At 56.5% G+C, this 57671-nt stretch carries 57 protein-coding genes and 1 pseudogene (2 of these 58 running past the window's edge); 22 read left to right on the top strand and 36 right to left on the bottom strand.

All coding sequences use genetic code 11. The features are described 5' to 3' along the window. Nucleotides 1-310, bottom strand: partial view of an FAD-binding oxidoreductase gene (locus tag A8710_RS03300; protein WP_068858035.1) — the start only. Its footprint begins 1088 nt before the window's first position; the window shows 310 of its 1398 coding nt (coding positions 1-310); it begins with the start codon at nt 308-310; its stop codon lies beyond the left edge, outside the window. A 99-nt stretch (nt 311-409) separates the two neighbouring features. On the opposite strand from A8710_RS03300, the gene serA reads away from it, so the two are divergent. The 7 genes from serA (at nt 410) to A8710_RS03265 (ending at nt 9996) form a co-directional block, all read left to right on the top strand. Next, on the top strand, nt 410-1639 hold the full coding sequence (gene serA / locus A8710_RS03295) for a phosphoglycerate dehydrogenase (RefSeq protein ID WP_068858034.1): 1230 nt from the start codon (nt 410-412) through the stop codon (nt 1637-1639). Between the two features lie 12 nt (nt 1640-1651). Next, nucleotides 1652-2245: a 4'-phosphopantetheinyl transferase family protein gene (locus A8710_RS03290; RefSeq protein WP_082968617.1), complete on the top strand. Its 594-nt coding sequence runs from the start codon at nt 1652-1654 to the stop codon at nt 2243-2245. 32 nt (nt 2246-2277) lie between these two features. Then, nucleotides 2278-4590, top strand: coding sequence for a molybdopterin-dependent oxidoreductase (locus tag A8710_RS03285; protein ID WP_068858032.1), 2313 nt, complete (start codon nt 2278-2280; stop codon nt 4588-4590). A 135-nt stretch (nt 4591-4725) separates the two neighbouring features. Then, nucleotides 4726-5571: an archaetidylserine decarboxylase gene (gene asd, locus A8710_RS03280; RefSeq protein WP_198341614.1), complete on the top strand. Its 846-nt coding sequence runs from the start codon at nt 4726-4728 to the stop codon at nt 5569-5571. Nucleotides 5572-5799: 228 nt separating this feature from the next. Continuing rightward, nucleotides 5800-7269, top strand: coding sequence for a hypothetical protein (locus A8710_RS03275; protein ID WP_068858030.1), 1470 nt, complete (start codon nt 5800-5802; stop codon nt 7267-7269). Between the two features lie 313 nt (nt 7270-7582). Continuing rightward, entirely contained in the window at nt 7583-9001 is a 1419-nt protein-coding gene (locus tag A8710_RS03270; RefSeq protein WP_068858029.1) for a hypothetical protein, read from the top strand. A 107-nt stretch (nt 9002-9108) separates the two neighbouring features. After that, the gene (locus tag A8710_RS03265) at nt 9109-9996 is read left to right on the top strand and encodes a LysR family transcriptional regulator (RefSeq protein WP_068858028.1); all 888 of its coding nucleotides are present in this window, start codon (nt 9109-9111) and stop codon (nt 9994-9996) included. Here A8710_RS03265 and serB read toward each other — a convergent pair. From serB to thiC, 6 genes are read right to left on the bottom strand one after another with little or no spacing between them, the layout of a single operon-like run. Next, on the bottom strand, nt 9988-11211 hold the full coding sequence (serB, locus tag A8710_RS03260; RefSeq protein WP_068858152.1) for a phosphoserine phosphatase SerB: 1224 nt from the start codon (nt 11209-11211) through the stop codon (nt 9988-9990). The genes A8710_RS03265 and serB overlap by 9 nt on opposite strands. Nucleotides 11212-11226: 15 nt before the next feature. Further along, nucleotides 11227-13470: a DNA topoisomerase IV subunit A gene (parC, locus tag A8710_RS03255; RefSeq protein WP_406609581.1), complete on the bottom strand. Its 2244-nt coding sequence runs from the start codon at nt 13468-13470 to the stop codon at nt 11227-11229. Nucleotides 13471-13472: 2 nt separating this feature from the next. After that, nucleotides 13473-15362: a DNA topoisomerase IV subunit B gene (parE, locus tag A8710_RS03250; RefSeq protein WP_068858027.1), complete on the bottom strand. Its 1890-nt coding sequence runs from the start codon at nt 15360-15362 to the stop codon at nt 13473-13475. Next, entirely contained in the window at nt 15359-15922 is a 564-nt protein-coding gene (locus A8710_RS03245) for a DUF1249 domain-containing protein (RefSeq protein WP_157686261.1), read from the bottom strand. The genes parE and A8710_RS03245 overlap by 4 nt, the downstream gene beginning before the upstream one ends. Then, on the bottom strand, nt 15919-16533 hold the full coding sequence (locus A8710_RS03240; RefSeq protein ID WP_068858025.1) for an NUDIX domain-containing protein: 615 nt from the start codon (nt 16531-16533) through the stop codon (nt 15919-15921). Before A8710_RS03240 ends, A8710_RS03245 begins: the two co-directional genes overlap by 4 nt. Nucleotides 16534-16535: 2 nt before the next feature. Continuing rightward, nucleotides 16536-18419: a phosphomethylpyrimidine synthase ThiC gene (thiC, locus tag A8710_RS03235; RefSeq protein ID WP_068858024.1), complete on the bottom strand. Its 1884-nt coding sequence runs from the start codon at nt 18417-18419 to the stop codon at nt 16536-16538. 208 nt (nt 18420-18627) lie between these two features. Here thiC and A8710_RS03230 point away from each other — a divergent pair, with 208 nt between their 5' ends. Beyond that, nucleotides 18628-19983 (top strand): TolC family outer membrane protein, encoded by a 1356-nt coding sequence (locus A8710_RS03230; RefSeq protein ID WP_068858023.1) that lies wholly within the window; start codon nt 18628-18630, stop codon nt 19981-19983. Between the two features lie 7 nt (nt 19984-19990). On the opposite strand, the gene A8710_RS03225 is transcribed toward A8710_RS03230, so the two are convergent. Further along, nucleotides 19991-20707 (bottom strand): 16S rRNA (uracil(1498)-N(3))-methyltransferase, encoded by a 717-nt coding sequence (locus A8710_RS03225; protein ID WP_068858022.1) that lies wholly within the window; start codon nt 20705-20707, stop codon nt 19991-19993. Further along, nucleotides 20704-21981, bottom strand: a complete 1278-nt coding sequence (waaA, locus tag A8710_RS03220; RefSeq protein WP_068858021.1) for a lipid IV(A) 3-deoxy-D-manno-octulosonic acid transferase — start codon at nt 21979-21981, stop codon at nt 20704-20706. The genes A8710_RS03225 and waaA overlap by 4 nt, the downstream gene beginning before the upstream one ends. A gap of 86 nt (nt 21982-22067) precedes the next feature. Between waaA and lpxL the strand changes: the two genes are divergently transcribed. From lpxL to A8710_RS03170, 11 genes are all read left to right on the top strand, one after another. After that, complete coding sequence (lpxL, locus tag A8710_RS03215; protein ID WP_068858020.1) at nt 22068-23018, top strand: LpxL/LpxP family Kdo(2)-lipid IV(A) lauroyl/palmitoleoyl acyltransferase; 951 nt, start codon at nt 22068-22070, stop codon at nt 23016-23018. 3 nt (nt 23019-23021) lie between these two features. Further along, the gene (gene rfbB / locus A8710_RS03210) at nt 23022-24083 is read left to right on the top strand and encodes a dTDP-glucose 4,6-dehydratase (RefSeq protein WP_068858019.1); all 1062 of its coding nucleotides are present in this window, start codon (nt 23022-23024) and stop codon (nt 24081-24083) included. 80 nt (nt 24084-24163) lie between these two features. After that, the gene (locus A8710_RS03205; RefSeq protein WP_068858018.1) at nt 24164-24436 is read left to right on the top strand and encodes a type II toxin-antitoxin system Phd/YefM family antitoxin; all 273 of its coding nucleotides are present in this window, start codon (nt 24164-24166) and stop codon (nt 24434-24436) included. Continuing rightward, on the top strand, nt 24423-24761 hold the full coding sequence (locus A8710_RS03200; RefSeq protein WP_068858017.1) for a type II toxin-antitoxin system PemK/MazF family toxin: 339 nt from the start codon (nt 24423-24425) through the stop codon (nt 24759-24761). Before A8710_RS03205 ends, A8710_RS03200 begins: the two co-directional genes overlap by 14 nt. A gap of 73 nt (nt 24762-24834) precedes the next feature. Continuing rightward, nucleotides 24835-25086, top strand: a complete 252-nt coding sequence (locus A8710_RS03195) for an antitoxin (RefSeq protein WP_068858016.1) — start codon at nt 24835-24837, stop codon at nt 25084-25086. 6 nt (nt 25087-25092) lie between these two features. Further along, nucleotides 25093-25491, top strand: coding sequence for a type II toxin-antitoxin system VapC family toxin (locus A8710_RS03190; protein WP_068858015.1), 399 nt, complete (start codon nt 25093-25095; stop codon nt 25489-25491). Nucleotides 25492-25535: 44 nt separating this feature from the next. Then, nucleotides 25536-26405 carry a glucose-1-phosphate thymidylyltransferase RfbA gene (gene rfbA, locus A8710_RS03185; protein WP_068858014.1) on the top strand — a complete coding sequence of 290 codons (870 nt, stop codon included), beginning with the start codon at nt 25536-25538 and terminating at the stop codon, nt 26403-26405. 6 nt (nt 26406-26411) lie between these two features. Further along, nucleotides 26412-26957: a dTDP-4-dehydrorhamnose 3,5-epimerase gene (gene rfbC / locus A8710_RS03180; RefSeq protein ID WP_068858013.1), complete on the top strand. Its 546-nt coding sequence runs from the start codon at nt 26412-26414 to the stop codon at nt 26955-26957. A gap of 6 nt (nt 26958-26963) precedes the next feature. After that, entirely contained in the window at nt 26964-28082 is a 1119-nt protein-coding gene (locus A8710_RS03175; protein ID WP_068858012.1) for a glycosyltransferase family 4 protein, read from the top strand. A gap of 69 nt (nt 28083-28151) precedes the next feature. After that, complete coding sequence (locus A8710_RS12175) at nt 28152-28316, top strand: hypothetical protein (protein WP_157686259.1); 165 nt, start codon at nt 28152-28154, stop codon at nt 28314-28316. 45 nt (nt 28317-28361) lie between these two features. Then, a complete protein-coding gene (locus tag A8710_RS03170) occupies nt 28362-29114 on the top strand; it encodes a hypothetical protein (protein ID WP_068858011.1) in 753 nt (250 codons plus the stop codon). A 1-nt stretch (nt 29115) separates the two neighbouring features. Here A8710_RS03170 and A8710_RS03165 read toward each other — a convergent pair whose 3' ends face one another. The 16 genes and pseudogenes from A8710_RS03165 to glnA form a co-directional block, all read right to left on the bottom strand. Further along, nucleotides 29116-30423 (bottom strand): nucleotide sugar dehydrogenase, encoded by a 1308-nt coding sequence (locus tag A8710_RS03165; protein ID WP_068858010.1) that lies wholly within the window; start codon nt 30421-30423, stop codon nt 29116-29118. Between the two features lie 180 nt (nt 30424-30603). Further along, on the bottom strand, nt 30604-30792 hold the full coding sequence (locus A8710_RS12170; RefSeq protein ID WP_157686257.1) for a hypothetical protein: 189 nt from the start codon (nt 30790-30792) through the stop codon (nt 30604-30606). Nucleotides 30793-30816: 24 nt separating this feature from the next. Next, nucleotides 30817-31639, bottom strand: a pseudogene (locus A8710_RS03160) (transposase). A gap of 220 nt (nt 31640-31859) precedes the next feature. Further along, on the bottom strand, nt 31860-33062 hold the full coding sequence (locus A8710_RS03150) for a glycosyltransferase family protein (protein WP_157686255.1): 1203 nt from the start codon (nt 33060-33062) through the stop codon (nt 31860-31862). Nucleotides 33063-33090: 28 nt separating this feature from the next. Then, the gene (locus A8710_RS03145; RefSeq protein ID WP_068858007.1) at nt 33091-33858 is read right to left on the bottom strand and encodes a glycosyltransferase family 25 protein; all 768 of its coding nucleotides are present in this window, start codon (nt 33856-33858) and stop codon (nt 33091-33093) included. Nucleotides 33859-33862: 4 nt separating this feature from the next. Then, on the bottom strand, nt 33863-34645 hold the full coding sequence (locus tag A8710_RS03140; RefSeq protein WP_068858006.1) for a glycosyltransferase family 2 protein: 783 nt from the start codon (nt 34643-34645) through the stop codon (nt 33863-33865). A 4-nt stretch (nt 34646-34649) separates the two neighbouring features. Further along, entirely contained in the window at nt 34650-35735 is a 1086-nt protein-coding gene (locus A8710_RS03135) for a glycosyltransferase (RefSeq protein WP_068858005.1), read from the bottom strand. After that, a complete protein-coding gene (locus A8710_RS03130) occupies nt 35732-36739 on the bottom strand; it encodes an ELM1/GtrOC1 family putative glycosyltransferase (RefSeq protein ID WP_068858004.1) in 1008 nt (335 codons plus the stop codon). The genes A8710_RS03135 and A8710_RS03130 overlap by 4 nt, the downstream gene beginning before the upstream one ends. Next, the gene (locus tag A8710_RS03125) at nt 36723-37553 is read right to left on the bottom strand and encodes a polysaccharide deacetylase family protein (protein ID WP_264753521.1); all 831 of its coding nucleotides are present in this window, start codon (nt 37551-37553) and stop codon (nt 36723-36725) included. Before A8710_RS03125 ends, A8710_RS03130 begins: the two co-directional genes overlap by 17 nt. Further along, entirely contained in the window at nt 37550-38473 is a 924-nt protein-coding gene (locus A8710_RS03120) for a mitochondrial fission ELM1 family protein (RefSeq protein ID WP_068858002.1), read from the bottom strand. Before A8710_RS03120 ends, A8710_RS03125 begins: the two co-directional genes overlap by 4 nt. A gap of 57 nt (nt 38474-38530) precedes the next feature. Further along, entirely contained in the window at nt 38531-39454 is a 924-nt protein-coding gene (locus A8710_RS03115; RefSeq protein ID WP_068858001.1) for a branched-chain amino acid transaminase, read from the bottom strand. Between the two features lie 105 nt (nt 39455-39559). Continuing rightward, nucleotides 39560-39970 (bottom strand): type II toxin-antitoxin system VapC family toxin, encoded by a 411-nt coding sequence (locus tag A8710_RS03110; protein ID WP_068858000.1) that lies wholly within the window; start codon nt 39968-39970, stop codon nt 39560-39562. After that, nucleotides 39967-40239, bottom strand: a complete 273-nt coding sequence (locus A8710_RS03105; protein WP_068857999.1) for a type II toxin-antitoxin system Phd/YefM family antitoxin — start codon at nt 40237-40239, stop codon at nt 39967-39969. Before A8710_RS03105 ends, A8710_RS03110 begins: the two co-directional genes overlap by 4 nt. Before the next feature lie 63 nt (nt 40240-40302). Next, nucleotides 40303-41208: a dTDP-4-dehydrorhamnose reductase gene (gene rfbD / locus A8710_RS03100; protein WP_068857998.1), complete on the bottom strand. Its 906-nt coding sequence runs from the start codon at nt 41206-41208 to the stop codon at nt 40303-40305. 1 nt (nt 41209) lies between these two features. Then, nucleotides 41210-43906, bottom strand: a complete 2697-nt coding sequence (gene glnE, locus A8710_RS03095; RefSeq protein WP_198341601.1) for a bifunctional [glutamate--ammonia ligase]-adenylyl-L-tyrosine phosphorylase/[glutamate--ammonia-ligase] adenylyltransferase — start codon at nt 43904-43906, stop codon at nt 41210-41212. A gap of 134 nt (nt 43907-44040) precedes the next feature. After that, entirely contained in the window at nt 44041-45450 is a 1410-nt protein-coding gene (gene glnA / locus A8710_RS03090; protein ID WP_068857996.1) for a type I glutamate--ammonia ligase, read from the bottom strand. 346 nt (nt 45451-45796) lie between these two features. Here glnA and A8710_RS03085 point away from each other — a divergent pair, with 346 nt between their 5' ends. Together A8710_RS03085 and coq7 are read left to right on the top strand one after the other, a co-directional pair. Next, nucleotides 45797-46141: a histidine triad nucleotide-binding protein gene (locus A8710_RS03085; RefSeq protein WP_068857995.1), complete on the top strand. Its 345-nt coding sequence runs from the start codon at nt 45797-45799 to the stop codon at nt 46139-46141. A 23-nt stretch (nt 46142-46164) separates the two neighbouring features. Next, complete coding sequence (gene coq7 / locus A8710_RS03080; protein ID WP_068857994.1) at nt 46165-46803, top strand: 2-polyprenyl-3-methyl-6-methoxy-1,4-benzoquinone monooxygenase; 639 nt, start codon at nt 46165-46167, stop codon at nt 46801-46803. Nucleotides 46804-46813: 10 nt separating this feature from the next. Here coq7 and A8710_RS03075 read toward each other — a convergent pair whose 3' ends face one another. The 11 genes from A8710_RS03075 to A8710_RS03025 all read right to left on the bottom strand — a co-directional run bounded on the left by A8710_RS03075 (nt 46814) and on the right by A8710_RS03025 (nt 55215). After that, the gene (locus A8710_RS03075; protein ID WP_068857993.1) at nt 46814-47233 is read right to left on the bottom strand and encodes an OsmC family protein; all 420 of its coding nucleotides are present in this window, start codon (nt 47231-47233) and stop codon (nt 46814-46816) included. A 49-nt stretch (nt 47234-47282) separates the two neighbouring features. After that, nucleotides 47283-48071 (bottom strand): indole-3-glycerol phosphate synthase TrpC, encoded by a 789-nt coding sequence (gene trpC / locus A8710_RS03070; protein WP_068857992.1) that lies wholly within the window; start codon nt 48069-48071, stop codon nt 47283-47285. A gap of 10 nt (nt 48072-48081) precedes the next feature. Continuing rightward, entirely contained in the window at nt 48082-49131 is a 1050-nt protein-coding gene (trpD, locus tag A8710_RS03065; protein WP_068857991.1) for an anthranilate phosphoribosyltransferase, read from the bottom strand. Nucleotides 49132-49142: 11 nt separating this feature from the next. Then, nucleotides 49143-49727 carry an aminodeoxychorismate/anthranilate synthase component II gene (locus A8710_RS03060; RefSeq protein ID WP_068857990.1) on the bottom strand — a complete coding sequence of 195 codons (585 nt, stop codon included), beginning with the start codon at nt 49725-49727 and terminating at the stop codon, nt 49143-49145. 12 nt (nt 49728-49739) lie between these two features. Further along, complete coding sequence (locus A8710_RS03055) at nt 49740-50090, bottom strand: HepT-like ribonuclease domain-containing protein (RefSeq protein ID WP_068857989.1); 351 nt, start codon at nt 50088-50090, stop codon at nt 49740-49742. Further along, nucleotides 50083-50373 (bottom strand): nucleotidyltransferase family protein, encoded by a 291-nt coding sequence (locus tag A8710_RS03050; RefSeq protein ID WP_068857988.1) that lies wholly within the window; start codon nt 50371-50373, stop codon nt 50083-50085. Before A8710_RS03050 ends, A8710_RS03055 begins: the two co-directional genes overlap by 8 nt. Nucleotides 50374-50376: 3 nt before the next feature. After that, nucleotides 50377-51870 (bottom strand): anthranilate synthase component I, encoded by a 1494-nt coding sequence (gene trpE, locus A8710_RS03045; protein ID WP_068857987.1) that lies wholly within the window; start codon nt 51868-51870, stop codon nt 50377-50379. 131 nt (nt 51871-52001) lie between these two features. Further along, complete coding sequence (locus A8710_RS03040; protein WP_068857986.1) at nt 52002-52700, bottom strand: phosphoglycolate phosphatase; 699 nt, start codon at nt 52698-52700, stop codon at nt 52002-52004. Further along, entirely contained in the window at nt 52697-53425 is a 729-nt protein-coding gene (gene rpe / locus A8710_RS03035; protein WP_068857985.1) for a ribulose-phosphate 3-epimerase, read from the bottom strand. Before rpe ends, A8710_RS03040 begins: the two co-directional genes overlap by 4 nt. An 18-nt stretch (nt 53426-53443) precedes the next feature. Further along, nucleotides 53444-54163, bottom strand: coding sequence for an N-acetylmuramate alpha-1-phosphate uridylyltransferase MurU (murU, locus tag A8710_RS03030; protein WP_068857984.1), 720 nt, complete (start codon nt 54161-54163; stop codon nt 53444-53446). Next, nucleotides 54160-55215 (bottom strand): aminoglycoside phosphotransferase family protein, encoded by a 1056-nt coding sequence (locus A8710_RS03025; protein ID WP_068857983.1) that lies wholly within the window; start codon nt 55213-55215, stop codon nt 54160-54162. The genes murU and A8710_RS03025 overlap by 4 nt, the downstream gene beginning before the upstream one ends. 77 nt (nt 55216-55292) lie before the next feature. On the opposite strand from A8710_RS03025, the gene lptD reads away from it, so the two are divergent. After that, nucleotides 55293-57671, top strand: partial view of an LPS-assembly protein LptD gene (lptD, locus tag A8710_RS03020; protein WP_068857982.1) — the 5' portion only. Its footprint extends 240 nt past the window's final position; the window shows 2379 of its 2619 coding nt (coding positions 1-2379); its start codon is at nt 55293-55295; its stop codon lies off the right edge, out of view.

The following is a 57671-nucleotide window of genomic DNA, read 5'->3' as shown; positions in this document are numbered from 1 at the left end:
CTGGAATGAACTCCAGCACTTTGTTCATGTAGTCAAAGCTGATGACGACCTCGCCGTGAGCAGCCACCGCGCCTGCCGACAACCCGGTACGGCCACCTGAAGGCACAATCGCGAAGCCGACTTCATTAGCCAGCAGCACCACCGCCTGCACCTGCTCGGTCGTCGTCGGAAAGACAATCGCCGTGGGCGCGGGCGTGTACATCTTGGTCCAGTCGCAGCCCCAGGTCTTCAGACTGTCAGCATCCGTGCGAACACGATTTTCACCGACGATGGCTTGCAAGCGGGACAGCGTTTCAGGCGCGAGGCTCATGGCAATCTCTCGAGAACAGAAGAATGTGCGCATTCTAACAGGTGGACAGTGTGTGCTAACATTCGCGACTTCCTTTTTGATGACACGAGTCCTTGCGCCATGAGCCAGCTCTCCCTCGACAAAGCCAAAATCCGTTTCCTGCTGCTGGAAGGCGTTCACAAGAACGCTCTCGACGTGCTCAGCAACAATGGCTACACCAATATTGAGTACCTGCGTGGTGCCCTCGACGAAGACGCCCTGATCGAAAAAATCAAAGACGCTCACTTCGTTGGCATTCGCTCGCGCACCCAGCTCACGGAAAAAGTCTTTGCCGCGGCCAATAAACTGATTGCGGTCGGCTGCTTCTGCATCGGCACCAACCAAGTGGATTTGAAGGCTGCCATGAAGCGCGGCATTCCGGTATTCAACGCCCCCTATTCAAATACCCGCTCGGTTGCCGAGCTGGTGCTGGGCGAGCTGATCCTGTTGCTGCGCGGCATTCCTGAGAAAAACTTCCTCGTGCACCGCGGTGGCTGGTCGAAGTCGGCCGAAGGCTCCTACGAAGCCCGTGGCAAGGTGCTGGGCATCGTCGGCTATGGCTCGATTGGTTCGCAGCTGTCTGTTCTGGCCGAGTCGCTGGGCATGCAAGTGATTTACTACGATGTAGTGACCAAACTGCCGCTGGGCAATGCGCGTCAAGTCGGCACCATGGACGAATTGCTGGCCACCGCCGATGTGGTCACTCTGCACGTGCCGGAACTGCCCTCCACCAAGGACATGATGGCCGCTGCCGAATTCGCCAAGATGAAAAAGGGCGCGATCTTTATCAACGCGGCGCGTGGCACCGTGGTCGATATCGAAGCGCTGGCCGATGCCATCAAATCGAAGCACCTCAATGGCGCCGCCATCGACGTATTCCCGAAAGAGCCTAAGGCCAATGACGAAGAATTCTTGTCGGCGCTGCGCGGTCTTGACAACGTCATCCTGACGCCTCACATCGGCGGCTCGACGCTGGAAGCACAGGCCAACATCGGTCTCGAAGTAGCCGAGAAGTTCGCTCGCTACTCCGACAGCGGCGCCACCATCACCTCCGTTAACTTCCCGGAAGTGGCTGTTCCTCAATCGCCGGGCAAGCACCGTCTGCTGCACATTCACAACAACATCCCCGGTGTGCTGTCGGCAATCAACCTGGTGTTTGCCGAAAACGGCATCAACATTAGCGCGCAATCGCTGATGACCAACGACTCCATTGGCTATCTCGTCATGGATGTCGATGCCGAGTACTCCGAGCTTGCACTGGCTAAGTTGCAGCAAGTGAATGGCACCATCCGCACCCGCGTACTGTTCTAAGCTGTCACCCGCGTGCTGACCACGGCCGCTGCTTTCCCTACCGGAAGCAGCGGCCGTTTGCTTTATAGCGTTCCCGCCACGGATGTGCAGGTCTGGCTGCTGCAAAAATGCGATACCGCGCCCGACTCGCCCACCCTGCTTTTGGACTGGCTGACCGAGTTACTCGGGTACACGCCGGAGGTGTTACGCACGCCGGCTGGCAAACCCTATATCGCCAACTGCGCCCTACAATTTAACGTTTCGCACAGCCAACACTGGTTCGCGTTTAGCTGGCGAACGGGTCACGAACCTGTGGGCGTTGACATTGAAGATCTTGGTCGTCGGCCGAGCTTTGCCGCACTTGCCGAGCGCTATTTTCACCCAACTGAACAGATGGCCTGGCGTGCCGCCGAAGTATACGAAAGCACCGCCACCTGGCTGCAGATTTGGACGCGCAAAGAAGCCGTTCTGAAAGCGCACGGCCTGGGCCTACGTTTGCAACTCAACACACTGGACACCTGTGACGATGCCGTGCAGCATCCACTCCTAGGCGCTTGGCAGCTACACAGCTTCCGCTTACCCGATGCCGTGGTCAGTGTCAGCTGGCCGTCCCGCGCCGCCCCATAACAAGAGCCGAGCATTTTCGGCCGGAGCCCTCAATGGCCAACACCCAGCAGCACTTCCGTACTTGCCACCTCTGCGAAGCCATGTGCGGCATCATTATTGAGCACGAAGGCGGCCAAATCCTGTCCATCAAAGGCGATCCGGACGACCCGCTCAGCCGAGGCAATATCTGCCCGAAAGCGGTGGCGCTGCAGGATTTGCAAAGTGATCCGGATCGTCTGCGCCAGCCCATGAAGCGCGTCGGCTCAGAGTGGATGCCGGTGAGCTGGGAGAATGCCTATGAGGAAATCGAGCACCGATTTAAGGCCATTCGCAGCGAACATGGCAAACACAGTCTGGCGGTTTATGCCGGCAACCCAACGGCACACAGCGCGGGCGCGATTCTTTTTCTGCCCAACCTGATCCGTGCCTTTGCCGGACGAAATCGCTTCAGCGCCACCAGCGTCGATCAGCTGCCGCATATGCTCACCAGCTACAAGCTATTCGGCAATCAGGCGCTTTTTACTATTCCGGATCTGGATCGCTGCGAGCACCTGCTCATCATCGGCGCCAACCCCGGCGCATCCAACGGCAGCCTGATGTCCGCTGGCGACCCGATGGGCCGTATTAAAGCTATTCGCCAGCGTGGCGGGCGCGTCACCGTCATCGATCCGCGCCGTACCGAGACTGCCGATAAAGCCGATGAGCATGTCTTCATTCGTCCTGGCAGCGACCTTTACCTGATTGCCGCCATGCTGCAGGTGCTTTTCGCTGAACGCTTGGCACGCCCGCGCCACCTCAGCGAAATGATTGATGGTCTTGATGCCATCAAACAGGCGGTGGCTGATTTCAGCCCTGAACAGGCTGCAGAGTTCACGGGCATTAGTGCCGATACCATTCGCCGCCTGACCCGCGAATTTGCAGCCAGCAACCATGCCTGCGCCTATTCGCGTTGCGGCACGTCCATGCAGCAGCATGGCCAGCTCACCACGTGGCTGGTTACTGTCCTGAATATCGTTACCGGCAACCTAGATCACGAAGGCGGCATGATGTTCACACGCCCCGCCATCGACCTCGTTGCCCTTAGCGCGACCAGCCAAGGCTTACAAGGTTCATTCGGGCGCTTTAAGTCCCGTGTGCGCGCCTTGCCGGAGTTTGGCGGTGAGCTGCCCGTGGCCGCCTTTGCTGAAGAAATTTTGACGCCAGGCAAGGGTCAGATCCGTGGCCTCATCACCCATGCGGGCAATCCGGTGTTGTCCACGCCCAATGGCCGCCAGCTCGATGAGGCACTGGCCACGCTGGATTGCTATGTCGCGGTCGACTACTACATTAATGAAACGACGCGTCACGCCCATTTCATTTTGCCGCCGACCGGGCCACTAGAGCGCCCCTACTACGATGTCATTTTCAACACCCTGGCCGTACGAAATGTCGCCAAGTACTCACCGCCCCTGCTCACAAAGTCTGAAGATGCCCGCCATGATTGGGAAATTCTGCTCGAACTGACCTTACGCATGAGCACCGAGCCCGGCAGTGAGCGCTGGCAGGCACGCGCCTCCCAAAAGCTGGTGCAGCGCCTTGGCCTAGAGGGTGTTCTGGATATTCTGCTGCGTGTCGGCCCCTATGGTCAGCAGGCCGCTTGGCTGCAACGTGCCAGCAGCCTACTCAGTGACAATGGCTTAACTGCCCCGCTCTTTGGCCAAGTGAAAACGTGGCTGCAAAAGCAAGTCGCGCAACGCAAACACTTGGGCAAGGCTCTGGCCGGTTTCGGGCCGCTCAGTGGCGCGGCTCAAGGCCTGAGTATTCGCACACTAAAGCAGCATCCGCATGGCAAGGACTTAGGCGCACTTCAACGCGCCTTCCCACAACGACTTTTCACCGATAGCCAACGCATTCAGCTGAGCCCTCAGGACTTTATCGAGGCGCTGCAAGGCGCCTTGACAACGGCCCCAGCCGAGCAGCTTGCAGGCCCCGGTCACGCGCTGCTGGTGATTGGCCGACGCCATGTGCGCAGCAATAATTCGTGGATGCACAACGCGCACCGCTTAGTGAAAGGCAAAGACCGCTGCACCGTGCTGCTGCATCCGCACGATGCAGCAGCACTGGCCATTGGTGAAGGTGACTTGTTAACGCTGCGCAGCCGGGTGGGTGAAATCTGCCTACCCGTGCAGATTAGCGACAGCATCATGCCCGGCGTTGCCAGTGTGCCGCATGGCTGGGGCCACGACCGGGTCGGCACACACTTGTCGGTGGCTGAAAAGCATGCCGGCGCCAGCCTCAACGACCTTACCGATGATCAAGCGGTGGATGGTGTTAATGGGGTGGCCGTACTCAATGGCTTCTGGGTGCGTGCGCAAAAGGCCGCTTAAGGCCTCGAAGTTCCTTACGCCGAGGCTTGGTAGTCCAGCCTCGGCTGCATTACCATCGCCGCTTTAATGCCTGCACCGGACGTACCCGAAGGTCGGCACACTTTTTTGCACAAGGAAAACATCACCATGGCTCTGCTGCGCGACCGCCTACTGACACTGCCGCAATACCTGATTCCTCAACATGGCCTGTCACGACTCGTGGGTAGCTTGGCAGATAGCCGCACGCCCTGGATCAAAGACACCTTCATCACACGCTTTGCCGCACGCTACCAAGTAGACATGAGCGAGGCCGCCGAGCCCAACTTGTCGGCCTATGAAAACTTCAACGCCTTCTTTACGCGCGCACTCAAACCCAACGCGCGTCCATTGGATAGTCGCCCAGACAGCATATTGTGCCCAGCGGACGGTGCTGTTTCTCAGCTCGGCCCCATCACGCAAGATCAGATTTTCCAAGCCAAGGGTCACAGCTACTCACTGAGTGACTTACTCGCCAGCGATACCGATGCGGCAGCTTATATTGGCGGCCAATTTGCCACGGTGTATTTATCCCCGCGCGATTACCATCGGGTGCATATGCCACTCGCAGGACGCCTGACCAAGTCCGTCTATGTACCGGGCGAGCTGTTTTCCGTGAACACACGCACGGCCGAAAATGTGCCCAATCTATTTGCCCGCAATGAGCGCCTCGTAGCTCACTTCGACACAACCCTGGGTCCGATGGTGGTTGTATTAGTTGGTGCCATGATCGTTGCCAGCATCGAGACCGTTTGGGGCGGCGTAGAGCCCATCGGCAATGAAGTCCGCGTACGCGAGTTTCCAGAAGGGCAGCAAATCACGCTGAATCGAGGTGCTGAAATGGGCCGCTTCCGCCTCGGCTCCACTGCAATTGTGCTGTTCGGACCCGATGTGATGGGCTGGGATGAGCGCTATGCCGCTGGCACACCGACGCGCATGGGCGAACGACTCGGCAGCGCCTGCTAACACGCCGCCGTCTCCACAGCCCCTTTCTGCGCTGCGTACACAAGGTTACGCAGCGCAGACACTCCACAACCTCGCCTAAACACCCGCTTTACGCCCTTCATATCGTGCAACCAAGCTACAACTAAACCTCTGTACGCCACCCTCTAAGCACTTGCTACGGTTGCAAATGTCAGCAGTTGCTCTTTCGCACTGCGTCAGCAACCGGCATTTTGCCATGAGGAAAATACGATGAATAAACTCAAACTCACTGGCTTGGCAGCCGGTCTAATGATTGCCCTAAGCCTTGCAGGCTGCGGCGCCGATGGCGGCAGCTCGAGCGGAACTGGAACCGGAGGAACAGGTGGGACTGGTGGCGGCACAGGCGGTACGGGTGGCGGTACGGGTGGCAGCAGCAGCCTAATTTTGTCCGACACGCGCAACCAACTTTCGGGTGTGTTGGTGAATCTGGGCACCACGGTTCAACAAAATACACCAGCAGGCAGCCCCCTCGACATTGGTGGCTTTCTGATTGCACTCAACCCGGTAGTTAACAATTTGTTGACCGGCCCTGACGCTACGGTGTCTGGCCTACTGGATGGCGTACAAACCATTCTGGCCAATCCAACCCCTGCAGGTTTCAGCATCGCAGCGGGTCAAATCCAAGAAGGTCTCAGCGCACTGCCACCGTCCGTAGCAAGCCTGGCCCAAACGCTGCCCTGCGCGCTAGCCACCCTTGCAGGTCAACGTGGCAGCGTCTGCACCGGTAGTGACCCAGCGCAACAACTGCAAAACCTGATTGCTCTGTTTTCCGGGGGTAATAACCCATTTGCCGGCACACCATTGGCCGGGCTTGGCACGGCTGGCGCACCCGGCACACCAGCCGGCGGCCCAACCGGTACGCCTTTAGACGCATTACTGGCCCCACTACTGACTGCGCTCGGCACCCCAGGTGGCGCATCCCCTGTGCCACTGAATGGCCAGCTAGTGGATAGCCTAGGCTTAGGCCTTGCAACCGTGGGTGATGCCATCGTAGACGGCTACAACAACCTTCCAGGCAGCGGACAAATCCCACTGGCAGGGGAAGTGGTGCAAACACTGGGTAGCGTATTAGCAGACCTTGGTGTCACGCTAAACACACTGGAAAGCGGTACGGGTGTGAGCGTGGGCAACACACTGAATAACACCCTCACCAATGTCAGCAACTTGTTGACTGCACCTACCGGCCTCCTTGGCACGCTGGCGGCAGCCTCTGGTAATGCTCAGTTTATTAGCGCCGTAAACAGTGGCAATACGCAGCTCAACAATGGCATCGACACGTTGACCAATACGCTCAACACGACGCTGCTAACACAAGTGGACAATTCTGTACTGACCCCGGTACTTACCGCACTGGCACCGCTGTCTTGCTCACTCGCCCTGTTCGGCGACTGCAATGGCAGCAGCACCAACACAAATGCCCTAACCTCACTCGTAACATCGCTGACCTCAGCATTGGATGTGAGCATGGGAGGCGGTGTGCCATCCACAACGGTCATTTCGAACTTAACCAGTGCCATCACATCAGCTGCCGGCACAAACAACAATGTGGTCACCACACTGCTCACCACCATCACCACACTGCCTACCACCACGAGCACGGGCGGCAGCACCGGGTTATTGGGCAGCCTTCCTATTGTGGGAGGTATTTTGGGCAGCCTAGGCGGCCTTCTTGGAGGCTAATCTCCGCGCCTGTGAGCGCTGATACGTCCTGTATCTCAGCCTGTAAAAACAACCCCAGCCAGGGAAACCTAGCTGGGGTTGTTTTTTATCTGAAACAAAGCGATGACAAAAAGCATCGCCCTCTCTATGATTCGCGCCCTTAAATGCCTCATGAATCAGCAACGACTTAACAGTCAGTTACAAAAGCAAGACAGTTTGCAGACTGTGTAACACCTGGTCGCCGCCTAGGATGCGCTTTGTAAAGGTTTGCTGATTTTAGTAGACATCACTTTTTCATTGATAAGCGGGCCCCCAACGGGTCACAGAGGTTTTTATGCACAACGTTAAACTGACTCGATTGGCTGCTTACCTAGCCTTGGCCGCTGGTCTCGCTGCTTGTAATGCCGATGGCAACTCCACTGGCAGCAACACCAACACCAACACCGACACAAACACTTCTTCGAATGTTTGCCAAAACCTTCAGCCTTCTGGTGCTATCACAACAACTCAGGGCGCGCTTTGCGATCTGCTAGAAGACACTCCTGCTGGCCCACTCAGCGACGTACTGAACAACCTGATTGGCACTAACGGAACACTGGGCGAACTAACAAGCGCTCTTGAAGAACTGATTGGCCCAACTGGTCAACTTGGCCCAGTAAATGATCTCCTCGTTACCCTAGTTGGTGCCAATGAAGACGGCGCTCTGACACCGGTTATCCAAGGCCTAAACTCGATTCTGGTTCTGCTCAATGCAGGGGCTGATCCCGCAGCGATTGCAGAGGCTTTAGCGGGTCTCGGTGGTGGTGAAGGCGGCGGCAGCACAGGCCCAACAGGCACCCCGCTCGATGCCCTGTTGACACTGGGCGGCGACGCCAATCCGTTAACAGCCCTGCTGGGTGCACTCGGCGGCGCTGGCGCATTGCCTGGCACAGGTGGTGGTACGGGTGGTGGCACTGGCAACATCGGTTTGATCACTCAAGTTCAAGGCATCTTGGGTGACGTCACGAATGACACCCCACTAGTGGCAGTATCTGAACTGGTAGATACGCTGCTGGATCCACAGTCTGGCGCTCTGGAGCCCTTAACAGCCGCTCTGGAAGACCTCACCAACGTATCGGGTGGCCCACTTGGCCCGCTGTCTGAACTGGTTAATGGCTTAATTGCTGCTGACGATGCTGCTCTTGCACCGGTCATCACTGCGCTTAACGGCGTTCTGGTTGGCCTGCTCACCAACCAAGACCCCGCCGAAATTGCTGCAGCGCTGCAGGGTTTGGCAGGCGGTCTGAGCGCGGGCGGTGGTAGCAATCCGCTGGCTGGCTTAATCCCTTCGGCAGGTGGCGGCACCGGTGGTGGCACCAGCGATGGCGTTATCTCCGGCGTGCAAGACACTGTTGATAACTTGCTGGGCAACACGCCGCTCACACCAGTTCAAGACTTGGTGAATATGCTGGTTGATCCTAATGCAGGCGCGCTCGCACCACTGACAGGCGTCCTCAATGAAGTCACCTCCAGCGGTGAAGCACTTGGCCAGCTTAATGACCTCGTCGACGCCCTAGTTGCTGCAGATGATGCTGCGTTAGCGCCGGTAATTGACACCTTAAATGGCATCCTCAGTGGCGGCGCTGGTACAGGCACCGGCGGCGGCGCAGTTCCAGGCCTAGACGCACTCAACCAAATCCCTGTTGTTGGCCCCGTACTCGGTGGTCTGCTCGGTGGCTTGTTGGGCGGTATCACAGGTGGCCTCCCCATCTAACCGACTGCTCCGGTAACACCCAAAACCCGCGAACTCGTTTCGCGGGTTTTTTTATGGCTAGGTCAGCGTAAACTCCAGTCAAACTTTCACGATGACCGAGTCCCCGCATGCGCATCACCCTCAGACAGCTCGACGTTTTCTCTGCCGTGGCCCGCGAGGGCAGCGTGACCCAAGCGGCAAAATGGCTGAACCTGACACAGAGCGCGACCAGCATGGCGCTGGCGGATCTAGAAGCGCAACTGAATGCCAAAGTGTTTGATCGTCTGGGGCGTCGGTTACAGCTCAATGACCTCGGTCATCGCCTGCTGCCATTGGCCCAGGAAACGGTCGCGCGCGCGCAGGAAATTGAAGATATCGCCTCGGGCAATCGTCCGGGTCAGGGTCGTTTGCGCATCGGTGCCAGCCTGACTATCGGTAATTACCTGATGCCCCAATGCATCGGCAACTACCTGCAAGCCTACCCAGAGTCGGAAATCGCTCTTGAGGTCGGCAATACCCGTCATGTCATTGAGTCTGTACGTCAATTCAGCTGCGATGTGGGCTTTATTGAGGGTTTTTGCCATGAACCGGACATCGAAGTGCTGCCGTGGCTGGAGGATGAGCTAGTCATTTTTGCCAGTGCAAAACACCCGTTGGCTCGTAAGCCATCACTGCATGCTGCTGACTTTAACGACGCACAGTGGATTTTGCGTGAGGCCGGCTCAGGCACGCGAGAGGTGTTTGATAATGCGGTTGCGGGAAAACTACCCACGCTGAAGGTGCGTTTAGAGCTCAGTCATACTGAGGCCATTCGGGGTGCAGTAGAGGCCGGTATTGGCATTGCCTGCGCGTCACGATTAACGCTGAAAGAAGGGCTATCGGCAGGCACGCTGGTGGTACTGCCCACGCCCTTCCTGAACCTAAAACGCTCGCTATTTATGCTGCGGCATCGTAACAAATATGCGACTCGCAGCCTGACTGACTTTATGGCGATGTGTCAGCAGACCTTAAGCTAGCTCCACGTCGCGATCGCGCACACCGAGCAGGTACAAAATGCCATCCAGCCCTAAGGTGCTGATGGCTTGTTTGGCATTGGCTTTCACCAGCGGCTTCGCACGGAAAGCGATGCCAAGGCCGGCAATCGACAACATGGGCAGGTCGTTGGCACCATCACCCACGGCAATAACCTGCTCTAGGTTCACGCCCTCACTGGCGGCGATTTCCCGCAACAATTCTGCCTTACGCTGGCCATCCACCACGCGCCCTACGACACGTCCAGTAACCTTACCGTCCTCGATTTCCAGGGCATTAGCATAAACATAATCAATGCCTAATTTGCGTTGCAAATACTCGCCGAAATAGGTGAAGCCGCCAGAAAGAATCGCAGTTTTATACCCCAGCGCTTTCAGGGTCCGCATGAGGTGCTCCGCCCCTTCGGTGAGTTTGAGTGACTGCGCAATAGACTCCAAAACCGAGGCATCCAAACCCTTCAGCAACGCCACCCGCGCCTCAAAACTTTGGATAAAGTCGAGCTCGCCCTGCATCGCACGTTCGGTAATTTCTGCCACTTGCTCACCCACGCCGGCCGCCTTGGCCAGTTCATCAATGACCTCATGCTCAATGAGTGTGGAGTCCATATCAAAACAGACTAGGCGACGATTACGGCGGAAGGCGTTGTCTTTTTGGAAGGCAATATCCACACCGAGCTCGCCTGCTAAGCGCAGGAACTCACTGCGCATGGCATCGACATTGCGCGGCTCACCACGCACTGAGAATTCAACGCAGGCTTTGCCGCGGGCATCGGTCTGCTCATCCTCTAGCGACACACGGCCTGATAGGCGCTGCAAGCCATCAATATTCAAGCCTTGATCGGCGATGAGCTTGGTAAGTGCTGCCAGATGTTCGGCGGTAATTTTGCGGGCGAGCAGCGTCAGGATATAGCGCGCCTTACCATGCCCCGCGACCCAATGGTGATAACTGTCGGCACTAATCGGCGTGAATCGGGCTTGCAGGCCTAAGGCATGCGCCTCAAAAAGCACGGCCCGCATCAGCAGCGCCGAGTCATTCTCCCCGCCCGTTTCAATCACTAGCCCTAGGGTTAATTGATCATGAATCACCGCTTGGCTGACATCCAGAATGTTGACCTGATGCGCCGATAAGGCCTGCGTTAGCACGGCACTGATGCCCGGACGATCTGGCCCCGCAATGGAGACGAGTAAAATTTCACGCACCGAATTCATCTCCCTTTAACTCACACTCAAGCCGTCTACTTTTTGGAACCCACGCGGCAGTTTTTGGCCACGGCGACCACGCTCACCTTGGTAATGCTCGAGGTCTTTTTGCGTTAAGGTCATGTGCCGGCCGCCGGCATGAACGGTTAATTTATCACCACTGCGAATGGGCAATACCTGAACCACGACTTCCTCTTCGCTAGCCAGCAAAGACATGAGCTTATTGCCCTTACCTTTTGCCAAGCGCGGCAGATCTTTCACGGGGAATAACAATAGCCGACCCGTATTGCTGAGCACAGCCAGCTGGTCATTCTCTGCATCGGCGATGAGTGTGGGCGACAACACGGTGGCGCCATCCGGCACATTCAGCAGTGCCTTACCGTTCTTATTGCCGGCCTCTAAGTCTCCCAGCTGCGCGATAAAACCGTAGCCGGCATTGCTGGTCAGCAGGAGCAGACGTGCCGCATCGCCCATCACCACCGCCATAAACTGCGCGCCGCTGGGCGGGCTCAATTTGGTGGTGAGTGGCTCGCCTTGGCCGCGAGCAGAAGGCAGTGTGTTGGCCGCCAGCGAATAACTACGCCCCGTGGTATCTAAGAAATGGACGAGCTGATTGCTCTTGCCTTCGGCCTTGGCCAAATAGGCATCACCCGCCTTATAGCTCAGGCCAGCCGCGTCCACATCATGACCTTTAGCGGCGCGCACCCAACCCTTTTCAGACAGCACCACAGTGACCGGCTCGGCGGGCGTGATGTCGGTATCACTGAGCGGAGCGGCGTCTTTGCGCACCACCAGCGGCGAACGACGTGCATCGCCGTACTTGGCCGCATCGGCCTGAATCTCTTTAACCAGCAGCTTTTTCAGCAGCGCGTTCGAGCCCAGCACTTTCTCTAATTGCTCACGCTCTTTCGCCAGCTCATCTTGCTCGCCGCGAATGCGCATCTCTTCCAATTTGGCGAGATGGCGCAGCTTAAGCTCAAGGATCGCTTCCGCCTGAATGTCGCTGAGCCCGAAACGCAGCATGAGCTCAGACTTGGGCTCATCCTCGTAACGAATAATGCGAATGACTTCGTCGATGTTGAGGAAGGCAATCAACAAGCCATCAAGGATGTGCAGGCGCGCGTTGACCTTATCGAGACGATGCTGCAAACGCCGGCGCACGGTCAGCGTGCGGAATTCCAGCCATTCGCCGAGCATCTCGCGCAGGCCCATGACGCGCGGGCGGCCATCGAGCGCGATCACATTCATGTTGACGCGATAGCTGCATTCCAAATCGGTGGTGGCAAATAAATGCCCCATGAGCTGCTCAACATCGATGCGGTTAGAGCGCGGCACAATGACGAGGCGAGTCGGGTTTTCATGGTCGGACTCATCGCGCAGGTCAGCCACCCACGGAAGTTTCTTGGCCTGCATCTGGTCGGCAATCTGGGTCAGAATTTTCGCGCCCGATACCTGATGCGGCAGTGCCGTCACCACAATATCGCCATCCTCAATTTCATAGACCGCACGCATGCGGAAGCCACCCTTGCCGGTGGCATACATCTGAATCAATTCATGACGCGGCGTAATGATTTCGGCGGCAGTGGCGAGGTCGGGGCCGGGCACAAACTCGCAGAGCTCATCTAACGAAATGCCGGGGTCGTTAAGCAACGCGATGGTAGCGTTGGCAATCTCGCGCAGGTTATGCGCGGGGATGTCCGTGGCCATGCCGACGGCGATGCCGGTGGTGCCATTGAGCAATAAATTCGGCAGACGAGCAGGCAGCACGCAAGGCTCATCCAGCGTGCCGTCAAAGTTTGGCTGCCAATCCACGGTGCCCTGTTCTAGTTCGGCCAGCAGCGTGTCGGCATAGGGCGAGAGACGCGCCTCGGTATAACGCATGGCCGCGAAGGACTTGGGATCGTCCGGCGAACCCCAGTTGCCCTGACCATCGACCAGCGGGTAGCGGTAGCTGAACGGCTGCGCCATCAGCACCATGGCTTCGTAGCAGGCCGAGTCGCCATGCGGGTGGTACTTGCCGAGTACATCACCGACGGTTCGGGCCGATTTCTTGTGCTTGGCCGAATTTTTCAGGCCGAGCTCACTCATGGCGTAGACGATGCGACGCTGCACCGGTTTCAGGCCGTCACCGATGTGCGGCAGGGCGCGATCCTTGATCACATACATCGAGTAATTCAGGTACGCCTGTTCGGTGTAGGTTCGCAGCGGGACGAGCTCGGTGCCGTCTGCTGGGGTGGATAACATCAGTTCATCGGTCACGCTCAAACCTCCACATCCGCTAGGTTGCCCTTGCTTTCCAACCAGCTTTTACGATCACCCGAGCGCTTCTTCGCCAGCAACATATCCATCATTTCGTGAGTCGCCTCGACCTCATCTAGCACCAGCTGGATGAGGCGACGCGTATCCGGCGCCATGGTGGTTTCCCGCAGCTGCAGCGGATTCATCTCACCCAGGCCCTTAAAGCGTGTCACCTGGGGCTTTCCGCGTTTGTTCTCCGCTTCCAACCTATCCATGATGCCCTGCTTTTCGCTTTCATCCAGCGCATAAAAAACCTGCTTGCCAAGATCGATACGGAAGAGTGGAGGCATTGCCACACAGACATGTCCGCCGCGCACCAAGGCGGGGAAGTGCTGCACAAACAAGGCGCACAACAAGGTGGCAATGTGCAGACCATCGGAGTCCGCATCGGCAAGAATGCAGACCTTGCCATAGCGCAAGCCGCTGAGGTCATCGGAGCCAGGATCCACGCCTAATGCCACCGCGATATCGTGTACTTCTTGCGAGGCCAAAATTTGCGATGAGTCTACTTCCCAGGTATTCAGAATTTTGCCGCGCAGGGGCATTACCGCTTGGAATTGACGATCTCGCGCTTGCTTAGCCGAACCGCCGGCCGAGTCGCCTTCAACCAGAAACAACTCACTTCGCGCAATGTCACTGCCGGAACAATCCGCCAGCTTCCCCGGCAATGCCGGACCGGAGGTGATGCGCTTACGCGCGACTTGCTTGCTTTGCTTGAGACGTTTTTGCGCAGAATTAATGACCAGCTGAGCCAGCTGCTCAGCAATGTCTGTGTGCTGATTTAGGTATAGCGAAAAGGCATCTTTCACCACACCCGACACGAAAGCTGCCGACTCGCGTGAAGACAAACGCTCTTTGGTCTGGCCAGCAAACTGCGGGTCCTGCATTTTCAGCGAGAGCACATAGGCACAGCGCTCCCACAGATCTTCGGGCGCGAGTTTAATGCCACGCGGCAACAGACTGCGGAACTCACAAAACTCGCGCAACGCTTCCAGCAAACCGGTTCGCAGGCCATTCACGTGCGTGCCGCCCTGAACGGTCGGAATCAAATTAACGTAGGACTCTTGGGTTAGCTCACCGCCCTCGGGAAGCCACAGCACGGCCCAATCCACTGCCTCGTTCTTGCTTTCAAGCTTACCCAGAAAAGGTTGGTCAGGTAGTCGCAGCCAGTCTTGGGTCGACTCCATGAGGTAGTCTTTCAGACCGTCTTGATAATGCCACTCCATGCGCTCGCCACTGGCTTCATCATGGAAGTGCAAATGCAGGCCGGGGCAAAGTACCGCCTTGGCGCGTAAGACATGTTTAAGCTTACTCAGCGAAATTTTCGGCGAATCAAAGTAACTGGCATCCGGCAAAAAGCGCACCACCGTGCCGGTCGCGCGCTTACCGCACTCGCCCACCACCGCCAATTCCGTCACCTTTTCACCACCCGCAAAGGCCATGCGCCAGAGCTGACCATTGCGCTTCACCGTAACTTCCAGCGACGTGGAGAGCGCATTCACTACCGAGGCGCCAACACCGTGCAAGCCCCCGGAATATTTGTAGTTTTTACCCGAGAATTTACCGCCGGCATGCAGACGCGTGAGGATGAGTTCGATACCCGAAACGCCATGCTCCGGGTGGATATCCACGGGCATGCCACGGCCGTTGTCACTCACCTCAATAAAGCCGTCTGCCGCAAGGACAACACGAACCTCATCGGCGAAGCCACCCAAGGCCTCATCCACCGAATTGTCGAGAATTTCCTGAACCAAATGGTTAGGGCGTGTGGTGTCGGTGTACATGCCCGGGCGCTTGCGCACCGGGTCTAAGCCAGACAGGACTTCGATAGAGGCGGCGGTATAGCCGGTCATTGCGCATCCTCAGGTTGCGGTTCATCAAAAATAGACAGATTACGCTGGTCCCAGTTTCGGTAGTCTGGGCTCAAGCGCGGATCTCGGGGCAGACCGAAGCGTAAACAATGCTGCAGGCAGTCGCCAAGGAATTCGTTCACCAACTGCTTTTCATTGACTCGCCAGCCGGATTGATGTTGGACGGGCACTATCGCCGGAATGCGTCTTGCGGTTTGAAAGCGCAGCACATCTGCCATGCGTGCGTCGTGAAACAGGCGCACTTCCATGTCGAGCTCAGGGCACCACGGCAAGGTCGGTGTCATCTGTGCTAATCGCCATGTTTCGGTATAACGCGTGCGCTCTACTCGCTGCAGCTGCAACACAGGCTGCACGCTGATGAGCTCACTCGCCAGCATGACGTCTTGTCTATCACCCCACGCAAACTCCAGGGGCGAGACAGCGCCTAAGCGATCCCCCACACCCGCACCACGCAACAGCTTTTGCAAACGGGCGTAATTAAATTCATAGAGCGCATGCATGCCCGCCAAATCGACGGTGTAGCGAGGTTTGAGCGCGCTCAACGTGACCACTTCGACACGATATGCACCTTATTCAAAGCCAACCATTGCAACGCCAACATGCACGGCGCGTTATTGATCCGACCACTGCTGACAAGCTGTAAAGCCTGCTTCAGACCCAGCACGATGACACGAATATTCTCGCCCTCTTCGGCAAGGCCATGAACGCCACCGGCGCGAGACAAATCGGCTGGAGCCACGAATAAGGTAAAGCGCTCATCTGAGCCGCCCGCACTGGGCATAAACTCAAAGACTTTCTCGAGATCTGTAATGACCACACCGGCCTCTTCTAACGTCTCTCGGCGAGCCACCGCTTCGAGCGCCTCACCTGGCTCGACTAGACCTGCAACCACTTCATATTGCCAAGGATGCTGATCGTCGATAGCGCCTACTCGAAACTGCTCTATCAGCAGCACATCGTCGGTTTTTACGTCATAGATGAGCACGCCAACGGCCGGTGGACGCACAAACATTTCGCGCGTGATTTCGCGCCCCATGCTGCCGTCAAAATGCCGATGCTGTAGCCAAAATTTGTCGACGCGGTAGAAACCCTGAAATAGGGTTTCCCGACGGTTAATCACGACATCATTTCGGCCCAGCTCATTGCTGCTCATGCTCACACCACCTTATAGATTTCGGCACCCTGCTCACGGAACTCCGCCGACTTCTCGGCCATGCCTTTTTCGGCCTCGGCGAGCGCAGCGGCATCCTCCAGTCCGGCGGCGTAATCGCGTACGTCTTGGGTGATCTTCATGGAGCAGAACTTGGGGCCGCACATGGAGCAAAAATGCGCGACCTTGTGCGCTTCTTTCGGCAGCGTTTCGTCGTGATATTCGCGCGCGGTGTCCGGGTCCAGCGCCAGGTTGAACTGGTCATCCCAACGGAACTCGAAGCGCGCCTTGCTCAGTGCGTTGTCACGAATCTGCGCGCCGGGATGCCCCTTCGCCAAGTCGGCGGCATGCGCGGCGATTTTGTAGGTGATGATGCCGTCCTTCACATCCTTCTTGTTCGGCAGGCCGAGATGCTCCTTCGGCGTCACATAACAGAGCATGGCGCAGCCGAACCAGCCAATCATCGCAGCACCGATGCCGGAGGTGATGTGGTCGTATCCCGGCGCAATGTCCGTGGTCAGCGGGCCGAGCGTGTAGAACGGGGCCTCGTCGCAACAGGCCAGCTGCTTTTCCATGTTCTCTTTGATGAGGTGCATGGGCACATGCCCCGGACCTTCAATCATGGTCTGCACATCGTGCTTCCAGGCAATCTTGGTCAGCTCGCCAAGCGCTTCCAGCTCGCCGAACTGCGCGGCATCGTTGGCGTCGGCAATAGAGCCGGGACGCAGGCCGTCGCCGAGCGAGAAGGACACGTCATAGGCCTTCATGATGTCGCAGATGTCTTCGAAGTGCGTATACAGGAAGTTTTCTTTGTGATGCGCCAAGCACCACTTGGCCATGATGGAACCGCCTCGCGAGACGATACCGGTCATTCGTTTCGCGGTCAGCGGCACATGGCGCAGCAGCACGCCAGCGTGGATGGTGAAGTAGTCCACGCCCTGCTCCGCCTGCTCGATGAGCGTGTCGCGGAACAGCTCCCAGGTCAGGTCTTCGGCCACGCCGCCGACCTTCTCCAGTGCCTGATACACCGGCACCGTGCCGATCGGCACCGGCGAGTTACGGATGATCCACTCACGGGTCTCGTGAATATTCTTGCCCGTGGACAGATCCATCACCGTATCGCCACCCCAGCGGATGGCCCAGGTCATCTTCTCGACTTCCTCGTCGATGGACGAGCCCAACGCCGAATTGCCGATGTTGGCATTGATCTTCACCAGGAAGTTGCGACCGATAATCATCGGCTCCAGCTCGGTGTGATTGATGTTGGCCGGGATGATGGCGCGACCACGGGCGATCTCGTCACGCACGAACTCAGGCGTGATGATCTTCGGAATCGACGCGCCAAAGCTCTGCCCCGGATGCTGGTGATTCAGCAAGCCGGCATCGGCCAGATGCTCGCGGCGCATGGTCTCGCGGATCGCCACATATTCCATTTCCGGCGTGATGATGCCTTTGCGCGCATAGTGCATCTGCGTGACATTGGCACCGGCCTTGGCGCGACGCGGCTGGCGAATGTGGCCGAAGCGCAGATGCGCAGTGGCAATGTCTTTCTCACGCTGCAAACCGAACACCGAGCTGACGCCGCTGAGCAAATCGACATCGCCCCGCTCATCGATCCAGTTAGCTCGCACCGACGGCAAGCCCTGGCGAATATCAATTTTTACCGCCGGATCGGTATAGGCACCGGAGGTGTCATAAACGATAACCGGTGCATTTTTTTCGCCACCCAGGTTGGTCGGCGTATCGGCCAGCGAAATTTCGCGCTGCGGCACCCGAATATCGGGACGCGACCCCGTGACATAGACTTTGCGCGAATTGGGCAAGGGGGCGATAGCAGCGGCATCGACCTGAGCAGAGCTGCTCAGGAAGGCGTTTTCGGGCGAATTCATGTGAGTATCCTGTTCGGGCAACGAGGCCGCCGCAGTCAGCGCCAGTGGGGCGAGTTTCGGGGGCAGCAAGATCAGCCCTGCACTATATAGCGGGGGGTTGAGGGCGACAACTCAAGCAGACTGACAAATGGCGAACAAGGCCATCGCTTGCAGTTAACGATGCCTCAGCTTAGGCTCACAGCCTTCAACATACTCACGAGTATCTCGCATGCGTTTGCGCCACCTTGCCACCACAGCTCTTGCCCTGAGCCTGCTTTCCGCTCCTTCTGTGCAAGCAGACACACTGGACCTCCTCGCGACCCTGCGCCTAGCGGATCAAAATGATCCGAACTTAGCCGCCATTCGCGCCAGCGCACGAGCAGCGGAACAAGGCCCTATCATCGCTCGCGCCAGCTTACTGCCCCATCTTGCCGCCAACGGCAGCCTTGGTGACACAACACTCAAGCAAGATGCACCAAACCCCATGGGTGGCACCATCCCCACCCGCACGGACTACCGCAGCACACAATGGAGCGTGAAGCTGTCGCAACCCCTGTTTGACTGGAGCAGCTGGCATCAATTCAGCGCCGCCAAGCTGCAACTTTCTCAAGCGCAAAGTGACGCCCTCGATAAAACACAGAATCTGTTCATGGCGGTTTCTGAGGCGTACTTTGATGTGCTGCGTGCTGATGACAACCTAACCTTGGCAATCGCTCAGGAAGCCGCCCTGAATCGCCAACGCGACCAAGCCGAGGCCCGCTTCAAAGTCGGCCTGATTGCCCGGGCGGATGTGATGGAAGCTGAAGCCCAGCGCGATAGCGCGACAGCACAACGCCTCACCGCCGAGATTGGCCTGAGCAACTCGCGCGAGAAGCTCAACGCAGCGGTCGGCCGGGACATCGGCAAGCTTGCCCGCCTGCGCGAAGACCTCCCGTTGGATGCACCCGTCCCGGATGACGCTGAAGCTTGGGCTAAACTGGCGCGGGAGCGTAATCCTGGGTTAGTAGCAGCCCGCCTGCAAAGCCAAGCCGCCCTCGCCGCGCGTCAAGCACAGCGTGGCGGTTATCTCCCGCAAGTGGCGCTGTTTGCCAGTCACAGCGTTCGAGAAAATACCGATGTGAGCGGGGCAAATCAGTCCATTTCTTTTAATGCAGGCGAAACTGATGTGGTCGGTATTGAAGCGCAGTGGGAGCTTTTTGCCAGCGGGCGAACCCGCGCCTTAGTTCAACAAGCCACGGATAATGCTGAGGCCAGCAAACAGTCTGCCTTAGCCCGCGAGCACCAGATTGTGACGGCTGCTCGAACCAGCTATCTCACGCTTAAAGTGGATAGCGCGCGCCTGCAAGCCAGGCAACGTGCACAGGCCTCTGCACAACAGGCCTACACCGCCACCAAGGCGGGTTACGATGTGGGCACACGCAACATTGTGGACTTGTTACTGGCTGAAACCAATTTGTACCTCGCCAAACGCGACTACGCGAATGCACGCTACGACTACGTCATCAACAGCCTGCGCCTGCAAGCCGCTGCGGGCATGTTAAGCGAGGCGAATGTGGCCAAGGTTAATAGCTGGCTCATGCCTTAACGGGTCTTCAGATGAGCGGGAGCAGTTTGCCCAGCGCGACCGCAACCGCAGTCTCAACGCGTAAGATTCGCGCGCCCAGCGACACAGGCTTTAATCCCGCAGCCTGCAGCAGAGCGACCTCATAAGGAATAAAGCCGCCTTCTGGGCCGATAGCCACCAGTTGCGGCCGGCCCACATGCGTCGGGCACTCACTGGCATCTACCGGATGCGCCAACCAGCCTTCGCGCCCCAACAACAAGTCAGGCAAGTCATCTTCCACAAACGGCTTTAAACGCTTTGCCAGCGTTATTTTAGGCAAGACCGTATCGCGCGCCTGCTCCAAGCCCAGCAGGAGTTGCTCATGAATGGCGGCCTCGCTTAACCACGGGCTTTGCCAATAACTTTTCTCCACCCGATAGCTGTTGATGAGCACGACATGCTCTACGCCGAGGGTAGTGACCATTTGCAGAATACGCTTAAGCATTTTCGGTCGCGGCAAGGCCAGCACCAAAATAACAGGCTGCTTAGGCGGAGGAGACTCACTGAGCACCACACGCATGCACAACCGCTCCGTGCTTAGCTCTGTGATCTCACCGGAGCCCATCAAACCGTTTAGCTCGCCCACGCGCAAAGACTCACCCACCGTGGCTTGATGCACCGACAAAACATGCGCCAAGCGGCGCCCCGTCAGCACTACTTCGTGGTCTGAAACAAAATCATCGGGCGCTAAAAGAATGAGATTCATGGGCGTAATAACAGCGGCGTCAACACCGCCATCTGCCGTGATACTGCACCCCGATTTGCGTCCAAGACGGCTTGTCCGGCCGATATCTGCTCCTGCCGCGCATCCGCATTTGTCAGCAGTCGCGCCAATGCGTTAGCCAACTCAGTGGCGTCATGCACGGTCTGTAATGCCCCAACGGCACGCAGCTCGGCGTTGATGGTCGCGAAGTTAAAGTCATGCGGCCCGGTCAATACGGGCACACCCAACGCGAGGGGCTCCAAGACATTATGCCCGCCGGTAGGCACCAATGAACCGCCCACAAAGGCCGCCTGAGTGAGCGCCAAATAGCTGAGCAACTCGCCCATGCTGTCACCCAGCCAAACGGACGTGTTAGGCAAAATGGGCTCATCTCGGCTGCGCCGCGCACTGCACTGGCCAGCCGCCTGTATTTGCTGAGCCACTGCATCAAAACGCTCGGGATGACGCGGCACCAAAATCAGTAAAGTCGTGGGCAATTGCTGGCGCAGCTGGGCATGAGCCGCCAGCATCAGGGCATCCTCACCCGCATGTGTACTCGCTGCCACCCAAATGGGCCGATCCTGCAATCCGGGCTGTGCTCGCCACGTCTGCGCTAACGCAACCTGAGCCGGCGTGATGGATAAATCAAATTTCAAACTGCCCGTCACCACCACACGCTCGTCAGGCATGCCCAGCGCCCGAAAGCGTTCAGCAGTCGCGGCATCTTGCGCAGCAACAACGGAGATGGCCGTGAGCAGCTCACGCGTCAGCGCTCCCGCCTTGCGATAGCCGCGCGCCGAGCGCTCAGACAAACGCGCATTGGCCAACAGCACTGGCAGACGCTGAGCTTTTGCCGCAGCCAGCGTGTTCGGCCACAACTCCGTTTCCATCACCACCAAAGCGCAGGGCTGCCAATGCCGCAGAAAGCGCGCGACGGCACCGGGGTAATCGTAAGGGGCGTAAACATGGCTGACGGCATCGCCCCAAATAGCGCGTACGCGCTCGGAGCCCGTTGGGGTCATGGAGGTGATGAGCAGAGGCAGATCGGGGTCAAGCTGACGAATTGCCGCAATCAGCGGTTGCGCCGCCAAGGTCTCGCCCACCGACACCGCATGAATCCAAAGCGGCTGACGGACAGGCCTAGCCTGCAGCGTATAGCCCATGCGCTCGCGCCAGCGAAGACGGTACTGGGGCGATTGGCGTCCGCGCAGCCACAGCCTTAGCCAAATCAGCGGAAACACGAAGCGCAAAATCAATGTGTAAAGCCAGCGCGGCACAGAGCGCTCCCGGACAGAAAGACTGGAGGCCAGCATTGTAGCCGCTTACACTTGCCACCGTTACAGGCACCCGACCAAGGACCCTCATGTCTCGCATCACCCGCGTTAACGACGGCTTTCAATCCGCCTGGCTGCACCCTCGCTACTGGCTGACCTGGCTGCTGGTGGCTTTTGCCTACGTCATGGGCTGGCTGCCTTGGGGGCTGCAGTATCGCCTCGGTAAAGGCTTGGGCTGGCTGGCATATCATTTAGTGCCCATGCGGGTTAACGACACCCGTATTAATCTGAAGCTTTGCTTCCCGGCACTGAGTGAGGCGGAGCGCGAAGCCATGGTGCGCGATGTCTTCCGTCAGGGTGGCATCGGCGTTTTCGAAACCGCTGCAGCGTGGATGAAGCCCACCGAGCACCATCGCCGCCGCATTGCCGTAGAGGGCTTGCAGCATGTGCTCGACGCTCAGGCGCAAGGGCGGGGGGTCATCATTTTGGGGGCGCACTACAGCGGCCTAGACCTCAACGGCACGGCGGCCTCGCTGTTTTTCCCTCTGCACACGGTCTATCGCCCACAAAATAACCCCGTACTCGACTTCTTTATTCGCCGTTGCCGCAGCAAAACCTACGCTGGCCAGATTGATCACGCCGACATGCGCACCCTGTTTAAATGTTTGAAAGCAGGCGAAGTCGTTTGGACCTCGGTGGATCAAGACTTTGGCTTAAAACAAGGCGTGATGGCGCCCTTCTTTGGCCACCCCGCCGCCACCCTGATCGCCACTTCGCGCATGGCGCGCGTGAACCATTCACCGGTTATTTTTGTGCACTTCATGCGCAATGCAGACAACCAAACCTACACCATGACCTTCACGCCGCCACTGGAAAACTACCCCAGTGGCGATGACAGCGTTGATGCCACGCGCCTGAATACGGTGCTCGAGTCGCTGATCCGCCGAGCGCCCACGCAGTACATGTGGTTTCATCGGCGATTCAAGAGTCGGCCAGCCGGTGAGGCTTCGCCTTACATTAAGAAAAAACGGAAACGCTAATTTATGAACATTCTAGTGACCGGCGGCGCCGGCTTTATTGGCTCTGCCGTGGTTCGCGAACTCATTCAGCATACCGAGCATCACGTGATCAACGTGGACTGCCTGACCTATGCCGGCAATCTTGATTCGCTGGCAGGCGTGGTGAACCACCCGCGCTATGCCTTTGCTCAGGTGAATATTTGTGACCGCGCCGGGCTCGATCGCGTCTTTGCCGAACACACGCCGGATGTCGTCATGCATCTCGCAGCGGAGTCACACGTGGATCGCTCGATTGATGGTCCCGGCGACTTTATTCAGACCAATATTCACGGCACCTACACCTTGCTGGAGGCGGCACGGAGTTACTGGACGCAACTGCCCGAGGCACGCAAAGCAGCATTTCGCTTCCACCACATCAGCACCGATGAAGTCTACGGCGACTTACATGGCACCGATGACCTATTCGTCGAGACCACGCCCTACGCGCCCAGCTCGCCCTACTCCGCCAGCAAGGCCGCCAGCGATCATCTGGTACGAGCCTGGCAACGCACTTATGGCTTGCCCACACTCATCACTAATTGTTCGAACAACTACGGGCCATACCATTTCCCGGAAAAGCTTATTCCCCACATGATTTTGAATGCGCTGAGCGGCAAGCCGCTGCCGGTCTACGGCAATGGCCAGCAGGTGCGTGATTGGCTCTATGTGGAAGACCATGCGCGGGCGCTGGTACTGGTAGCTACGCAGGGTGCTATCGGCGAGACATACAATATTGGCGGCCACAATGAGCAGAAGAACCTGCATGTGGTGCAAACGCTGTGTGCGCTGCTGGAAGAACTGGCGGCGGACAAAAAGCCGGCCGGCGTTTCCAATTACTCCGACCTCATCACCTTCGTAAAAGATCGCCCCGGTCATGACGCACGTTACGCCATTGATGCCTCAAAGATCGAACGCGAATTGGGTTGGCGCCCTCAAGAGACCTTCGATAGCGGTCTGCGCAAGACGGTGCAGTGGTATTTGAATAACGAGGCTTGGTGGCAGCGCGTATTGAGTGGGGCTTATCAATTGGAACGGATAGGAGCCTAAATTGGCCTTATTGCCTCGGCCCAACAGCTTACGATACGATCAGGCGATTTAGCTATTTTGGCCAATTACCTATCATGAGCATGCACAGCATCAGCGCCAGTGAAGCGAAAAATCGTCTCGGCACCTATATTGAAGCCGCACTCGTCGAGCCCGTGCTCATTGAGCGCTCGGGTCGTCCAGCCGTCATGCTTATTTCAGTGGCGGAATATCAACGACTGAAGCGCCATGAGCAGCAGCACTGGCCCAGCCTGGAAGCAGGCTATGCCGCCATGGGAGCCGATGAAGTGCGGGAGCAGGAAGCGAGCGCATGGATCAACGGACTCAGCAAGGATGCCGCCGATGAAGCGTGGTGAGGTTTGGTGGGTACAATTTGATCCCGCCGTGGGTAGCGAAGTTCGCAAACGAAGGCCGGGCATCATCCTCAGCAACAGTGCCGCCAACAAGCATTTAAACCGCGTCGTAGTCGTGCCAATTACCAGCAATGTTGATCGCCTCTACCCCAGCGAAGCGCTCATTACCGTCACCGGTAAAGCCGCAAAAGCCATGGCCGACCAAATCATGGCTGCTGACAAATCCAAACTGGACAGCCTCATGGGTGCACTCAGTCGCGAAGACCTTGCGGCCGTTGAAGAAGCGGTGCAGCTACATCTAGGCATCGCACGAAACACGGTCGCTTGAATGTTGACTGTAGCTATTCATAAAACATGCTGTAATATGGCACTGTCATAATACAATCCAGCGAGCAAACTCCATGACAACCACCGCAAAACTGTTCATGAGTGGGCGCAGCCAAGCCATTCGGCTGCCAGCCAAACTCCGCTTGCAAGCACAAGAAGTACGGATCGAGCAGATTGGCAACGCGCTATGGCTACAGCCGCAAAACACAGCCCTCCAAGATATGGGGCAATGGCTTGCTAGCTTTTACGCCAGCACAGAGCCGTTGCCAGAGGACTTCCTGCACGACCGTAATGATGAACCACCGCAGGCACGAGACTGGAGCTAAAGCAGGATGCAGCGCTCTCTGGATACCAACATTTGCAGTTACATCCTACGCCGCCATCCAGCAGCCATGATCGAGCGCTTTCAAGGCCTGGATCGCGAACAACTCTGGCTATCGTCCATAGTTGCTGCTGAGCTGCGTTTTGGTGCTGCCAAATTGGCATCGCCCCGCTTTTCGGCTGCGGTAGAGGCCTGGCTGGCCGGCTTTAATGTGCGCCCATGGCCCTCTGATGCGGCTCATCACTATGCCCATATACGCGCAGTTCTCGAGTCTACTGGCAAGCCCATTGGCAGCATGGATATGCTGATTGCAGCGCATTGCCTAGCGGAAGACAGCGTACTCATCACGAATAACGCCCGCGAATTTCTGCGAGTGCCTGGTCTGGCCGTGGAAGAGTGGGCACTGTAATCTCACCAGCACGCAACATGACTCAAAAAACAACAGGACCTGACATGAAAGGCATCATTCTCGCCGGCGGTTCCGGCACGCGTCTGCACCCCATTACTCGCGGTCTGTCGAAGCAGCTACTGCCGATCTACGACAAGCCCATGATCTATTACCCGCTGTCGGTGCTCATGCTCGCCGGCATCCGCGAAGTGCTGATCATTTCCACCCCCGACGATCTGCCCGGCTATCAGCGTCTGCTCGGCGACGGCAGCAGCTTTGGCATTTCATTAAGCTATGCCATTCAGCCCAGCCCGGACGGACTCGCTCAGGCCTTCATCATCGGCGCCGACTTCATTGGCAACGACCGCGTCTGCTTAGTACTTGGTGACAATATTTTCTACGGCCAGTCCTTCGGCACACAGCTCAAGGCAGCCGCTGAGCGCGAAACCGGCGCTACCGTATTTGGTTACCACGTTTCCGACCCCGAGCGCTTTGGCGTCGTCGAGTTCGACAACACGGGTAGAGCCATCTCCATTGAAGAAAAACCGACAAAGCCGAAGTCAAATTACGCTGTGACTGGCCTGTATTTTTACGACCGCGACATCGTGGACATTGCGCGAGCCGTAAAGCCCTCTGAACGCGGGGAGCTGGAAATCACGGATGTGAACAACGCCTATCTTCAACGCGGTGATTTGCAGGTTGAGCTGTTAGGCCGTGGCTTTGCCTGGCTCGATACCGGTACACATGACTCGCTCATGGAGGCGGGCTCGTTCGTGCAGACCATCGAGAAGCGTCAAGGCTTGAAGGTCGCCTGCCTCGAAGAAATCGGTTATCGCAACGGCTGGCTGAGCAAAGAGCGCCTGCTGACCGAGGCTGAGTCTCTGAAGAAAACGGCCTACGGTCAGTACCTGCTGCAAGTCGCCAACGAAGGCTGAGCCCCGATGAATGTGATTCGAACCGCCATTGCTGATGTGCTGATTCTGGAGCCAAGAGTCTTTGGCGATGCACGCGGCTATTTTCTGGAAAGCTGGAACGCGCAGAAGTTCAACGAGGCCGTTGGCCATGACGTCACCTTCGTGCAAGACAACCACTCTCGCTCGCGCCAGGGCGTTTTGCGAGGCCTACACTTTCAGCGCACCCAGCCTCAGGGCAAACTGGTGCGCGTGCCGCAAGGCCGCGTGTTTGATGTAGCCGTGGATATCCGCCCTAAATCCCCCACCTATGGCCAGCATGTGGGCGTGGAGCTAAGTGGTGAAAACCAGCGCCAGCTTTGGATACCACCAGGCCTAGCGCATGGCTTTCTGGTGCTGAGCGAGTCGGCGGATTTTCTCTACAAAACCACAGACTACTATCACCCGGCGTCGGAGGGGACGTTGCTGTGGAATGACCCTGCCCTGAACATTCAGTGGCCGCTGCACGAGATTTCCAGTGAGATTTTGCTCACCGATAAAGATCGTCAGGGAAAGTTGCTGAGCGAACTGGATTGAAATGAATTGACAAAAAAGCTCACTGTTCTGCAAACACTGCCCGCGCTTCATAGTGGCGGGGTCGAGCGTGGCACTCTCGAGATAGCCCGTGCGCTAGTCGCAGCAGGGCATCGCTCCATTGTGGTATCCAATGGTGGCCGATTAGTTGAGCAACTCGAGCGCGAAGGCAGTGAGCACATCACAATGCCCGTTCACCGCAAGTCCCTTGCCAGCCTCTTCCAGATCCGACCATTCCGCAGGCTACTCGAGGAGCTGAAGCCGGATATTGTGCATGCGCGCTCTCGCATTCCCGCCTGGATAGCTTGGTTGGCTCTGAGGCGAATGAACCCGGCTACGCGACCACGATTTGTGACCACCGTACATGGCATGTATTCGGTCAGCCCTTACAGCGCCATCATGACTAAGGGAGAGGTAGTTATCGCGGTATCGGAAACCGTGCGTGACTATGTGCTGACACACTATCCCGCCTGCGACCCCGCACGTATCAAGCTCATTTACCGGGGTGTCGATCCCGCCGAATTTCCATTCCAGTACCAACCCTCAGCGACCTGGCTCGCACAATGGCAACAAGATTACCCACAATTGGCCGGGCAACAGGTGCTGGCACTCCCCGGCCGCATCACACGGCTAAAAGGGCACGAGACATTCCTCACGCTCGTGTCGGCATTGCGAGCCCAAGGACTGCCGGTCCACGGCCTAATCGTGGGGGGTGTTGAAGAGGAAAAACGCGCCTATCTGGCTGAGCTGAAAGCGCGTGTGGCAGACATGGGGCTCGCTGATAACATCACTTTCACCGGCCTGCGCAGTGATATCCGTGATGTATTCAGCCAATGCCAGCTCGTGCTGTCACTCTCCACGCAGCCCGAAACCTTTGGCCGTACCGTGCTGGAAGCACTCAGCCTGGGAATCCCTGTCGTGGCATGGGACCAAGGTGGCGTGGGGGAGATTCTACGAGCCTGCCAGCCCGAAGGGGCCGTTACGACTAACAACAACGCTGCCCTGGAGCAGGCGGTCGTCAACGCACTAAACGCCGGCCCGCGCAATAAGCCCGTTGAGCATTTCAGGCTCACGGACATGTGCGCAGAGACGCTATGGGTCTATACCGGCATGTCTCGCCACGCTTAGTAGCAAAAATTCACTCCCTGTACTAAATTGAAGGTGAATAGAAAGCAGAGGTTCGACATGAAAAAGGTCATGAGTCACAAACTACAACAGCTACTGCAGGACCCTGCAGCTGCGGGCAAGTTACGTGAAATTCTGCAAACCGCGCGAGTGGGCGTCACCTCAGAGGCAACCATCGAGTTCACGGTAAACAATGAAACACGCCGCTATCGCCCTCAGTTAGTCTCAGTACGCTAAATCTGCCCCAAGCTCATGCAAGGATGCATTGAGCGGAGACCGGATATGGACATCGCATTTCCAGCATTATTGATTTTTCTTTTCGCGGCACCAGGCTTTATTTTTCGCGAGTTCAATCAGCGTCGCGAAATTCGCGCCACTGAGTCCACACCATTCGGCCGTACATCATTGGTGGCACTGCTTTATTCCGCAATCATCAATAGCATTGCCTATGGCACAGCACGTCTGAATGGTTACGAAGTCAGACTCGGCGATATTTACCTATTGCTCGTTCAGCCAGAAAACATGAGCACTCAACAGCAGCATTGGCAAGTCGCCTGGAATACAAATCCGTCCCTTGTATTGAACTACTTTGGATTGACCTGGTTTGGCGCTTGGCTAGCCGCCACGATCTGGCTGTTAATCGTCACTCATTATGATTTTGAACGGCCAGGCCACAAATTATCTGCTTTTGTGAGAGGGGATGCGCCTTGGTTTTACCTGTTAACCGGTGCAGACCATACATCCCCGGTAGATGGCACCTTCGTTGCCGCAACTGTTGGAATCGAGGGCCATGCCTACCTGTATCAAGGTTTGTTAGCGGGTTTTGAGCTGGCCGACGATGGGAGGCTTAATCGCTTGGTCTTGACTCAAGCGGCACGAAGACTCTTGAATCAAGACAGAACTTCTGTAAGCGCGACAGCAGCCGACCGCTTTTATGCAATTTCTGGCGATCAGTTTGTGCTCAAGTACAGCGAAATATCCACACTAAATATTTCGTATCTCCTCCTGGCAGACCAACAGCATGGCAACACCTGAACTACAAACGCCATAGCGGCAGCCCGGCCGCAGCAAACGCTCCTCGGTCAAACACAGACTTGATGTCAATCACTGGCGTACCCACACCAAACGCGGCCACAAGCTCCGCTGGTGCCAGTGCCTTGATGCGAGCATGAGCAACGGCCACCACAACCGCATCAACTCTCGGCACGGCGTGCCAGTCGGCCACCATCGTTACGCCGTACTCTTCATGCGCTTCATGCGCATCTGCGACCGGGTCCCAGATCACTACCTTGAGACCATGCTCTTGCAGCTCATGCACAATATCGATGACTTTGCTGTTGCGAATATCGGCACAGTTTTCCTTGAAGGTCAGGCCCATCACCAACACGGTAGCGCCAGCGCGCAGGCGATCAGCCTTGAGCATTTCACGCACGGTTTGCTGCGCCAGATACGAACCCATGCGGTCGTTAATACGGCGGCCAGCCAGAATGACCTCCGGGTTATAGCCCAGCGTTTGGGTCTTGTGCGTGAGGTAGTACGGGTCAACCCCAATGCAATGGCCGCCAACCAGACCGGGGCGGAATGGCAGGAAGTTCCACTTGGTGCCTGCCGCCTCAAGCACCTCCAGCGTATCAATGCCCATGAGATTGAAGATCACCGCCAGCTCATTGACCAGCGCAATATTCACATCACGCTGAGTGTTTTCGATGACCTTGGCCGCTTCCGCGACACGGATCGACGAAGCGCGATAAACACCGGGCTCAACCACGGCCTCATAAAGTGCGGCAACACGATCCAGTGACTCGGCATCTTCAGCAGCCACAATCTTGATGATGGTTTCCAGGCGATGGGTTTTGTCGCCCGGATTGATACGCTCGGGGGAATAGCCCAGCTTGAAATCCACGCCTCGACGCTTGCCAGACAAGCGCTCCAGGATAGGCGCGCAAACATCATCGGTAACGCCGGGGTACACCGTAGATTCGTAAATCACAATGGCACCGGGCTTAAGATGCGGCGCAATAGTTTCTGTGGCGCGGATGACAGGCGTCAGGTCAGGCTGCTTGGCATTGTCGATGGGGGTGGGCACGGCAATGATTAAGTAGTCAGCGGCGGCAAGTTCAGCGGCTTGCGATGTAACCGCGAGCTGTGTGGACGCCTGGAATGCTGAAGGCTCCATCTCGCCGGTGGGGTCATAGCCATCCCGATAGGCCTTGAGCTTGGCCTCGCTGATATCGAAGCCGATGGTGGGCATGACGCGGCCAAAGGCCAAGGCCAACGGAAGACCGACATAGCCAAGGCCAATGATGGCGACGGTCTTGCCCGACAAGGCAGCGTGATTCAGCATGTAGTGACTCCCTGTTTTCAATCAGTGAGAGCTTACTGGAAACAGGGGAATTGAGTCAGCCAATGTTGTAGCCATTCGGCGAGAATCTTGATAGCAGCAGCCTTTCTTCCAATCCGCTAGCGCTGACAGCTAAATAATTGCCCATAAATATTCATTAGAAGCCAGCCATAACGCAGCATTTTATGCTTGGCGCTCAGAAATAGTTTCATCGCTAGCTAGTAAAATTAAAATAGCGCTAACAGCCAAGCCACACTCAAGCGGCAACTCAGCCCAAAGCAACCAACTAACTTTCTTAAGATATTTTTTAAAAATAATACCAGAAATAATTAATGATGCTGACTTTGTAAGGTGGCCAGGTAATCCCCCCATTTTTAACGGGGCCAGAAGTAGAACCTAGGCCAACATGGCCAACTTCTGTTTCGGGGTGATGCCACCCAAGCCCATATTCGGGCGCTCGTTGTTATATGTCCACAGCCATCGTGTGCCATGAGCCTGCATTTCTGTTAAGCTGCCGAACAAATATTGGCCTAGCCATTCATACCGAACGGTCCGGTTATAACGCTCGACATAGGCATTTTGCTGCGGATTTTCTGGTTTGATATGCGCGATCTCAATGCCTCGCTCTGCCGCCCAAGCCATCAGTTTGCCACTGATCAGCTCCGGTCCGTTGTCGCAGCGAATCGTCTTCGGCTGACCTCGCCATTCGATGACCTGATTTAGCGAACGGATCACCCGCTCAGCCGGCAATGAGAAGTCCACCTCCATACCCAGACCTTTTAGTTGTGCGTCAGCCGGATCAGCCAGTCGGCGATCTCGGCATTCTCTGAGGACAGCTTGGGTTGATAGCGGTAGCAGGTCTCGCTGATGCTGAACGTGGCGCACGCCAACCGGATGCTCATAGCCTGTGTCGCCACAGCCTGCTGAGCCATCTCACGTCGGCGAGACGGCCTTACCACTTTTTTGCCATGGCTTCCTTGAGCACATCAGCTTGTAGCTGAACCTCGGCGTACATTTTTTTTAGCCGACGGTTCTCGTCTTTGAGCTCCTTGAGCCGAGACATCATGGACGCATCCATGCCGCCGAACTTGGCGCGCCACTTGTAAAACGACGCCACGCTCATGCCGTGTTCGCGGCACAGGTCAGGCACCGGCGTACCGGCTTCGGCTTGCTTCAGGATCGCCATGATCTGGCTGTCACTGTATCGGGATATCTTCATGTAGAACTTGCTCAAATCGTCTGGAGAAAATTCTACTTCTGATCACCATTAATTTCTGGGGGGATTACCCACAAAGCTGATCAGCAATCTAGGGGGCATGGAACTAGGTGTAGGCATTGCTCTTTTATACGCAGGGCAACGACTCAATGGCTGTGCACACGCCATCCAAAAGACAGGCTGAACTCTATAGACGCCGCCGCAAACCCATTGCAGGCGTGCCTTACGAGCACGCTGCAAATGCCTTCCTGAATCCATCTACCACGGAGCTAACGGAAAACTTCTTTTTATTAATAATTGATAGCTCTATTGCTTTATTGTCGTAATGATTTTTATTCTCGAGATAGCTTCTCATCAAGAGCTGAGCATGCTTAATATCTGGCTCCGCCCATTGATGTCTATCATCATAGTTATCACTCCACACCGGCTCATTAACAGGCACAAGACGATAATTAACAATTAGCGACCTTTTGGAATCAAGAAAGTCCATTTGCCCACCATAGCCAGGCATTATCACTGAATTAGAAATTAAAGTAGCATCGAATGCGCCCATCCCCCACCCCTCAGTTCTCGCAAGAGAAACAAAGCAATCTGAATAGAGGTGAATTGCGAGCAAATCTTTGTTACTTAAATCTTCACGATCTATAAATAAAATCCTCGCAGGATCATCGTATGACCTAAGTATTCGTTGAAAGGACACCTTCGTATTAAGAGATTTTTTCCTATAAAAATTCCTCCAACTTCTCCCTCGCCACGTTAGGTCTTTCTTCGAAGTCTTAATAACCAACAATACATTATCGCCGCTCTTAAATTCATTCAAATACGCCTTAACAACTGCAGACGGAGACTTACGCTCACTCCAAAACCCTATATGATAAAAAATAACAGCGCCATTTGTTTTATACGGGACCAATGCTTTCGAGCAGACTGACGCCTCAAGCGAACTTAGGCCGCTCGCATCTTTGTTTTTTATTAGCTCTTCATAACCTTTATCGCCGTAAAATTGCGACAAATGCGGGACAACAAAAACAGGGACAGAAATTCCCGAATTTATAAAACACTCCTTATTCCAGGAGCAAGGAACTATCACAGCATCCAAAAGATTTATTTCTTTAACCCAAGTCTCTGGTAAAAAGTCATGCTCCCATACTGTATACCCAATAATTTTCTTGCCCACCTGTCGTTCGGAATTAACAAATCTTGGGAAGTGTGATGGCATCGCGTGAATCAGCACGTAATCATAATCAATATTTTTGTAATAAAATTCTCTCAGATTTTCAGGGACCACATCTTTTTTAGGATTATGGCCAGAAATTGACTCCCAGGTCACACTGAAACCCGCATCACTAAGCGCAGCTATATATGCACGTGCGGCAACCGAATAGCCACTATTATCCATATATGATATATATTTTAATTTTTCCATACAAATTTTATTTTATTGCCCTAAAATATCAATGCCTACCTAGTGGCCGTCCACGAGCAACAAATATCTCCCTGATACGACGAATCAAACGATAAAATAAATACAGTAGAGCATCCCGCCCACTTCTTCTCTTCATTCGAGCATATTTTCTATCCCGTTCGAGAGAGGATTTTAGAACAGATACTTGTTGATCGCAAAGGAAGTTATCAAGACCTCTAATCACAATATCAGACGCCCTGCCAATAGAAATCCAATCATCCGCACTATATACAACCGGATTATTAGCCCTACCGACCATCAGTGCGGCCTTACGATTAATCAAGTAAGCATTTGCATTCCATGCCCTCACAGGAATTACAACACTGATTCTTTCGTCAATACTAACAACTGGACTCTTAATGAATTTACGAATCCTTCCCAATAGGACTAAGTCCGCCCTAATCAAGCCTTCACGCTCGATCAAACCATTAATTACATCTACAAAATTCACAGGCAAAACGGAGTCATCTTCCAATACAACAGCCCAGTCTGCATTGCTCGAAATGATATAATCATAACATTTCAAATGACTCAGAGCGCAACCCAGCTCGCCTGCTGTCATGGAGCGACCTGAATGAGACCTTACACGGAAGTCATTATAAAGTACCGCTCGTTCAGCATCAGAAATTTCTGAACCACGAATAGCAGGTACAAAAATTCCACTTAAACCAAGCTCATTAAGCTGGGCGCGCATCACTTGCTGACGATCCAAGGCATCAGGCAAGCTGATAATTAATATTGGCCATTTGTTATTCATAAAATTACTTCAAAATACTCACGGGCACAGTTCCGCCATGAAGCCCGATCATCCCGAGCTTGAAATAACGAGCATTATAATAAATAAGCCTAAGAGGACTCATAATTATTTTTCGCCAGAAAAATAATGGATACAAACGCACCAGTTTCACATCTGACAATCTTTTTCTTACCTTACTCATTGCTCGAACCGTCTGCTTTGGCCGATGCTTTCGATACTTGATTACAGGCCTTGGAAGATGGATGCCCGCATACCCATGATGCCAAATCCGGATGAACAACTCCCAGTCCTCTCTCAAATCAAATCCACGATCGAAACCACCAACACTATTGAATATATCTCGCTTAATTAAAGCACTGGTTTGAATATAATTGAACTTTGAGAGCTCAGACGGGTCAAACTTAGCCGATGTAAAAATGTCATTTTTTTCACCGAAATATTGCAATTGGCCGTAGCAATAAGCCACGCTCGATCCTGCCGCATCGAGCGCTTCCAGCATTACAGCAAGACTATCAGGGTATAAAAGATCATCTGAATCCAAGAAAAGCAAGTAATCGCCTGATGCCTTTGCTGCAGCATTATTGCGCGCCGTAGAAACGCCTTGATTTCTTTGCGATAGCACCGTGATGGGATAGCGCATTGCTACCTCAATGCTTTCATCCGTAGAGCCATCGTCAATAAATATAACTTCAACTGCCGGATATGTTTGAGCCAATACAGACTCAATGGTCTCCGCCAAATAGCGGCCATAATTATAGTTTGGAATGATGACCGAAATTTTCTTCATTAATTCAGACCTCTATTCCGGCCAGCAAATTAGCCAGTTTTTGTCGAATAACCTTATTGGAAAAGTATTGCCTATAATTCATATTCGCCGCATCACCCAATGCTTGCAACATGTGCCGCCGAGCAAAAAGATGCTCCACAGCCAAATGAATACTGGCCGGATCACCCGGCAAGGCCCAGAACAAGCCCTGATCCTCATCTGCCCGCAAACTATCCGGATACGCTGGCGTACTGGCGGTGATGACAGGGCGGCCAATCGCCAAGCCCTGGTAAACCTTGTTCGGAATAACCCGCCGCGCCTTCTCGGTGGAGCCAAAGATACCCAGAATGGCATCACTGCTGGCGAGTCGACCCGGCAGCTCCAGCAACGGCCCCCAAGGCTCAAAGATAACTCCCGGACCAGCGCCATCAATGCACAAATCTGCCAGCAGTGTTTGGCAGGCCTCTCGCATCGGCCCTTCCCCAATCAGGCGCCAACGCACCGGTGGGCCTTCATAAGTGCGGATGGCCTCCGCCAGAACATCCACCCCCTGCAGCCCGATAAACGTACCAAAGAATGTCAGCTCCAGTGGTGAGCCAGGCGGCTTGGCAGGCCAAGGCTGCGGCGCAAAAACAGCCTCTTCGGCGCCCACCGGAATAACGACCAGACGCTCGCGGGCTACACCGAGCTCATCGGCAAAATAGTCTGCATGACCGGCTGTATCGGCAATGAGCCAATCGGCTCGTTGAAACAACCCACTTTCCCACGCCAGCAAGCGGCGGGCCTTGGCACTCTCGGGGGCGAACTTGTGACGCTCGTGCACCTGCTTGTCATACGAGCTGATGAGCGGATCGAACACCAATGGAATCTGGTGCCGCCGCGCATAGCGACTGGCCGCAGGCAAGTCACGCTGACGAAAACAGGGCACCCAGATCAGGTCAGGCTTTTTGCCGCCACGCCAGGCATATTCCCAGTCGGCCAGAAACGAGAACCGAGGCAGAAAGCGCGAGACGTCATGGCCCAGTTCACGCAGCACACTCTCGATAACCCGATTACGCGGATAGTCCGGACCGTAATTGCCGTAACGCCCCCAAATCAAGACGCTCTTCATGACACCTGCTTCCCGGCTAAATAGGACTCAAGAGCCGACCGAATCAACTGTGGGACATCCGGAAACCCACTGGCTAACTCGGGGCCGCCCGGAATGGCCTGAATTGGCTGCTCCAAAGGAATACGCTGAATCAGCCCGGCCTCGGCATAAGCTGCCAATGCCCGGCCATCATTGTCATTGGGAGCCGCGCTTCGCGGCATCAATGTATATACCTGGCGGCGAGCATAAATGCTTTCAGCCACCATGGTCAGACTCTCCTCGGTCACGACGACGCACGACGCTCGGCTCAAGAAGTCACGCACAACCGGCTGCGGCGCCTCTGACCACCAGACAGCTTGCGCCAATACGTCAGCCGGCAAAGCCGCTTTGAGCAAACGCTCGGCGTCGACACCCGTACGTCGTGATGTGGTCAGCAGCAATCGGGCACCACGCTCGGCTGCAAGCGCATTTAGCCAGGCCGCCATGGCTTGCCAGTCCGCTTCCCGAAACTCATAGCCAGCACCGTCGCCGCCAACAAGCACCGCCACCAAGGGCTCGGCACCCGTCGTCAACGCTGGCACATTGAAAATGTCGGCAGGAACAGGCGGCAAAGGCAGCACACAATTATTCGGCACGCCCAGACCGACCACCGTAAAGATGACGCGATAAGCACTGGCGTCATAGCCCTTGAGCGTACCGCTGTATGTATTGGGAGCTTGCCGCTGGCGTGCCAGCAAGGCATTGGCCAGCAAAGTGTTGGCACCGGATGAAATGATCAAGTCCGGCTGGCCGACCGGCAGCTTCAGGTCGTAAACCCGGGCCAGCCAGAATGCAGGATTGCGTATCCACGGCAAGCAAAGCCGCCCCAGACGCTTCCAAAGTGAGCTGCGGACCTTGAGCATGACACGCAGTATCTCGACCTCATACGCTTGTGCAAGCGCATCCGCGATACCTTGGCTCTGACTCCAATGGCCAGGAGCGCCATCCGTGAGTAGCCACAGCTTCAGCTTATTTGCTCCAGCCACGCCGACCTCCGCGCATTTTCATGACGAATGCCAGCTGGTTATCTTTTCCACTGACCTTGACCCGTTTTAGATCCAGCGGCTCCGGGCGAGGCATGAGCTCATCAATGCCTTCGATCGTGGTCACAGCCGTTTCGTAGCCAGTTTCGCGTGCCAAGCGAACATCATCTGCACTGTAAATGCCAAAGGGGTAGGCAAAGCTGCGGACAGGCTTGCCCGTCAGAGCCTCCAGCTGCTCGCGCGATGCCAGTAACTCATGGCGTTTGGCGCCTTCAGGTGTGGTGCGCAGGTTGCAATGCGTCAAGGTATGCGAGCCGATTTCAACGCGACCACTGGCAACCAGCTGTCGAATCTCTTCGTCACTGAGCTTGGTTTCGCGCGCCAACTCACCGGAATTGTGATGTGCTTTCTTGTAGGTCGACCAGTCACGATCATGGCGATCAACCACGACATAAATGGTGGCCTTGGCGTTATAACGCTCAAGGATCGGCAAGGCATAGTGAAGATTGTCGGCATAGCCATCATCAAAGGTGATGGCAACAGCGCGCTCGGGCAAGCGATCCCATTGTGCCCACAGCTCGCTCATGGTGTAGAAGCTGAAGCCCTGCTCACGCAGCCAGCGAACCTGCGCCTCGAAGCGCTCTGGCGTGACGCGCAGGCCATTGAATTTCGCACCCGCACGATGCGGTTGCACCATGTGGTACATCAGGATGCGCGGACGCTGCCAATTCACGACAGGTCGCCACCACGCATAACGGTGGGAAAACCACAGCAGAATTGCACCAAGTATCATTCCGCCCAGCATCATTCCCGTCATGTGCGAGTACCCCATATGACATAAGCTACTCGACGTGCCTCTGCCAAAACGGTTCGGTTAATGGTTTGAGAAACGAGCGCTCCTGGGTGCTTACAAAGCAACCCATTTTTCAGCAACCCCTCCACACCCCGCACCAACCTCCCCGGCTTACCTTCGGGTCGCTGCAGCCCCACCAGCCCTACCGCACACCCCGCCGTCAGCGCCTCGTAAATCATCGACACACTGTCTTCGGTGACCCACGCATTCTCAGCGATGGCCAACTCACTGGCGAGCCAGCCCGGCGGGCATTGTTCCCATGGCTGATACTCGACTGGCCAGCGCGCGGCCAAGGTGGTGCGCAGTGCGGCGGGTGTGCGGCGCGAGTCGGTCAGGCGTACTTGGGGGTGTCGCGCCATGATTTGCTCTAACTGCGCCAGCACCTGTGTGTCATCCCAGAGAAAATGCTTACTCACCCCCCCAACCATCACCACGGTGTAACCGGGGCGTTTAACGGCGGCTGGCTGCATGGCGTTAAGGACGCCTTGAGTGACAATGACGTTACGACCCGTGAGGCCGTCGTGGGCAGGCGCGACCACCCAATCGAAGCACCAAGAGGGCAAGGTCGGCGACATCAGCGCGATGGCCTTACCGCCAACGCTGCGCCGAGCGCACAACATGGGCCAATGGGTGCGATGCCCTGCGCCGATGATGAAGTCCGGGCGGGGCTGTAAGAAACCGGGGCGAAAGCGCTTAAACAGCCAATCCCAAAGGGTGTAGGGATAGTCACCCAGGGGCATATCGATGCAACGCGGCTCAGCAAATCCCTGTTCAGCGGCGAGCCGTTTCAGGGCATTGACCAGACCCAGCGTTTGACTCTCGTGGCCGGGCTTACCATCCATGAGACGCCAAACGACGAGAGGCTGAATAGGGGCATCTTGCATGCGAGCTGGCGCCTTAAAGTGATGAGGGGCGTTATGCCCCTCTTTTTACCATTTGCGTTATGCCACGGGCGTCAGCCAGTCGCTGTGCTCCTTGCGCACGCCCGTCACCGTCTCGAAGTAAGCCTTCTGCAATACGGTGGTGATCGGGCCACGACGGCCAGCGCCAATAACGCGACCGTCAAGCTCACGAATCGGCGTGACTTCCGCGGCGGTGCCGGTAAAGAACGCTTCATCGGCGATATAAACTTCATCACGCGTGATGCGCTTTTCCTTGACCGTGTAGCCGTGCTCTTCGGCAATCTGAATCACCGTTTTGCGGGTGATGCCGTCGAGGCAGGAAGTCACATCCGGGGTAAAAATCACGCCATCTTTCACGATGAACACGTTCTCGCCCGAGCCTTCAGACACATAGCCTTCCGGATCCAGCATCAGGGCTTCTTCAGCACCACCGGAGATGGCTTCCTGCAAGGCCAGCATGGAGTTGATGTAGTTGCCGTTGGCCTTGGCACGGGTCATCGAGATATTCACGTGATGACGCGTATAGCTGGATGTGCGCACTTTAATGCCCAGCTCCAGCGCCTCTTTGCCCATGTAGGCGCCCCACTCCCAGGCGGCCACAATCACATGCACCTTGAGGTTACTGGCACGCAGACCCATGCCTTCGGAGCCGTAGAACGCCATCGGACGCAAGTAGGCGTGCGGCAGCTTGTTCTCACGCACCACCATGCGATGGGCTTCATTGATTTCGTCTTGGCTATACGGCATCGCCATGTTCATGATATGCGCCGAATTGAACAGACGATTCGTGTGTTCCTTCAGGCGGAAAATCGATGGGCCTTGCTCAGTCGCGTAGGCACGCACGCCTTCGAAGACACCCATGCCGTAGTGCAGCGTGTGGGTCAGCACATGGGTCTTGGCTTCGCGCCACGGCACCAGCTTGCCGTCATACCAGATCACGCCATCACGATCAGACATCGACATCTTGAATCACTCCACAGGGCTTGTGCGCCAGCCGCTGGCCAGCACGTCATGAAAATTCAGGTTGTGTATTGCACCACAAAGCAGGGGCTTTCGGATACTGGGCGATTACAGTAGCAGCCATTCGATTTGCAGCCCGGGTACACGCTGGAAGCCGGCATCCGCCGTAATGAACACATGCTGATCTGGTTGCGCCAAACAGCTCGCCGCTTGCAAGGCATCAGGCGTTTTCAGGCCATGATGAGCGCGAAGAACCGTAGCAATTTGCATCACGGCCGGGCTGAGCTCGGCAATCCGCAGATTGGTGCTGGCAAAAAACGCATCGTACTGCTGCAACAACGCGTGCTGTTGATGCCGCATTGGCCGCACGCGACACTCCAGCAACGTCAATGCACTGATCATTAGCGCGGCATGGCTGGGTTGTAAGCAGCGGGAGATCACCTGCTGCACCGAGGTCGAGAGCGTGGAATCACCTTCGAAGAGATAAATCAGCGCATTGGCATCGAGAAAAACATTCACGCATCAGGCCAGTCGGCGCGTTCTTGCGCCAGTTCACGATCAATGTCGGCACGGCTGCGGCCACCCGTGGGCGTATAGGCAGCCAACCACTCCTGCACCGAGTGCGAGTACGTCTGCTGGCCCTGCAGCAAGTGCTGATAGTCCTCTTCCGAAAGCACCACCGCCGCCGGCCGGTTGTACTTGAGAATACGCACCGGCCCCTGCAGCAAGGCCTCCTCAATAACCACCATGCCACGCCGCTTGATATCTTGTGCACTGACGATATTCATGGTCGACTCCTTTTGATACTGAAAATAGTACCTATAAAAGCCGCCCGAAACAACATTGCAGCGTCAAAACCCTGTACGCACCACATCCGCCACTACGGCATCTACGCCTATGGTCCAATCCGGCAATTTCATGCCCAGCGTAGACTCTAGGCGCTGACAATCCAGCCGTGAATTAGCCGGCCGCGCAGCTGGCGTAGGGTATTGAACAGCCGGAATGCCTTGCACCTGCTCGGGGGCAATGTGGGTGCTCAAGCCTTTTTTTTGTGCTTGGGCAATAACGCGCTGGGCATACGCCTGCCAGTGCGTCTCGCCAGCTGCCGCCAGATGATACAGGCCGGGCTCCACCAGCTTCCCGGCAATAACCTGCTGAATCAGCTGGGCGGTGACCGCGGCAATGAGGGCTGCGCTTGTCGGAGCGCCAAACTGGTCATTCACCACGGACAGACTGTCGCGTGTTTGCGCCAACTTCAGCATGGTCTTCAAAAAATTATTGCCGTGCACACCAAACACCCAGGTCGTGCGGAAGGTCCAAGCCTGCAAATGGCTCGTCGCCATCACTGCCGCAATCGCCTGCTCGCCCGCGAGTTTGCTAGCGCCATAGACATTGAGCGGTTGAACCGGATCATCTTCGCGATAGCGCCCATGCTTATCGCCGGCAAAGACGTAGTCCGTGGAGTAATGCACCAATCGGGCGCCACGCGCTGCCGCTAACTCGGCGAGCAGACGTGGCGCTTCGGCGTTGACGGCAAAAGCGGCATCACGCTCAGTTTCCGCTTTGTCTACGGCTGTCCAGGCACCGGCATTAATGATCCAGTCGGGCTGCACACGCTCAACGCAGGCGCGAATGCTGTCGGGATCTGCCAAGTTGCATTGCTGGCGATCGACTGCGGTTAAAACGCCCATGTCAGCAAGCTGACGCTGAAGCTCATAGCCGACCTGACCCGTGCTGCCCGTTATCAAAATCCTCAAATCAACGCTCCATAATGTCGGACCACAGCCGCTGCACCAGCGTGCGCTCTGTCAATAACTCATCGGCTTGCAAGCCCTTGTCGGCGCCCGCTAAAGCTCGCGCATGTCCGGCACGGCGCAGCGCCAGATACGCCGCTTTCAGCGCCTCTGCATCAGCTAAAGGCATCAATCCCGCCTGCGCCAAGGTATCGAGCAGACGTACATTATCCGGCCACTGAGTTAGTTCAGGATGGGCATGGGCGTGCGCCAGCGTGAGGTATTGCACGAGAAACTCGATGTCTACAAGGCCGCCGGGGCTGTGCTTGAGATCAATTTCTGCCGGGTCTTTCGGTGCCAAGTGATCGCGCATTTTTTGCCGCATCTCGCGGACTTCTTGGCGCAGCATCGTGTCACTGCGTGCTTGTGAGAGCACCGAGGCACGTACCTCATCAAACCGCACCGCCAGCGCAGGATCGCCAACAACGACACGTGCACGCACCAGAGCCTGATGCTCCCACGTCCAAGCCTGCTCACGCTGATACTGCGCGAAGCCATCCAATGAAGTCACCAACAGGCCCGATGCGCCCGACGGCCTGAGTCGCATGTCCACTTCATAAAGCAGGCCGCTGCCCATGCTGGTGGTGAGCAGATGAATGATTTTTTGGCCGAGGCGCGCAAAGAAACTCGCGCCGTCTAGGGGCTTAACGCCACCCACCGTGTCGCGCTGGGCATCGGCATCGTGAATAAACACAAGGTCGAGATCAGAGCCATACCCCAGCTCCAGGCCACCGAGCTTGCCGTAGCCAACAATGATAAAGCCGGGATCGCAGGGCCGGCCTTCGCGGTCCAACGGCGTGCCATGTCGGGCCACCAACTGCCGCCAGCTCAGGAGTAAGACTTCCTGTAAAACGGCCTCAGCAATCCACGTCAGCGAATCGCTAATTTTCATCAGCGCTAAAGTGCCTTTAAGGTCCGAAGCCGCAACGCGGAGCAGTTGGCCTTTCTGGAACAGGCGCAGGATGTCCATTTGCCGCTCCAGATCATCCTCTGGCACTCGCGCCAACTGCGCCCGTAAGTCCGCCGATAACTCACTGCGCGAGGGTGGCGCGAACAGCGTGGCGGCATTGAGCAGCTCATCTAAGAGCGCCGGGTAACGCGCCAGCAACTGAGCCATCCACGGACTGGCCGCGCACAGGTCAATTAAGCGCTTCAGCGCTTCCGGGTTTTCGCTCAGTAACACCAAATAAGCCGAGCGCTTCAGCGTGGCTTCAATCAGGGGCAGGATACGCGCCAAGGCTTGCTCGCCATTGTCATGGGCCGCGCACTCGCGCACCAGCGTTGGCAATAGGCGCTCAAGGCGCTCGCGCCCAGTCACGCTGAGCTGGGCCAGCGCACGACTGTCGAGCAAGGCTTGGATAGCGGGTGGCCATTGTTCTGGCGCAAGCGCCGCTTGCTCAGGCTCTGGCTCGCGGGCATCAATCACATCGCGGAAATGTCGATGCACGACCTCGCGCTCGTTCGCAAGCGCCACGCGATAGGCCGTCCAATCAGCAAAGCCCATAGCCTCGGCAAGTCGCTGGCGATCCGCGGCATCCACAGGCAGCATTTGTGTTTGCTGGTCATGCAAGGCCTGAATACGATGCTCACTGTCGCGTAAAAAATAATACGCGTGAACTAACGCTTGCACGGCACTCGCGGGCAGCAACCCGCGTTCGCCTAGCATCGGCAACACTTTGAGTAGCTCACGCTCTTGCAATGCCGTATCCACGCCGCCGCGAATAAGCTGAAAGGCCTGCGCAATAAACTCGACTTCGCGAATACCGCCCCGACCCAGCTTGATGTTGTCTTCCCGATCCAAGCGGCGCACCTCGCGCTCAATCATGGCCTTCATTTCGCGCAAGGACTCAAACACGCCGAAGTCAATGTAGCGGCGAAACACAAAAGGACGCAGCGCTCGCATTAACTGCTCGCCAGCGACGCGATCACCGGCACAGATACGCGCCTTAATTAGCGCATAACGCTCCCACTCGCGGCCATGGCGCTCGTAGTAAGTTTCCATGGCATCCACACTCATGGCTAACGCTGAGCCATCACCCCACGGTCGCAAGCGCATGTCCACGCGAAAAACAAAACCATCGGCCGTGATGGGGTCGAGCAATTGAATAATGCGTTGCCCGACTTTAATGAAAAACTCGCGATTACTGATCGACCGGCGACCCTGCGTTTCACCTTCTTCGGCATAGGTGAACATGAGATCAATATCGGAAGACAAATTCAGCTCATGCGCGCCGAGCTTACCCATGCCAATGATGATCATTTGCTGAGGCTGACCCGAGCTTTCGCCGATAGGCTCGCCATGTAATAGCGCAACATCGGCATGAGCTTGCGCTAACGCAACTTCAAGCACGGCATCGGCAAACTCAGACAGTTCCCGGGTTAATTCCGGCAGAGAGCAAAGCCGGTTTAAGTCGCGGGAGATAAAACGCATCTGCTCTTGCGTGCGCAGCTGGCGCAAGGCGGCTTGCCAGGCCGGATCTACCCCCCGCGCCAGCTCCGTGAGCGGTCGCGCTTCAGATCGGGGCAAATGCGCCACGGCTCGCTGCACGCGCTGCAACCACGATTCATCGGCAGGACGGTCGGGTGCGCAACTCAACCCTCGCTGTAAGCGTTCCTGTAGCCAGGGGGAGCAGTGCGTTAGATGAGCGATTGGACTAGACATAAACGGCCTCAACATAAGGCCTTGATCATGCCAGCTCAGCCTTAAAAAACAAAAGGCCCGCTCTTGCGAGCAGGCCTTTTATTCACGCAACAGCCCTTTCAGGCTGCCATGTGCAAGCGATTACACCGACGCTTTTACACGCTGTAGTACAGATCGAATTCGATCGGCGATACGAAGGTGCTAACGCGACGTGCTTCTTCGGTCTTCAGCTCGATGTAGGCATCCAGCATTTCTTTGGTGAACACGCCACCCTTGGTCAGGAACTCGTGGTCGGCCTTGAGGGCGTCCAGAGCCATTTCCAGGTTGTGAGCCACGGTTGGGATCTTAGCTTCTTCTTCCGGCGGCAGGTCGTACAGGTTCTTGTCGGCTGCGGCGCCTGGGTGGATCTTGTTCTGGATGCCGTCGAGGCCAGCCATCAACAAGGCAGCGAAGCACAGGTATGGGTTAGCTGCTGGATCCGGGAAACGGGCTTCGATACGACGACCCTTCGGGCTGGCGACGTATGGAATACGAATCGATGCCGAACGGTTGCGAGCCGAGTAGGCCAGCATGATTGGCGCTTCGTAGTGTGGAACCAGACGCTTGTAGGAGTTGGTCGCTGGGTTGGTGATGGCGTTCAGCGCGCGAGCGTGCTTGATCACACCGCCAATGAAGAACAGCGCCATTTCCGACAGGCCGGCGTATTCGTCGCCAGCAAACAGGTTCTTGCCATCTTTAGCGATGGACATGTGAACGTGCATACCGGAACCGTTGTCACCAACGATGGGCTTAGGCATGAATGTCGCGGTCTTGCCGAACGCGTGAGCGACGTTGTGAACAGCGTACTTCAGCACCTGAACTTCGTCAGCCTTACGTACCAGCGTGTTGAATGTCACACCGATTTCGGACTGGCAGGAAGCCACTTCGTGGTGCTGAACTTCAACTTTGCCAACGCCCATCATGGCTTCAATGGCGGTGCACATGGCAGCGCGCAGATCCTGAGCGGAGTCAATTGGCGGTACGGGGAAATAACCACCCTTCACGCGTGGACGGTGACCGGTGTTGCCACCTTCGTAGTCATTGTTGGTCGACCAAGCGGCTTCTTCAGCGATCATCTTGTGCGACGAACCCGCCATGCTGATGTCCCACTTTACTTCGTCAAATACGAAGAACTCAGGCTCTGGGCCGAAGAAAGCGGTGTCACCGATACCGGTGGACTTCAGGTAGGCTTCAGCGCGCTTGGCGATGGAGCGTGGGTCACGCTCGTAACCTTCCATGGTGGACGGCTCGATAACGTCGCAGGTCACAACAACCGTGGACTCTTCAAAGAAGGGGTCCATGAAAGCGGTTTCTGGGTCTGGCAGCAAAATCATGTCGGACGCTTCAATGCCCTTCCAGCCCGTGATCGACGAACCGTCAAACATTTTGCCGTTAACGAAGGTTTCTTCGTCAATGGTGTGGGATGGGTAGGAAACGTGCTGTTCCTTACCCTTGGTATCGGTAAAACGGAAATCGACCCACTTGGCTTCGTTTTCCTTGATCAGTTTCAGCACTTTGTTCGACATGTTTAGCTCCTCCACAGAGCATTGCACAGACTTTGAATTGAATTCGTCGGGACACTCAGGCCGCGGCCCGTTGGTTAGAACGGGAGGACGTGCCAGCATCACTGGACGGTTTTAGCAAATAGCGTGCCACGAAACCAGCACCCACAGTTGCGCCATCTCGGTGCATAAGCAGCTCAATCGTCACTAAAAAAGTGCAATTAATCTGTATGCGCCCTAATTTGGTGCAAATTGCTCGCTTTGCACACAGCTTAACCGGCGCAGAAGCATAGCATTGATTGAGTCTACACTGCAGACCCCTTAGTCTAGGCAGCGAAAACTTCCCTCTGCGTTTAACGAGCCTAACGGTATGACCGATTGTATTTTTTGCAAAATCGCTAATCATGAAGTGAATGCCCGCATCGTGTTTGAGAACGAGCGCGTGGTGGCCTTTCACGATTTATTCCCGGCCGCACCCACGCACTTGCTGATCATCCCGAAACAGCATTTCACGACGCTCAATGATGTACCGGCGAGCGAGGCGGCGCTGCTTGGCGAGCTCATGACCACAGCCACTGCGCTGGCAAAAGAGTATGGCTTCGCTGAAGAAGGCTACCGAGTGGTGATGAATTGCAATCAGGATGGCGGACAAAGTGTGTATCACATTCATTTGCATCTATTAGCCGGTCGCCGACTCAGCTGGCCTCCGGGCTAAACCCAAACAAGAGATCTAAGCTCATGCGTCGTTACACGTTTTTTGATCGACTGATTGGCGAAGCCGACAAGGTGCTGCGCACGCTCGCTCACGACGCCGTGTCCGCCAGCCGAGCCTCGCCGGCGGAACATTTACCCGAAGCGGGATTAAGCGCAGAGGAACAGCGCCAAATCAGCGGTTTCATGCGCATCAACCATACCGGCGAAGTCTGCGCGCAAGCGCTCTATCACGGCCAAGCCCTCACGGCTCGCCTACCCACGGTGCGCCAAGAAATGGAGCACGCGGCGCAGGAAGAAGTCGACCACCTCGCCTGGTGCCAGCAACGCCTCAATGAGCTCGGGGCATCGCCCAGCGTGCTAAACCCCGTTTTTTATGCCGCGTCGTTCAGTATTGGCGCCTTGGCTGGCCTGGCTGGCGACAAATGGAGCTTGGGCTTCGTGGCTGAAACTGAGCGTCAGGTTTGCGAGCATTTGCAAGGGCATCTCACGCGTTTGCCGCTAAACGACCTGCGCACGCGCGCCGTACTCGCGCAGATGCATGAAGATGAGGCCGCGCATCGCGACATGGCCTTGAAAGCCGGGGCAGCCACCTTGCCCGAGCCCATTCAAAAAGCCATGCAGGCGATGTCGACGGTGATGACGGGAACGACTTACTACGTTTAGTCGGCGAGGTTTAAGCAGCAACCATTTCGTAGCTGTGCGTAATTTCCACGCCAGCGGCCTGCAACATGATGGAGGCCGAGCAGTATTTCTCGGCCGACAACTCCACGGCACGCTTCACCTGCGCTTCCTTCAGATCCGTTCCGGTCACCACAAAGTGCACATGAATTTTCGTGAACACGGCTGGCACGGCATCCGCACGCTCAGCCTGCAGAACCGCTTCGCAGTGGGTGACTTGCTGGCGTGATTTTTTCAAAATGGTCATGACATCAAAACTGGTGCAGCCACCCATGCCCATCAGCATCATTTCCATGGGGCGTGCGCCAAGATTACGCCCACCGAGATCGGGCGGGCCGTCCATAATAACTTCGTGACCGGAGCCGGACTTTGCCTTGAAGCTCACTTCGCCATTCCACGTGATACGTGCTTCCACAATAAGAACCTCGCCTCAAGAGTAACTACTTTACATAGTCACTATGATTTCAGAAAAATAATTCCGCCAGCTTTTCGCCCGGCTCTGGTGCGCGCATGAAGGCCTCACCCACGAGGAAGCCGTGCACTGCGTTATCTCGCATCAACGCCACATCATCGCGGGTGAAGATGCCACTTTCGGTAATCACCGTGCGGTCTCGTGGGATGTCGCTAAGCAGGTCCAGCGTGGCCTGCAGGCTGACCTCGAAGGTGTGCAGATTGCGATTGTTGATACCCACCAGCGGGCTGTTCAGCGGCAACGAGCGCAACAGCTCGGTGCGATCATGGACCTCAATGAGTACATCTAACCCTTGCTCCAAGGCGCAGGCGTTGAGCTCTTGTAATTGCGCATCTGATAAAGCCGCCACGATGAGCAGCACACAGTCCGCACCCAGCGCCCGCGCCTCAATAACCTGATACGGGTCGCAGAGAAAGTCCTTGCGAATCACCGGCAGACCGCAAGCAGCACGCGCCTGCTTGAGGTAGTCATCACTGCCTTGAAAGAAGTCGACATCGGTGAGCACTGAAAGGCAGCTAGCACCACCTTTCTGGTAGGACTCAGCGATGGCTGCGGGCTGGAAATCCGCACGAATCACTCCCTTGGACGGTGAGGCTTTTTTAATTTCCGCAATGACGCCAGGGCGGCCGGACGCGATAGCCGTTTGCAAGGCCCGGGTAAAGCCACGCACAGGATCGGCCTCGCGAGCAAACGCCTCTTGATCCCTCAGGGAATGACGCTTGCGACGTACTGCGATTTCTTCGCGCTTACGCGCCATGATCTTGTCGAGAATAGTGCTCATGCGGCTGGGCTCACGTCGGGCTTTGAGGCGATAAGGCGCGAGTAAACAAGCGCAGGTCATTGAGTTTTTCCAGCGCCTGCCCCGTGCTAATGACATCCTCGGCGAGGGCTACGCCCAGCTTCCAACTCGACGTCAGGCCAGCAACATAAATTGCAGCGCCTGCATTGAGCGCAATGATGTCTGCCGCCTTGCGGCTTTGCTCGCCGGTTTGCTTACCAAGCGCATCGAGAATGAGTGCCAGCGATTCCGCCGAATCGCCCACCATGAGCCCAACAAGGCTCTGGCTGGCAACACCTAAATCTTCCGGCACCACGCTGTATTCCTGCACGGCACCATTCTTCCATTCCGCCACATGCGTACGCGTGGCGAGCGATACCTCATCGAGGCCGTCGGCCGCATGCACGACCAGGGCATGAACGCTGCCCAGGCGGCCCAGTACTTCGGCCATGGGGCGGCAGAGTGCCGGATTGAAGACACCGACCACCTGACGCTGCACAAACGCCGGATTGGTCAACGGACCCAACATGTTAAACAGGGTGCGTAAGCCGATCTCGCGTCGCGCACCAATGGCATGCTTCATGGCGCCGTGATGATTCACGGCAAAGAGGAAACCGACGCCCACGGTGTCGATGCAACGTGCGACCTCTTCCGCGCTAATCGCGAGATTAATCCCAGCAGCTTCCAGCAGGTCGGCACTGCCGCTCTTCGACGACACGGCGCGGTTGCCGTGCTTCGCCACGCGACCACCGGCCGCCGCAACGACCATTGCCGCCGCCGTGGAAACATTGAATAAATTGGCCCCATCGCCGCCGGTTCCCACAATATCGACCAGATACTGCGTTTGGCTGATGTGGACCGGCGTTGCTAAGTCGCGCATGACCCGCGCCGCGCCCTCGATTTCATCGATAGACTCGCCCTTCATGCGTAGCGCCACCAACAGTGCGGCAATCTGTGCATCACTGCACTGCCCACTCATGATGGCTTTCATCACATCCTGCATTTCGGCGGTATTGAGGTCGATGCGCTCGACTACGCGGGCCAGCGCCTGCTTGATATCCATGCGTTCGAAACTCAGCGCGTCTGTGTCAGAAAGTTTTTCAGCAGAGCATGACCCTGCTCGGTGAGGATGGATTCCGGATGAAACTGCACGCCTTCCACGGCCAGCGTCTTGTGGCGCAGACCCATGATCTCATCGACAGCACCGTCTTCGGTTTGCGTCCACGCGGTCATTTCTAAACAAGCCGGCAAGGTTTCTTTCTTCACCACCAACGAGTGATAGCGTGTGGCGGTGAGCGGGTTGTTGAGGCCGGCAAAAACACCCGTGTCCTTGTGGAAGATCGGCGAGGTTTTGCCATGCATGACCTGCCGTGCGCGCACCACATCACCACCGTAGTGCTGACCAATACTTTGGTGCCCCAAGCAAACGCCGAGCAGCGGAATTTCGCCAGCAAACCGTGCGATGGCCGGGATGGAAATACCGGCCTCGGTCGGCGTGCAGGGACCGGGTGAAATCACCAGACGATCGGGCTTCAGCGCCGCGATTTGGTCGAGCGTGATTTCATCATTGCGATACACCACCACCTCTTCACCCAGCTCGCCAAAATACTGCACGAGGTTGTAGGTAAAGGAGTCATAGTTGTCGATCATGAGCAGCATGATTTTTCTCGTTTAAAGCGTGCGGTATTGCGTACGCAATTGCATCAGATCAGCCAGTAAAGCTGGCACTTCATCCACAACTATGCTCCACAGCGTATCGTTATCAACACCGAGGTAGCCGTGTATCAAACGGTTACGCGTAGCGATAATCAGTCGCCACGGAATTTCGCCATGTGCAGCTCGCACCTCGGCCGGCACATGCGTTGCCGCCTCACCGATCAACTCCAGATTACGCAGCGTTGCATCATAGGTCAGACCACTCTCGACAAAGCGCGCCTGATCAAAGCCTTCGGTGTAATTCAAGACCTTTTCAGCGAAGGCGATCATGTCATCGACATAAAATGTCCAGATACGCTCAGACATCAATCAGGTCTCGCTCGATAAACGGCTTCAGCTCCGCTCTCAATGCTTTTTCCGTGACCAGATCAACAGGCCCACCCAATAGGTCTTCGAGATAAAACTGAACACCAAAATAAGACTTGGCATTGGCCGCGCCGGCGAATGCAATCAGGACATCAATATCGCTATCCGAGCTAGCCTGATCGCGCACAACAGAGCCAAACAAGGCCAAGCGTGTTACACCAAACTGGCTGGCGAGCACGGGCTTGGCAGAGCGCAGCAGCGTAATGGCTTGCTCACGATTCATGGTTCAGTCCTCCGCCTTGACCAGATTGGTCGAGGCCAGCTCGGCCGCTTTCATCAGCGCCCGCGCCTTGTTTTGGGTTTCCATCCATTCCAGTTCAGGAATGGAGTCGGCAACAACACCCGCGCCGGCTTGCACATGCATCTGGCCATCTTTGAGGATGGCGGTGCGGATGGCAATCGCGGTATCCATGTTGCCGTTCCACGCCAGATAGCCGACCGCGCCACCGTAGATGCCGCGCTTCACCGGCTCCAGCTCGTCGATGATTTCCATGGCGCGCACTTTCGGCGCGCCAGACAGCGTGCCGGCCGGCAGCGTTGCCTTCAGCACATCCAGCGCGGTCACGCCCGGCTTCAGCGTAGCTTCAACATTGGACACGATATGCATGACATGTGAATAGCGCTCCACGGCCATCTTCTCGGTGACACGCACCTGGCCGATCTCGGCAACACGACCCACATCGTTGCGGCCCAAGTCGATGAGCATCAGATGCTCGGCAATTTCCTTGGGATCGGCGAGCAGTTCGGCCTCCAGCTCACGGTCCCGCTCCGGCGTGCTGCCGCGCTTGCGCGTGCCGGCAATCGGACGCACCGAGACCTGGCCGTTCTCCGAGCGCGCGAGAATTTCCGGGCTGGAGCCAACAATGTGAAAGTCGCCGCAGTGCAGAAAATACAAATACGGCGACGGATTCAGGTGACGCAAGGCGCGGTACAAGGTCAATGGCGGCTGGACGAAAGCAGCGCTTAATCGCTGCGATGGCACCACCTGCATGATGTCGCCAGCGAGCACGTAATCCTTAATTCGATTGACTGCCGCCTTGAAGTTCTGCTCACCGAAGCTGGACACAAAGTCTTGCTCACGCGTGACCTGGCCGGGCACGAAAGCATCAATCGAAGTTTGCCCGCGCGGGGCACGAATCATCGTCACCAATTCATTCAAACGCTGTTCGGCACGAAGCAGCGCATCCGACTGTGACGGGTCGGCATGTACCACCAGAAACAGAGAGCCCTTAACCTTGTCAAAGACCATAACCTCGTCGGAGACCATGAAGAAAATGTCTGGTGTGCCAATGGGGTCGGGCTTGACCACACCGGCCAGCCGTTTCTCAACATAGCGCACCGTGTCATAGCCGAAATAGCCGACCAGACCGCCCGTGAAGCGCGGCAAGTCACTGAGCTCAGGCACTCGGTAGCGCTGCTGAAAGGTCTCCACGAAGGCCAGCGGATCGATCACGGTCAGCGACTCGGTGACCACACCATCCACCTGAACCGTCACGTCATAGCCGCGCACCTGCAGCAAAATGCGCGCCGGCAGGCCAATCATGGAATAACGCCCCCATTGCTCGCCGCCGTGGACGGACTCGAACAAATAGGTATAGGGCTGGTCAGCGACCTTTAAATAGCAAGACAGCGGGGTGTCGAGATCCGCGAGGATTTCCCGGACTACCGGAATGCGGTTGTAGCCTTGCGCGGCCAGCGCGGCGAATTTTTCAGCGTTCATGAGCACTCACTCAAACAAAATCAGGACAGCACAACAGGCAATGGCGGATGCGTCACCATCGCCAACCGATGCTGCCAAGCTTGAGAAGCACGTCACACATGGCTGTAGCCTTCAGAATTAATGTGAGGAAGTTAAATTAACTCGGCCAAGGACGCAACCAAACGATCCGGCGCACAGGCTTCAATCGGCTCACCGTGATTGTAGCCATAGGGCAGCGCCAGGGACTTGATACCTGCAGCTCTTGCGGCATCCACGTCGTTGCGGGAGTCGCCCACCATGAGCGCTTGGGCTGCTGAGACCTGAAAATGGCGCAGGCAATGCAGCAACGGCTCCGGGTGAGGCTTCTTATGCACGAGGGTATCGCCGCCTATAACGAGCTCGAAGGCATCCAGCAAATTCAACGCCTCCAGCAATGCCACCGCCGGACGATAGGGCTTATTAGTCACGCAGGCGAGGCGAATACCTGCGCCCCGCGCCGCCGCAACAAACTCTGCCACGCCCGGATACACTGTGCTGGCTTCACAGACAGCATCTTGATAGCGCGCCATAAAAGCCGCCAACAGTCGCGCCTCTACGGCGTGCTTTTGGGGGTCTTGCGCGTGATGTGGCACCACGTGCTGGAGCGCTACTTCGATTAGACGTGCAGCACCTCGCCCCACCCAGTCTCGGACTTGCGCCTCGGAGACCGAGCCCAGACCGAGATCCGCCAGCGCCCGATTCAAAGACAGCGCAATGTCGGCAGCGCTATCGACGAGCGTGCCATCGAGGTCCATTAAAATGACTTGGGGCAGCTCACCGAACCAGTCGGCCAGGGGCTTCAGTGTGCTCATGAGCGCGCTGCCGTACGGGTGGCGACGAGCGCCAGTTCGGCACGCATCTTGGCAATCACATCCGCATAATCCGGGGCATTAAAAATCGCAGAGCCAGCCACAAACATATCGGCGCCCGCCTCGGCAATTTCACGAATATTTTGCACACCCACTCCGCCATCAATTTCTAGGCGGATGGCCCGGCCACTGGCTCGGATACGCTCACGCACATCGCGCAATTTCTGCAACGTACCCGGAATGAATTTCTGGCCGCCAAAACCGGGGTTCACGCTCATCAGCAAAATCACATCGACTTTATCCATGACGTAGTCGAGATAGTGCAGTGGCGTGCCGGGATTGAATACGAGGCCACACTGCGCGCCGCCATCGCGAATCATTTGCAGCGAACGATCGATGTGATCCGACGCCTCAGGATGGAAGGTAATAATGCTCGCGCCGGCCTCAATAAAGTCACCGATCAGGCGGTCCACCGGACGCACCATTAAATGCGCATCAATCGGCGCTGTCACACCATGCTTGCGTAGCGCCTTGCAGACCATGGGGCCTATGGTCAAATTGGGCACGTAGTGGTTGTCCATCACATCAAAATGCACCACATCGGCACCGGCGGCCAACACCGCATCCACTTCTGCACCTAAACACGCGAAATTGGCAGACAAAATGGAGGGAGCGATCAAAAAATCGGGCTGCTGAAGCGCCGGGTTTGCAGCGGCAACTAATGCCATAAAGACCTCAAAAAAAGATTAAATCGACCCATCCCGAATAGCAGCATCCAGGCTACGCAGACGCTCCGGGGTGCCCACATCCACCCAAGGGCCCGGAAAGTACTCACCGCTCACCAAGCCATCCGCAATGGCTTCATGCAGCAAGGGCGCCAATGGCCTCACACCTCGCGGCAAGCCCTGAAACAAACTGGGACAATATACCGCGAGTCCGGCATAGGTCAGACGCTTTCCCGACGCCGCATCACGCGAAGATAGCGCATAGCGCTCACCGGCAACGGGCTCCGCCTCTCCGCACGCCATCAAAAAGTCACCCTGCGGATGATGTGCCGGATTATCAACCAGTATCAAATGCGCCTGGCGACCCGGGGTCAGTGCAGCGCGCAGCGGCGTGAGATGTTTGCGCAACCAAATATCGCCATTGACCAAGACAAAGGGCTCATGCCCCAGCTTGGGCAGCGCCTGCACAATGCCGCCGGCGGTCTCCAAAGGCTGACCGTCAGGCTCATGCGACCAGTGGATGTTCACCCCGTAGCGGCGACCATCTCCTAATGCGGCTTCCAGTTTGTGACCCAGCCACGCGGTGTTGATGACAATGTCGGTGATGCTCGCCGCGCGCAATGCCTCAATATGCCAAACAATGAGGGGCTTGCCGCCCACCACAAGCAGGGGCTTGGGCGTGTTATCGGTGAGCGGCCGCATGCGTGTGCCCAAGCCGGCCGCTAAAATCATCGCCCTCACAAATAGCCTCCGAGTTGCTGATTTGCCTCCGGATAACGCGCCACATACGTTGGCAGCATCGCAATTAATAACTGATGCAGTGGCTGCAATTCGTCGTAATCAGCGATTTCGTCTAGCAAGTAGCGATACACCAATGGGGTGTCTGCTAAGTAGCCATGCTTACCATCGCGCAAGCTTAATCGCGCAAAAATGCCCACGACTTTTAGATGTCGCTGAGCGGCCATCCAGTCAAACCAGGTTTGGAACGTGTCCGCAGAGACCGAGGCATTCAGCGCATCATTGGCTAGTAGCTCTTCGCGGAACTGTTGAACCCAACGTGCCACATCGGTGGCCGGCCACTGCACATAGGCATCGCGAAGCAAGGAGGCCAAGTCGTACGTTATCGGCCCGCGTACTGCGTCTTGGAAATCGATAATGCCGAGCTCACCTTGCGGCGTCAGCATGAGATTGCGCGAATGGTAATCGCGATGCACGAACACCGAGGGCTGTTGCGAGACACGTTCGGCAATCAGGGCAAACTGCTGCTCCAGTGTCTCTGCTTGCTCTTCGCTCAATTGCAACCCAAGAAATTGAGGAATAAACCACTCGCTTAGCAGCCGCATTTCCGTGAGCAAACGCTCACGATCGTAGCTCGGCAAAAAATACTCTGGCGTGGCCGGGCAAGATTGCATTTGCACCAGCGCGGTCATGGCTGCGCCGTAAAGCGTATTCACGGTGTCGTCGGCGAGTTCACTACGCAGCAGGGTGTCGCCCAAGTCCGTGAGCAACATAAAGCCTTCGCTAGACGACCATGCAAGCACCTCGGGCACGCACAGGCCATGGCCGTGCAGCGCCTTGGCTAATGCCACAAAGGGGCCGCAATTCTCTTTCTCGGGTGGAGCATCCACCGCGATCAGTGAGCCCTGACTCAGGGGCTGACGAAAGTAACGTCGAAAGCTGGCATCACCGGACACCACCTGCAGATCACCCACGGCGGGTGACCCATGGGGTTGGCGACTAAGCCAGGTCTGCGTCCATTCTTGAAGGCGTTGGGCGCGGGCATCTAAGGCCATCTTGGGATTTTCCTAGCTGAAAAGGGGCAATGACTCTATTATCCGGCAAATCCTGACATGACCCAACGACTCCTGCCATGACTGATTGCCGTCGTGCTAAAAATACGTGTTTGCTGCGCTTGCAGCTACGCCCGCTATCGGCTGCTATTTTAGCGCTGTCTGCTGCGCCGCTGTGGGCAGCCGCTCAAGCACCTGGCTATGGCCAAGACAGCATAGCCGGATTGCCAGTTTATGCTGCGCAAGAATCATCGGAGCCGACCCCCGTCGCACAGCCAAGCCCAGCGCCGATGGCTCGCAATGCAGCAGTTGCACCAGCAACAGCACCCAGCGTTGAACCCAGTCTAACGCCCAAGCCCCAGGCAGGCCTGCCCAATATTGACTCCGCCGGTGAACGCCTAGGCTGGCTGACGCGCGCAGAGATCGCGCAGCTACCCGCCATTGATCGGCCGCCGATGGATGCCACCTGCGAAGGTGCATGGGTTACGCCCATTGGCCCGTCCGTGGTTGCCGGCAAGCTCAACGAATCCGACGTAAAGGCCATGGCGGATAGCCTGACCTATCGTGACAATGGCGAAGCGGTGCTGGAAGGCCAAGTCCGTCTGCAACAATCTGGACGCTTGGTCGAGGCCGACAGTGGCTACCTCACCCAAGATCGTGACTACGCACGCTTCGATGGCAATATTCGCTTAGCTGAGCCCGGCCTGCTCCTCACCGGCGACCAAGGTGTTGTGAACGTCAACACCTCTGCCGGGCAATTGCTGTCCAGCGAATTTGTTTCCAGCAGCATGCATGCGCATGGCCGCGCCGAGCGTATTCGTCGCTTTAGCGATGGCTCCATGCGTATCGATCAGGGCATGTACACCACCTGTGCGCCAGGCCAACGCAGCTGGTCGTTTCTCGCCAGCAACATCGTGCTCGATCCGAATACGGGCGTGGGCAAGGTCTACGATGCCAAGCTACGCATTAATGATGTGCCGGTGCTGTACACGCCTTACTTTCGCTTCCCGATTGACGACAGACGCCAAACCGGCCTGTTGCCACCGCACTTTGGTACGTCAACCAATGGCGGCTTTGTTTATGCCCAGCCGATTTACTTAAACTTGGCCCCCAACTACGACGCCACCCTTACCCCCACGCTCTACACGCAGCGGGGTCTGCTCATGAAGGGCGAGTTCCGCTACCTCACCGAGAGCCTGGGCCGTGGCGAAATCAGTGGTGCCGTCTTAGCCAATGACAAACAAACTGGCGAAGACCGTAAATCCGGCCGTTACCGTCATGATGTGCAGTGGGACAGTGGCTGGAGCGCCCGCACGGACCTGAACTATGTGAGCGATCCGTTTTATCTCACAGACTTGGGTAGCGGCTTAGAAATTGCCAACCAAACCTACCAAGAGCGTGTCGGTGACGTTCGTTACGACCAAGGCAATTGGCATCTTCTAGCGCGCGCTCAAGGCTTCCAAACGCTGGATCCCACGCTCGCGGATGGTGACAAGCCCTATACCCGCTTGCCTCAGATATTGCTCACCACAGATCCGTCGCTAATGCCGGGCTGGCAGCATCAACTGCGTGCGGAGATTACTAATTTCCAACGCAGCATTAATGACGGCAGTGCCGATGAAGTGAATGGCGTGCGCTTACGCTTGGATCCGCAATTACGCTACGACTTCAACCAGCCTTGGGGATTTGTGCGTCCTGGCGTGCGTGTGTCGCACTTGCAATATGCGCTTACGGGTAGTGGCACGGCCGGCAAAGCCGACTCACCGAGCTTCACCTTGCCCACGATCAGTCTAGACTCTGGTCTGTTTTTTGAACGCTTTAGCGACAACGGGAGCAGTGTCACGCTCGAACCGCGGGCATTGTATTTGTACTCGCCGTATCGAAACCAATCGTCACTGCCTGTGTTCGATACGGCAACCCGCACGTTTAGTTATGACCAACTGTTTCGCGACACGCGCTTCTCTGGCAACGACCGTATCGATGACGCACACCAGCTTTCACTCGGCGTCACCACCCGTCATCTCGACGATACCGGTTTTGAACACCTACAAGCCTCCTTGGGCCAGATCTACTATTTTCGGGATCGCTTAGTCACCCTGCCTATTAGCTGCACAGGCTCAAGCTCAATTGCCTGCAGCTCCGGCGTCGGCCAGCCCGGCATTTCCAGCAGCTCGGATTTTGCCGGCAACATCACCCTGCGGGCCAATGAGGAAACCAGCGTCTACGCAGACTTCCTGCTCAACCCAGACGACAGCAAACTCACGCAATACAGCGTAGGCGCGAGCTATTTACCGTTAAATGCCGGGCGCGTGTATAACGCAGGTTATCGCTTCCGCCGCGACGACCCCACCATCGGCCAGAAGCAAGTCAGCCAAACCCAACTCTCCTTCGTTCAACCATTTGGGGTGAACTGGAAAGTCATTGGCCTTTGGCAATACGACCTGCTGGCTAAGGAGTCT

It is taken from the genome of Perlucidibaca aquatica, assembly GCF_001676655.1.
GTDB lineage: Bacteria > Pseudomonadota > Gammaproteobacteria > Pseudomonadales > Moraxellaceae > Perlucidibaca > Perlucidibaca aquatica.
The sequence above is the reverse complement of the archived record's forward strand: the minus strand, read 5'-3'. Positions and strand labels throughout refer to the sequence as shown.

Bases quoted from the DNA above. Each gene is read 5' to 3' on its own strand.
- serA (WP_068858034.1), top strand. From the start codon at position 410: ATGAGCCAGCTCTCCCTCGACAAAGCCAAAATCCGTTTCCTGCTGCTG.
- A8710_RS03285 (WP_068858032.1), top strand. From the start codon at position 2,278: ATGGCCAACACCCAGCAGCACTTCCGTACTTGCCACCTCTGCGAAGCC.
- A8710_RS03275 (WP_068858030.1), top strand. From the start codon at position 5,800: ATGAATAAACTCAAACTCACTGGCTTGGCAGCCGGTCTAATGATTGCC.
- A8710_RS03270 (WP_068858029.1), top strand. From the start codon at position 7,583: ATGCACAACGTTAAACTGACTCGATTGGCTGCTTACCTAGCCTTGGCC.
- A8710_RS03265 (WP_068858028.1), top strand. From the start codon at position 9,109: ATGCGCATCACCCTCAGACAGCTCGACGTTTTCTCTGCCGTGGCCCGC.
- parE (WP_068858027.1), bottom strand. From the start codon at position 15,362: ATGACCGGCTATACCGCCGCCTCTATCGAAGTCCTGTCTGGCTTAGAC.
- A8710_RS03240 (WP_068858025.1), bottom strand. From the start codon at position 16,533: ATGAGCAGCAATGAGCTGGGCCGAAATGATGTCGTGATTAACCGTCGG.
- thiC (WP_068858024.1), bottom strand. From the start codon at position 18,419: ATGAATTCGCCCGAAAACGCCTTCCTGAGCAGCTCTGCTCAGGTCGAT.
- A8710_RS03230 (WP_068858023.1), top strand. From the start codon at position 18,628: ATGCGTTTGCGCCACCTTGCCACCACAGCTCTTGCCCTGAGCCTGCTT.
- A8710_RS03225 (WP_068858022.1), bottom strand. From the start codon at position 20,707: ATGAATCTCATTCTTTTAGCGCCCGATGATTTTGTTTCAGACCACGAA.
- lpxL (WP_068858020.1), top strand. From the start codon at position 22,068: ATGTCTCGCATCACCCGCGTTAACGACGGCTTTCAATCCGCCTGGCTG.
- rfbB (WP_068858019.1), top strand. From the start codon at position 23,022: ATGAACATTCTAGTGACCGGCGGCGCCGGCTTTATTGGCTCTGCCGTG.
- A8710_RS03205 (WP_068858018.1), top strand. From the start codon at position 24,164: ATGCACAGCATCAGCGCCAGTGAAGCGAAAAATCGTCTCGGCACCTAT.
- A8710_RS03200 (WP_068858017.1), top strand. From the start codon at position 24,423: ATGAAGCGTGGTGAGGTTTGGTGGGTACAATTTGATCCCGCCGTGGGT.
- A8710_RS03195 (WP_068858016.1), top strand. From the start codon at position 24,835: ATGACAACCACCGCAAAACTGTTCATGAGTGGGCGCAGCCAAGCCATT.
- A8710_RS03190 (WP_068858015.1), top strand. From the start codon at position 25,093: ATGCAGCGCTCTCTGGATACCAACATTTGCAGTTACATCCTACGCCGC.
- rfbA (WP_068858014.1), top strand. From the start codon at position 25,536: ATGAAAGGCATCATTCTCGCCGGCGGTTCCGGCACGCGTCTGCACCCC.
- rfbC (WP_068858013.1), top strand. From the start codon at position 26,412: ATGAATGTGATTCGAACCGCCATTGCTGATGTGCTGATTCTGGAGCCA.
- A8710_RS12175 (WP_157686259.1), top strand. From the start codon at position 28,152: ATGAGTCACAAACTACAACAGCTACTGCAGGACCCTGCAGCTGCGGGC.
- A8710_RS03170 (WP_068858011.1), top strand. From the start codon at position 28,362: ATGGACATCGCATTTCCAGCATTATTGATTTTTCTTTTCGCGGCACCA.
- A8710_RS03165 (WP_068858010.1), bottom strand. From the start codon at position 30,423: ATGCTGAATCACGCTGCCTTGTCGGGCAAGACCGTCGCCATCATTGGC.
- A8710_RS12170 (WP_157686257.1), bottom strand. From the start codon at position 30,792: ATGGGGGGATTACCTGGCCACCTTACAAAGTCAGCATCATTAATTATT.
- A8710_RS03150 (WP_157686255.1), bottom strand. From the start codon at position 33,062: ATGGAAAAATTAAAATATATATCATATATGGATAATAGTGGCTATTCG.
- A8710_RS03145 (WP_068858007.1), bottom strand. From the start codon at position 33,858: ATGAATAACAAATGGCCAATATTAATTATCAGCTTGCCTGATGCCTTG.
- A8710_RS03140 (WP_068858006.1), bottom strand. From the start codon at position 34,645: ATGAAGAAAATTTCGGTCATCATTCCAAACTATAATTATGGCCGCTAT.
- A8710_RS03135 (WP_068858005.1), bottom strand. From the start codon at position 35,735: ATGAAGAGCGTCTTGATTTGGGGGCGTTACGGCAATTACGGTCCGGAC.
- A8710_RS03125 (WP_264753521.1), bottom strand. From the start codon at position 37,553: ATGACGGGAATGATGCTGGGCGGAATGATACTTGGTGCAATTCTGCTG.
- A8710_RS03120 (WP_068858002.1), bottom strand. From the start codon at position 38,473: ATGCAAGATGCCCCTATTCAGCCTCTCGTCGTTTGGCGTCTCATGGAT.
- A8710_RS03115 (WP_068858001.1), bottom strand. From the start codon at position 39,454: ATGTCGATGTCTGATCGTGATGGCGTGATCTGGTATGACGGCAAGCTG.
- A8710_RS03105 (WP_068857999.1), bottom strand. From the start codon at position 40,239: ATGAATATCGTCAGTGCACAAGATATCAAGCGGCGTGGCATGGTGGTT.
- glnE (WP_198341601.1), bottom strand. From the start codon at position 43,906: ATGTCTAGTCCAATCGCTCATCTAACGCACTGCTCCCCCTGGCTACAG.
- glnA (WP_068857996.1), bottom strand. From the start codon at position 45,450: ATGTCGAACAAAGTGCTGAAACTGATCAAGGAAAACGAAGCCAAGTGG.
- A8710_RS03085 (WP_068857995.1), top strand. From the start codon at position 45,797: ATGACCGATTGTATTTTTTGCAAAATCGCTAATCATGAAGTGAATGCC.
- coq7 (WP_068857994.1), top strand. From the start codon at position 46,165: ATGCGTCGTTACACGTTTTTTGATCGACTGATTGGCGAAGCCGACAAG.
- trpC (WP_068857992.1), bottom strand. From the start codon at position 48,071: ATGAGCACTATTCTCGACAAGATCATGGCGCGTAAGCGCGAAGAAATC.
- trpD (WP_068857991.1), bottom strand. From the start codon at position 49,131: ATGGATATCAAGCAGGCGCTGGCCCGCGTAGTCGAGCGCATCGACCTC.
- A8710_RS03060 (WP_068857990.1), bottom strand. From the start codon at position 49,727: ATGCTGCTCATGATCGACAACTATGACTCCTTTACCTACAACCTCGTG.
- A8710_RS03055 (WP_068857989.1), bottom strand. From the start codon at position 50,090: ATGTCTGAGCGTATCTGGACATTTTATGTCGATGACATGATCGCCTTC.
- A8710_RS03050 (WP_068857988.1), bottom strand. From the start codon at position 50,373: ATGAATCGTGAGCAAGCCATTACGCTGCTGCGCTCTGCCAAGCCCGTG.
- trpE (WP_068857987.1), bottom strand. From the start codon at position 51,870: ATGAACGCTGAAAAATTCGCCGCGCTGGCCGCGCAAGGCTACAACCGC.
- A8710_RS03040 (WP_068857986.1), bottom strand. From the start codon at position 52,700: ATGAGCACACTGAAGCCCCTGGCCGACTGGTTCGGTGAGCTGCCCCAA.
- rpe (WP_068857985.1), bottom strand. From the start codon at position 53,425: ATGGCATTAGTTGCCGCTGCAAACCCGGCGCTTCAGCAGCCCGATTTT.
- A8710_RS03025 (WP_068857983.1), bottom strand. From the start codon at position 55,215: ATGGCCTTAGATGCCCGCGCCCAACGCCTTCAAGAATGGACGCAGACC.